This is a genomic window from Acinetobacter sp. ANC 5054, assembly GCF_002135295.1.
GTDB lineage: Bacteria > Pseudomonadota > Gammaproteobacteria > Pseudomonadales > Moraxellaceae > Acinetobacter.
Genome location: NZ_NEGG01000007.1, coordinates 1 through 57,671 on the forward strand (window position 1 = coordinate 1; position 57,671 = coordinate 57,671).

A 57,671-nucleotide genomic window follows, 5' to 3' on the forward strand; every position below is an offset into this window, starting at 1 on the left:
AACCGCCTCTGCCGTTAGAATAATTAGAAACATTAGTTAAGCTATTCAATTTTAAATAAAAAAACCGCTTTATGAAAAGCGGTTTTTTATGAAATGATCATTATTCTTATTGATTTAAATTTTATGCCGAGATCAAGCTATTCATTCTAATCTTTGATTGTCCAAATAGAGTGGATTGCATCATTACGTTTAATGTAGATATTTTTGTGCACCGATTCAAAACAAATGCCATGCTTTATTTCAAATATTGAGTACGGTTGTTGGCTGTTTTACTGTTTCAGTCTTATATTTTCTGAGATCTTATTGCCTATCAATTTATATTTTTTTAGCTGAAAACTTTAAATAAAACATCCGTACAATTTAGGCAGATATACTGAATTACGCTTTAATTGTACGGCATTGTTTAAGCAATTGATGACAAGCGGCACGAATCATTGAAGATGTAATTTGAACTTCATTACCACGTTCATCCACGATATAACCTGAATGAATTGCTTTTGCTTCAACAACTGATTTAAGACTATTCTTCATTACTGCTTTACTAATACCCATATGACACCTCTTTTTGCTAAACCATTTTCATGTCCCATGCAGGAAAATGGCTTTGGCTATTTGATGTGTCTAGTATTCAAAATTACAGTTCAAAAGTAAAATCCCAGTTGTAACAAGTGTTTAACGATATTCTGTTACAATTTCAGCTCAGAATGATATCGTATTGCTCTTGCGTATACAGATTTTCCACTTGGAACTTAATCACTCGGCTTATAAAGTGCTCTAAATCGGCTACAGCTGGTGCTTCTGCGGTTAATAATCGGTCAATCACAGACGGATGTGCCACAACAGTAAAGCCACTTTGTGACTCATAAGCACGCGCATATCTGAGAATTTCTCGAAATATTTCGTAGCAAACTGTCTCAGCCGTTTTCACATATCCACGGCCCTGACAGGTAGGACATGAATCACATAATAAGTGCTCTAATGATTCGCGTGTACGTTTACGGGTCATTTCAACCAAGCCTAATTCAGAGACTTGCGTGATTTTGGTTTTAGCGTGATCACGTTCGAGCATCTTTTCAAATTGGCTCATCACTTCTTCACGATGATGTGCTTCTTGCATATCAATGAAGTCGATGATGATAATACCCCCTAGATTACGTAAACGTAATTGGCGGGCGATGACTTGGGTCGCTTCCATGTTGGTTTTGAAGACTGTATCTTCAAGCGAACGCCCACCGACATAAGAGCCTGTATTGACATCAATCGTGGTCATCGCTTCGGTTTGATCGATCATCAAATAACCACCAGACTTTAATGCGACACGAGTCTGTAAGGCTTTTTGAATATCTTCTTCAACATTGTATAAATCGAAGATTGGACGCTCACCGGGATAATGCAATAAGCGACTTTGCATACTCGGCACAAATTCTTGCACGAATTCTTGTAATTTCGCATGCACTTCACGCGAATCGACCTGGATTTTAGAGGTGTCTTCATGTGCTAAATCTCGGATTACTCGTTGTGGCAACGGTAATTCTTCAAAAATAAGCGAAGGCACAACGATGCTACGTTGCTTACGCTGAATGTATTCCCACAGTTTGGCCAAATACGCCATATCCTGTGCAATTTCTTCTTCTGCAATCCCTTCAGCAGCAGTACGTACAATGACAGAACCCGGCAAGTTATGTTCTTTTTGTATGCGCTCAATCATGCTGCGTAAACGATCACGTTCTTCTTCAGATTCAATACGTTGTGATACGCCAGTATGACTACCATAAGGCATCAAAACTAAATAACGAGAAGGAATAGAAAGATCAGTAGAAAGACGCGCACCTTTGGTTCCAAGCATATCTTTCATCACTTGAACCGTCAGAATTTGCCCCGGTTGTAATAAGTCAAATACATTCGGAGTCGGCTGATTACGCTGCCAGACCATGTCATTTATATGTAAAAAAGCTGTTCTTGATAATCCAATATCAACAAAGGCCGCCTGCATACCGGGTAGTACGCGGACAACTTTCCCCTTATAAATATTTCCCACCAAACCACGCTTCACCGTACGCTCAACAAATAATTCATTGACCGTGCCGTTTTGAATCAACGCTACACGACATTCCATCGGTGTGACGTTAATCAACAACTCATCAGACATAACAAAGCTCAAAACATTATAAAAATTCTTGTGTTGCAGCAGTTAATTTAATGCCTTAACTGTCTGTAATAACTGTACTGTCTCATGTAAAGGTAGCCCAACAACATTGCTGTAGCTGCCTTCTATACAAGGTATATAGCGCGCAGCTATACCTTGGATGGCATAGGCTCCCGCCTTGCCGATTGGTTCACTTGTAGCCCAATAACTTTCCATATCATTTGAACTAAGCGTTTGAAATTCAACCTGAGTACGCACTACTATACTGCATATTTGGTTTTTTGTGCGTACGCAAACACCTGAAAAAACATCATGTTTGCGTCCAGAAATCATATTCCACATGGCAAATGCATGTTGTTTGGATTCTGGCTTTCCAAGAATATGATTGTCTACCCCCAAGCTCGTATCTGCGGCAATTACAATAGCATTGGGAAATTGTTGTTGTACAGCGGCAGCTTTTGCTTGTGCAAGACGCTCCACATATTCCGCAACTGACTCTCCTGATCGAACTGATTCATCAATATCTGGACTGAAAATATCAAATTCCAGCCCCAATTGCTGGAGCAGTTCACGTCGACGAGGAGAGCTAGAAGCGAGAATTAAATGCGCCATTTTCGAAGTATGTAATAAATAATGGGCCAAATGAGTAGGCTAGTCAGTAAGGGTTGCCAATGTCGTGCAAATGAGAATTGCACGCCACTCATGACTTGAGCGATCCAAACAAAGAATAAATGCGCTAATAATGCCATCGCAGCAATGATCCACAGATTTGCAAAGGTCAGGATACGCTTTTCACGAGTTAAGAATCGGGTGACAAATGCAATCACCACAAAACTCAGTGCATTCATGCCAAATGGCGCATCAAGCAATAAATCTGCAAACAGACCGGTGCCAAACGCAAACCAAATGCCACACCATGTCGGCTGACACAGTACCCAAAACAACATGATCATCATCATGAATAATGGACGCCAGCCAGAAATGTCGTAAGACAAAGGATAAACCATCAAAATTGAAGCAAAAATGATGGATAAAATAATCGGAAATAAAGGATCTCGCTGTGTATGACGACTAAGTTTAGCGAGTGACATGCGGTTGCTCCATCGCTAAAGAATCTGAAAATAATACAACCACGTGATGACCACCTGCCAATTGTGCAGCCGGAATTAAATCAATTTGGGCAAATTCACCCGAATTATGGCGACTCACTTTCGACACTGTACCCACCAAATAACCCGCTGGGAAATGTGCGCCTAGCCCTGAGCTATACACTTTTTCACCCACTTTAATATTGGCACTGGTCGGAACGTATTCCATTTTTAAGCGTCCAAGATCACCTGTACCCGTCACAATGGCACGCATGCCTGTATGCTCCATACGTACAGAAAGAGAGTGTTCCTTATCTGAAAGTAACATGACACGGCTACTATGCGGATAGACATTAATAATCTGTCCCATAATCCCCTTGTCATCAAGTACAGTCTGTCCAACTTTAAGCTGACTGCTGGCACCACGGTTAATCACAATGATATGTCGTAGTGGATCTGCATCAGTCCCAATCACTTCTGAAATTTCCATACGACCATCAATAATAAGTGGTGTATCGAGTAAACCGCGCAGACGGGTATTTTCAGCAGAAAGTTCAGAAAGTTTCTGTAAACGGACTTGAGCCTGTAATAACTCAGCTTGCATCGCGGTATTTTCACGACGTAATTGAGCTTCAGACTTGGTTTGTTGATTCAGCCATTCTCGCGATAACACTGGATAGCTTGCAGCAGCATAAATAGGATTATAGGCTGCATACAAGACGTCTCTGGCCGGTTGAATTACATGTGGCATGCGCCAATCAAAGAAAAGCACCACCAAACACGTAATAACCGCAATGATAAATGAGCGAAAAGATGGCGGTTGTCTGGAAAACAGTTGCGTTTGCACCCGCCGAGTCCTTTTCTTAGCCTACAAATAACATGTCATGATTTGGGTTGTCGAAGAATTCGAGAACCTTACCACCACCACGCGTTACGCAAGACAGTGGATCTTCTGCAACAACAACAGGAAGGCCTGTTTCTTTTGCAAGAAGCTTGTCTAAGTTACGTAGTAATGCACCACCACCAGTCAACACAATACCGCGCTCTGCAATGTCCGAAGACAATTCAGGTGGCGTTTGTTCTAGTGCTGATTTAACCGCAGCAACGATGTTTTGCAGTGGATCAGAAATTGCTTGGGTTACTTCATCAGAAGTCACAGTAATGGCACGTGGCACACCTTCTGCAAGGTTACGACCGCGAACTTCAATCTCAAGCGGTTTAGCACCCTCTTCAGGAAGCGCCATACCGACTTCTTTCTTGATATTTTCTGCTGTGGTTTCACCAATCACACAACCATGTGCTTTACGCACGTAGTTAATGATTTGTTCATCAAACACATCACCACCAATACGAAGTGAATCAGCATAAACACAACCTTGTAGCGAAATAATTGCGATTTCAGTTGTACCACCACCGACATCAACAACCATCGAACCGCAAGCTTGTTCTACTGGCATACCTGCGCCAATTGCAGCAGCCATTGGCTCTTCAATTAAGCGAACTTCACGTGCACCTGCGTTATACACAGCTTCACGAATTGCACGGCGTTCTACCAATGTAGATTTGCAAGGTACACAGACCACCACACGTGGCGCTGGTGGGAACAAACGTTTTTCGTGCACTTTGCCAATGAATTGATTCAACATCGTTTCAGTGACTTCAAAATCTGCAATCACACCATCTTTCATTGGGCGAATCGCAGAAATATTTGCAGGTGTACGACCCAGCATTTGTTTCGCGTCAAGACCTACTGCGGCAACGATTTTTTGTGAACCACTGTGGCGAATTGCCACCACCGTCGGTTCATTTAATATAATGCCTCGTCCTGGCGCATAAATAAGTGTATTTGCAGTGCCTAAATCAATGGCAAGATCCGGCGAAAACAAGCCAATTAGTCGTTTTAGAATCACGGGGACGTTCTCAGTTAAACTTTTATATGGACGCAAGGTGGCAACTTTAACTAAATGTGATGATTTGAACAAGTCAATCGCTTATTATAAGCCACGATATTTTGAATTTTTTTAATACTGATTAGGTAATGTTATGTCTACATCGGATGCACAGCATTCAGCAGATCTCAATGCAGAAACAGTTTCATCGATTGCTCACTTGGCAAGATTGTCGCTGAATGAGACGCAATCGGCTGAATATGCTCAGAGTTTAAATAAAATCTTAGGCATGATGGACACATTAAAAGGCATCAATACCGACGGTGTTGAACCGCTTAAAAGTCCATTTGACAATCCACAACCTTTACGTGAAGACGTTGTATCTGAAACGAATCATCGTGAAGAATATCAAGCAGTTGCTCCTGCTGTACAAGAAGGCTTGTACCTCGTTCCTCGTGTGATTGAATAATTTTTATTCAGATAGACTTTTTTTCAAATTAAACGTAAAGAAATATTTCTTATGACAGATTTACATCGCTTATCAATTCGTGAATTGTCTGAAGGTTTGGCGGGCGCTAAATTTTCTTCACGCGAATTGACTGAACACTATTTAAAACGCATTGAAAAAATCGATGCTCAAGTCAAATCTTATGTGACTGTGACTGCTGAACAGGCATTGGCTCAAGCAGATGCCGCAGATGCTGCGCTTAAAGCGGGTAATGCAACAGTATTAACAGGTGTTCCAATTGCACACAAAGATATTTTCTGTACCCAAGGCATCAAAACCACTGCTGGTTCTAAAATGCTGGACAATTTTATCTCTCCTTACGACGCGACCGTTGTAGCGAAAGGTAAAGCTGCGGGCCTTGTGACTTTAGGTAAAGTGAACATGGACGAATTCGCCATGGGTTCTACCTCTGAAAGTTCATACTTTGGCGCAACAGCTAACCCGTGGGCACTTGATCATGTTCCGGGTGGTTCATCTGGTGGTTCTGCTGCTGCGGTTGCTGCGGACTTAGCACCATTTGCAACAGGTACAGATACAGGTGGTTCAATTCGTCAGCCTGCATCTTTCTGTGGTTTAACGGGTCTTAAACCAACTTACGGACGTGTGTCACGTTTCGGTATGATTGCTTATGCATCATCTTTAGACCAAGGCGGCCCAATGGCGCGTTCGGCTGAAGACTGTGCTTACCTCATGAACGTGATGGCGGGTCACGATGCAAAAGATTCAACTTCGATTGAAAAAGATGCTGATGATTACGTTGCAAACTTAAGCGGCACATCAGTAAAAGGCTTACGCATTGGTATTCCTAAGCAGTATTTCAATGTTGCTGGTTTAGATGCTGACGTAAAAGCTCGTGTTGAAGAATCATTGAAAAAATTGGAAGAAATGGGCGCAATCCTTGTTGAGATTGACCTCACCATGACGGATGCTTATGTTCCAACGTATTACTTGATTGCCCCTGCTGAAGCATCTTCAAACTTACAGCGTTTTGACGGTGTGCGTTATGGCTACCGCTGTGAAAACCCTGTGGACTTAATGGACTTATACAAACGTTCACGTTCTGAAGGTTTTGGCCCAGAAGTTCAACGTCGTATCTTGATTGGTACGTATGCGCTTTCTGCGGGTTACTACGATGCTTACTATGTAAAAGCTCAAAAAGTACGTCGTTTAATTCAACAAGACTTCTTAAAAGCATTTGAATCTGTAGACGTGATTGCTGCCCCTGCTGCACCAACGACTGCTTACAAGATTGGTGCAAACCTAAGCCCAACAGAAATGTATTTGGGTGATATTTACACCTTAGCGGTGAACTTGGCAGGTCTGCCTGCAATTAACGCGCCTGTTGGTTTTGACAAAGAAAATTTACCTGTTGGCTTACAGTTGATTGGTAACTACTGGTCAGAATCTCAATTGTTGTCAGTGGTATACCAGTATCAACAAGCAACCGATTGGCATACAAAACGCGCTGCAATTGCTGAGGAGAACGCATAATGTCTAAAAACGCTACGAAACCAAAATCTAACCTGATTGATGGTTGGGAAGTGGTGATTGGTATCGAGATTCACACTCAGCTTGCCACTAACACAAAGATTTTCTCAGGTTCATCGACTGTATTTGGCCAAGACCCAAATACTCAAGCGAGCCTTGTAGATTTAGCAATGCCGGGCGTATTGCCAGTATTGAACAAAGAAGTGGTTGATCTTGCGATTCGCTTTGGTTTAGGTATTGATGCTTACATTGACCAAGCTTCTGTGTTTGCACGTAAAAACTATTTCTACCCTGACTCGCCAAAAGGTTATCAAATCAGCCAAATGGACAACCCAATTGTGGGCTTGGGTCATATCGACATCCAACTAGACGATGGCACTGTAAAACGCATTGGCGTAACACGTGCACACCTTGAGGAAGATGCGGGTAAATCAATCCATGACCAATTTGAAGGTCAGTCGGGTATCGATTTAAACCGTGCAGGTACACCGTTGCTTGAAATCGTGTCTGAACCAGATATGCGTTCGGTTGCAGAAGCGGTTGCTTATATTAAAGCGATTCACACCCTTGTACGTTGGTTAGGTATTTCTGACGGTAACATGGCAGAAGGTTCGTTCCGTGCCGACTGTAACGTGTCATTACGTCGTCCGGGTCAACCGTTTGGTACGCGTTGTGAATTGAAAAACTTGAACTCATTCCGTTTCATTGAGCAAGCGATCAATGTGGAAATTGAACGCCAAATGGAAATCTTGGATTGGGACGGCACCATCGACCAAGAAACACGTTTGTTTGATCCAGTGAAGATGGAAACGCGTTCTATGCGTTCTAAAGAAGAAGCGAACGATTACCGCTACTTCCCAGACCCTGACTTGTTGCCTGTGATTATTGCAGATGCACAAATTGAAGCGGCACGTGCTGCCCTTCCTGAGCTTCCTGCTGCACGTCGTGCTCGCTTTGTGGCTGACTTTGGTGTGACTGAGTACGACGCTCACGTGCTTACGCTTACTCGTGAAATGTCAGAGTTTTATGAAGACGTAGTGAAAGCTGCGGGTGGCGCTGCTCAAGGTAAAGTTGCTGCAAACTGGGTGATGGGTGAGTTCTCTGGTGCTTTAAACAAAGCAAGCCTAGAGCTTCAAGACTCTCCTGTAACAGCAGAAAAATTGGGTGGCATGATCGCGCGTATTGTGGACAACACAATTAACGGTAAGATTGCGAAGCAAGTATTTGGCTTTATGTGGGAAGAAGGCAAAACTGCGGACGAAATTATTGCTGAAAAAGGCTTGAAACAGGAAACTGATACAGGCGCAGTTGAAGCGATTATTAAAGACGTGCTTGCTGCCAACGAGAAGATGGTTGAAGAGTATAAATCTGGTAAAGAGAAAGCTTTCAACGGTCTTGTTGGTCAAGTGATGAAAGCTGCGAAAGGTAAAGCCAACCCTGCGCAAGTGAATGAATTGATGAAGAAATTGATTGGTTAAAGCTAGTTAATTTGTAATAAAGAAAACCCGCTTTAGAGCGGGTTTTCTTTTAAATAATATCAGATATTACAAGATTATCTTCTATCATTTTATTTTTTGCATTTTGAGCTACTCTTGACTCATTTAACAGTTTTCTAAAATAATTAATTGAAGAAATCATAGGTACACTTTTGGGGTGTATGTTGAAAAAATCCTCAGGCAAGATGGTATAACAATCTTGCTCGATAGAATTATCCTCTCTAATATGTAAATAGACAAACACATTTGGAAAAATACAGTGCGAATGAAAAAACTTACCTACGCTAATAGTATGAGAGGTTGATGCCATCATAAAATCATTCTGATTTGTATTTACATAAACAGTCATTTGTACATTTAGTGCTTTATTGCTGTTAAAATATTTCTCTATCTTTTTTTTGATATTTTTAGAAATATTTGGATTTTCTTGGTTATAAGCTTCTCTTAATATAATACCTAAACAATAAAATTTTAAATCGTTCAAGTTATCACGATTAAAAAAATCATAACCGCGTAAAGCATTACTATCTAAATTTCTACGTTCTGCAATTCTACGTAAAGCTAATTCTAAATTTGGTGGAAAAATATTTGCTAACCATTTACGTGCCTCCAAATTCATATTATTTATTTCATTAAATAATTTAGAGACTCTAGTTTCATTTTGACTAAATAATGTCTCACACCCCCTACATAGCATATAAGCTGTGTGTTGTAATCTGGTTAATTGCGTAAGGTTTTTAGTTCCATCAAATGCATAAAAGCCTTCATTATTTTTATTAATTTTACGGTAGACCATCTTTGATAAAATATGACTTCTTTGAAGTTCATTCTCTTCTTTGCATAACTTACACACCCCAACCAACATTGATTACTTCCTTATTCTTTATATAGATGTTAAAAATTTAAATCGACATTAATTATATTAAAGAATACTAGATAAACAGTCTATTCAACTTTTTAAGCACATTGTCCATCTTAGTGAGCAATGATCAGACTTGTGCAATAATTTTACTCATAAAATCACATTATGTGCATCACACCCAAAATATTATGACCATAAAAATGTATCCTCTACTACCAAACTAGAAGGCTTAGGACGTATCCAACTTTCAACGTTATTCTTTATGCGTGACTTCTGAATCCCTCTAAATCTCCCTTTAAAAAAGGGAGACTTTGTCATGTGATTAATTTGATACGCGTAGTTCCCTCTCCTCTTTGGAGAGGGTTAGGGAGAGGATTATTATTTAATTTTCAAAATTTTAAACATACAATCAACCCAAATATGTCACATCAAAAACAACATGACCATCAAAAAAGTCTCATCCATTGCCGAAGTCGAAGACTTAAGACGTATTCAACCTTTATACAACTAAAGAGCACTGAATGACTTAAAAATGACATCTGAACTGTGCTAATTTAAACCGAAATTGAATATAAATATGCGCAAACAATAAAAAGGGTTTAAAGATGTCAAAACAAATTTTAATGCTCGTGGGTGACTATGCCGAAGACTATGAAACCATGGTGCCTTTTCAGTTTCTAACAGGTCTCGGTTATACCGTACACGCGGTCTGCCCCGATAAAAATGAAGGTGAAAGCATTGCTACAGCTATTCATGACTTTGAAGGCGAGCAAACCTATAGTGAAAAACGCGGTCATAACTTTGCCATCAACTACAATTTTGAAGCGGTACACACTGCGGACTATGTCGGTTTAGTCATTCCCGGTGGCCGCGCACCCGAATATTTACGTATGAATGAACGTATCCTTGAAATCGTACGTGAGTTTGATACTGCGAAAAAACCAATTGCAGCGGTTTGTCATGGTGCACAAATTCTTGCGGCAGCCGATGTGCTCAAAGGTCGTACTTGTTCAGCTTACCCTGCGTGCGCAGCCGAGGTGAAACTAGCAGGTGGGACTTATGCGGACATTGAAGTGACTGAAGCTGTAACTGATGGGCACTTAATCACAGCCCCTGCTTGGCCAGCCCACCCTGCTTGGATGGCACAGTTTATTCAAGCTTTAGGGGCGACTGTGACGATTTAATTATGTTGTTCCTCAAATGAATCTTTTATGAGATGGCCTATCAGCCTTTAGATTCAAAAATAAAAAAAAGCTCCTTCGATTCAAGGAGCTTTTTAATCGCTGTTCTTTTTAAAGTACTACAAACCTTCGAGTTGGGCATCACATCCCGCCCATTCATTTACATAATTTAAAGATCTAAGTGGTTTTAGTTCAACCCTTTCACCAGTAGACATGATTTCATTGATTGCCAAAGAACATTGCATTCCGCTAGCATTATCCAATAACTCATAATTTTTATTTGTCGTAAACTTATAAACCGCATTCACGCTACAACCGCGCAACTCTACGCCATTGTGGTAACTCTTATATGCACTAATTGCTAAAAAATGTTCAGCAGGTACTCTAAACTCGGCAAAATTAATTTTAGCTGGAGGAAAAGGCATGTCTAATAATTTTTGTTTGTACTTAATCTGACTGCTTTGCATTTGTTCTTTAAATGATCCCATACTTTCTACTTCGGGTAACATTTGGAACTTTGGCTGCATTGATGTCATGCATCCATTTGGGTATAAACGTATGCCAAAGTTATTTTTATTTTCAATCCGAAGCTTTGCTGTGTGCTCAGCATTAGAGTCTTGATATAACTTGAGACCTAACATTTTTTTCGATTGATTCACCATTCCTGCGCTACAACCAACTAATCCCAAGGCTAAAAAGCCAATCAGTATTTTTTTCATCTATTGTAAAAATCAATTAAAAATTTGCATCAAATACTAGCAAATATAATAAGTTACACAACATATAATTCTATTTTATAAATGATATTTTGATATTCCAATTAAAAAAACCTCTCAAAGAGGCTTTTTTATTTAAATACAACTATCTCGTCACACCCAACTTATTCCAAATTTCTGGAGTTAAAAAAGTCATCACTAATTTATTTAAATCGATATAGCGCACTACGCCTTTCAATTGGTCTTTCACTTCAGGTGTTTTTAAAATTTCTTCACCTGTAATACTTCCAAGTTCCTGAAAACTATCCCCCACTGCTTGCATACCTTCTGCCTGAATCACCGCCTTCGTCTGTGCCGAGCATTGCTCAACCAATATGCGCTGTAACACCTGAGCTAGATTTTTATCGAGTTGTGTTTTTTGCGTCTCAGAGACATTACTAAATTGTTTTAAGTCTGGATGGGCTGCCAATGCAGTAAATGTCCATTGCAGCACGACTGTCTTATCCGCGGCAGTAGTAGACTTTACTAAGCAATTACTCAGTTGATCGACTGTAGGACTTGCTAAAGTAGCTTGAGTCGTTCCGAGCAACATTACAGTTAATAAAGCAAAACCTGTTGGTCGCGAAAAACGCAGATGAATTTTTTTAAATAAACCGTAAGACATAGACCAAACTCAAAAACCGTAGATCTCCTTTGTAACATGAAGTCCTATATTTGCTGTTTGGTCTATGTAACTCAACTATTCATTTTTGCTAGTAGCTGCATAGATAAGCGGATGAATCGTCGGTTTTCTATTCCAATACCAGTAAAAATGTCCATGGGTATCGAGCAAACTATGGGTGGTCAACGTCGATTTATTACTATCTCCTCGCCAACATGCAAGTGCAGCATTACGATTATTATGGAGGTCAATAAATTCAGGATTGGAATATTTTGGCTTTGCAGGAATGTATAGAACATCTCCCGGATTAACCCATAAATCTGCCAAATAAATCTTGCCTAGATTTGGAAAATAACGCCCAACGGAGATAACTAGCGGCAATTGATCCTGATCTGTAGAACTAAATATATGTGGAAAGTCATGGTGTTCTAAATCTGTAGCCACAAAAGGAAATAAGGTTTTTCCACTACAGTCAGGCTTCCCTCCATCCAAATAAGCAAAACAATGCCCTGCCATCATGCCGTATTCATAATGAATCTCTGACAGTACTTTTTGATTTGAATGAATCTGAATCGCTTCACCTGTTTGGACTAAGGTGATACCAAAAGCTGCCGCAGTTTCTTTGGTTGCAACCAATGGCATAAACTCGAAATATTGCCCCTCAAACTCAAGCTCCGTTTGTTCCCCCCACTTTGTATATTTAGTCGAAATTTCGGAAGGAACCTCGTAGGCATTTCCCATCATCACTTTCGCATTGGTGGCTGACTCTGTAATTAAATGAATACCAGCCCCAAGTGACGCTAAATATTTTGGATGCCCATGATCATTCAAAAAGAATGGTGTTTGCTCGATATCGACTGTAATTTCTGCCAATTCCCGATCAAATAATGGCGCATTAAAATAAGTTTCTTTCACTAAACTCATGGTTTTTCCTTATTATTTTTAAATATTTGTCTTAGAACATAGTTAGATCAGGATAAAAGCATATTTCCCCAAATTGCTTTTATCCTGTTGATGCTTATTTCATACGGTTCAACATATTTTTCGCTCCTGCATGGTTATAGTTGGTCGCCAAGTTTTGCAAAATGCTTTTTGCACGTGTATTGGCATTTGGATAACTTTTGCTATATGCAGGCACTGACGTTAAACACCGTGCAACCAAAACGCCTGATTCAGCATAAGCATTATTGGCATTTGCTCCATTCAATTTGCCATAGCTATACGCACGCTGTGCATTGTTACATGCAACTACCTGATTTTTCCCACTATTTAAGTCGCGACGTGCCGACACATATAAGCGCATTTGTAATTGTTGCGACGTTTCTGCTACTGGTTTTGCAACCGTTTTAACGTCTTGCTCAGGCATTTTGACTTCTTTCTTTGTATCTAGCTCTTTTTTATTTTCTGTTTCTTTTGTATTTGCTTTCGTGGCTTTAGCTTTTGGCTTGGTTTCTGTGGCTTTTTTATCAGTTGCTTCATTTTGCTTTGCATAAAGTTTTTTGCGTTCGTCAGGATTAATAATGATGGTCTGCAAACTTACATATCGGGTTTCAGATTTATCATTTGCTTTACGCTCAGAGACCGGTTCAATTGAAACCATCCAACGCTGACCATCCGCTTGAGTACATTGGTATGCACCAATTCCTTGTTTCACACTGCTATAAGTCGCCAATAATTTACGACTCCACGCATTTTTAACTTGGTTCATACTACTGGTATTAAGTTGACTAAACTTGCCATTTTTGGCTTGGCAATAACTGCTCATATATTGTTTTGGAATTAAAGATTCAGCTGCTACATCTTTTTTTTGTGGTCCCCAATCGTAGACATATTCGCGTGCTTGCCCATTTGCGCCATTTAAGTTTTTTTGGTCTATGACGTCTTGTGGCGCAGCATAATTTTTTAGTGAATTTGGATTTAATCCCTGCATGGTTGTACATCCATGCAATACCAATCCTAGACTCCCCACCCATAAAAGTGCCTTTAATTTCACAGCAAAAATCTCAAAAAATTTACTGTTAAAAAATAGCGTAAATTTGCGTTATTCACAAATTTATAACTTTGATTTAAATCATTATTTTTATTAATTTAATCACTTATTTTTCATAAACATGAGATGTAAATAAAGGTTATGTATTTTAATTTGATGGGTTTCACGCTTTATTTAGATGTAGTGGTATTTGTTAGGGCAAAAAAAGAGCCTCCGAGGAGGCTCTTTTTTATAAAAAATTAAGATTGATATTTAATTAAGTCTTGTAAAATTAAATCCTGTGCATTGGTATTACTCAGTATCAACAAATCTGCTCTAGCAAAGGTTTGATCCGCAGATGAACCATCACGATCGATGATGACAACTGTATCATCACCACGCTGTTCAAGTGATATATAGTTAGCTAGTGTAGAACTGTCAACGTTTTGATCACTAAGCAATGCACTGATGTCAATTTGATCACCTTGTGTCGAATCGAAATCATCCAACGTTTTAAGATCATTACCACCACGATCATCGGTATTATCCAATAGATCAAAGATCACTGTATCACTATCCGCAAGAGCCATACGTGCACTTAAAACAGTCATCGCTGCCGGATTATCACTAATCAATTCGATACTAATTGAAGCTGTATCTGTTTGACCTGCATCAGTTAGCGTATAAGTGAACTCTTCAGTATTACCCCACACATTTGTTACAGTTGATGCGGTATATGTGTAAGTACCATCTGCCTTCAATTTCAACGTACCATAATCACCAGCAATATCTACACTATTCGTATTTTGGAGGATTCCATTGACATAGATGTGTCCATGTTGAATAACGTAAGTACTTTCTCCTTGCACAATTTCAAGTTTCGCAAAGTCTGATGCAGCATCATTGCCTAGAATGTCACCCGTAACTGAGTATGCTCCTGGCACTGTTTCATATACAGTGAGTAAGGTTTCATCTACTGTGACTACAGCAGGATCTACCGTAAAGGCACCATTATTAGATGGTGTTGTGATAGCTGTTCCAGCTGCTGTGGTTACATTGGTCACGTTATAGCTAATTGTATATGTACCAGCAGGTAAGTTCGTAAAATCAGCTGTGGCAATATAGTCACCGCGTAAACCACCCTCACGCACCAACGAGCCAGAGCCATTCTCAATCACACCATTTGGCCCACTAATCGTGTAGGTCGCTGTCACGGTGCCCCATGAATTACTCAAGTCAACTATACTACTAGAAACTAGTCCAATATTAATGGATGCTGTACCCGTTACCGTTGTGTCAGGATTGACAGTAAATGACTGTGAACCAGTGAAGCTATTGGTATAGGTACGCGTATAGCTGCCCAAGATCCCTGATGGGGTTGTATCTGTATATGTCGTTCCTACTGTTCCAGTCGTCGTAACTGGCACAATGACGTCTTCATTTACTACATTAACTACAGCAATGGTGATATCTTTTTCATCATCTACTGCATCAAAGTTCACCGTACCATCAGCTGCATCATTTGCACCCCATGTTACATCTAAGCCATCTGCAGTTGTACGAATGTTCAATACTGCCATGTCAGTATGGATACCATCACTTAAAGTATAGGTGAATGAGTCCACTTTACCTAATGATGCTGGATCACCATTACCCACATACTTGAAGCTACCATCTTGACTGATGGTTAATGTACCATGTTGCCCTTGAATAGATTTGGCAACATTAAATACACCCTGTTCTGCTGTGGTTTCAGAAGCAATTGCTGTTACAAGCACTTCACCCACATGATCAAATGTTATGTCATCATTGTCGAATACATTACCCTCTACGTTACCGTAGACGTAAAGTTTAGAAGATGAAACTGTAACATCAACACCTTCTAATACACCTACATCAGCAATTGCATTAAGAAGTGTACCCAAAATACTATTAGCATCTGTAGAAGAGAAACCAATTGTATAGTTGCCTGGCGGGACATTATTAAATGCCACATTTTCTGCAGTTATCGTGGTAGTGAATAGTGCAGGTGTCAACTTCAATGCTCCAGTTGCTGTTTGTACAATATCACCTGTATTGAGATCAATTAGGTAAATATCTGCAAATGTCTCATATGTCTGACCTAAGATTAATGAACTCACAATACCAGCAAGTGTACTTCCAAGGCTAGCAAGATCAAGTCCTGTTGAACCACTCACATTAAATGTGAAATCTTGCGACGTATTTTCTTCAACATTAAGTACAAACTCATTTGTAGAAGACAGTAGAGAACCTCCAATTGTATTGAAAATAGCCTCAACATTTGCTAAGGCAAAAGTCGAGCCAGACAAGCTACCAAGATTATTATTAACAGTTGTCCAACTTGCCGTTGCTAAATCTTCAATAGCGTCAATATCATTTGGAATCACGCCATCAGCGGTTGGATTATCATCATCCCAAACAACCTCTAAACCATCTTGAGTAATACGGATGTTGAGGTTTGCCGTAGATTGGTGCTGACCATCATCAATGGTATAGGTGAAAGTATCAACTTTACCAAGAGATGAGATTAAGTTATTTGGCACATAGGTATATGAACCATCACTCTCTATAGTCAAGACACCATGTTGTCCTTGAATAACAGTTGGTTGAGAAGGATCCACCGCTTGCTCTGCAGATACAACTTCTGAAGCAACACCAACAACCGTTGCAGGTACAACAACCCCACCATGTTCACCTTCATCATCATCGTTAGTAAGCACATTACCTGTAATGCTTGCGCCATAGAACTGTTCAGAATCAGTAATCGTAACCCTTATACCTTCTAACAAGCCAACATCTGCAATTGCATTTAATAATGCACCTAAAATGCTATCTGGATCAGTAGAAGAGAATGCTACAGTATAGTTTCCTGGCGGAATGTTATCGAATTGAACATTACTTGCTGAAATTGTAGTTGTAAGAGCTAGCGGAGTTAAAGTTAACTTATCCGAAGCAACATCTACAATTTCTCCTGTCTCTGAATTTATTAAATATATATCTGCTTGAGTTGTATAGGATTTACCTAATAATAATGAGGCAGCTAAACCTGCTAGCACTCCTCCTAATGAACTAAGATCCAAACCTGTTGATCCTGACACTCCAATAGTCACACTTTGTGTAGTGTTCGGTTCAACCTCAAAATTAAAGTCCTCATTTGACGTTAATAAACTTAGATCAATCAAACCTGAAACTAAATCAGCATTCGCTATAGCAAATGTTTGACCAACTGTTCCATTTAAATTATCTGGTGTTGAAAGTGGGTTATCTGGAGATATTAACACTTCATCTAAATCATCTACGGCCTTAATATCAAGCTCGTTGACCGTCGGAATTTCGATATCTGTTAATGCATCCAAACGATCTTGGAAGCCTGCTGCTTGTACTGGATAATCCGCAGCAATGCCATCCACCGCTGCTTGTGCATCAGCTTTAGCTGTTTGTGCTGCATCACGTGCTGCTGTTAAGGCATTCACTTCGTCTTGTGTAATGGCTTCATCTGAAAGTGCATCGGCAAGCGCTTGCTCTGCCGCTGTATATGCTGCTTCCGCTGCTGCAACCAAATCGGCTACATCTTGAATATCATCTGGAATGCCATTGTCATCAGTATCGTTGACCGTAGGTATGCTGATATCTGTTAATGCATCCAAACGATCTTGGAAGCCTGCTGCTTGTACTGGATAATCCGCAGCAATGCCATCCACCGCTGCTTGTGCATCAGCTTTAGCTGTTTGTGCTGCATCACGTGCTGCTGTTAAGGCATTCACTTCGTCTTGTGTAATGGCTTCATCTGAAAGTGCATCTGCAAGCGCTTGCTCTGCCGCTGTATACGCTGCTTCCGCTGCTGCAACCAAATCGGCTACATCTTGAATATCATCTGGAATGCCATTGTCATCAGTATCGTTGACCGTAGGTATGCTGATATCTGTTAATGCATCCAAACGATCTTGGAAGCCTGCTGCTTGTACTGGATAATCCGCAGCAATGCCATCTACTGCTGCTTGTGCATCAGCTTTAGCTGTTTGTGCTGCATCACGAGCGTCAATTAACGCATTCACTTCGTCTTGTGTAATAGCTTCATCTGAAAGTGCATCTGCAAGCGCTTGCTCTGCCGCTGTATACGCTGCTTCTGCTGCTTCAACAAGATCTGTGGCTAAATCAACTGGATTTTCTGTGCTGTCATCAATACCATTTTCATTGGCATCGTTCACTGCTGGAATAGTAATGTCCGTCAAGGCATCAATTCGATCTTGGAAACCATCTTTAGCATCTTGAACTGCTGCAGGCGCTGATGGTAAGGCATCAACAGCATCTTGCGCTGCGTCTTTCGCATCTTGAGCCGCTTTGAGTGCATCTTCAAGTTCGGCTTTTTCGGTTGGGGTGATTAAGCCATTTGCATTGGCTTCTTCTAATGCATCTTCTGCCGCTTGATACGCTTCTTCCGCCGCTTTCACTGCTGCTTCTGCATCGGCAATTTGTGCATCAACAGTATCATCAATGCCATTACCATCTGCATCTGTGACCGCTGGAATGCTGATGTCCGTTAAGGCATCAATTCGGTCTTGTAGGCCGTCTTTGTCCGCGCTGTCTGGTAAGGCATCTACTGCATCCTGTGCTGCATCTTTGGCGTCTTGCGCATCTTTTAATGCATCTTCAAGTTCGGCTTTTTCTTCAGGCGTGATTAAGCCATCTGTATTGGCTTCGGTAAGCGCATCTGCTGCTGCTTGATAGGCATCTTCTGCTGCTTCAACAAGATCTGTGGCTAAATCAACTGGATTTTCTGTGCTGTCATCAATACCGTTTTCATTGGCATCGTTCACTGCTGGAATAGTAATGTCCGTCAAGGCATCAATTCGATCTTGGAAACCATCTTTAGCATCTTGAACTGCTGCAGGCGCTGTTGGTAAGGCATCAACAGCATCTTGCGCTGCGTCTTTCGCATCTTGGGCCGCTTTGAGTGCATCTTCAAGTTCGGCTTTTTCGGTTGGGGTGATTAAGCCATTTGCATTGGCTTCTTCTAATGCATCTTCTGCCGCTTGATACGCTTCTTCCGCCGCTTTCACTGCCGCTTCTGCATCGGCAATTTGTGCATCAACAGTATCATCAATGCCATTGCCATCTGCATCTGTGACCGCTGGAATGCTGATGTCCGTTAAGGCATCAATTCGGTCTTGTAGGCCGTCTTTGTCGATACTGTCTTTTAAAGAATCAACTAGCTTTTGAGCAGCATCTTCAGCTGCTTTGGCATCGGCAAGTGCTTGCTCAAGTTTTGCCTTTTCTTCAGGTGTAATTAATCCATCTACTTGTGCATTTTTCAATGCATCCTCAGCTGCTTTATTTGCCTCTTCTGCTGCTTTTACCGCTTTTTCAGCCGCTTGAATTGATTGATTTGAGTTAGCTGGGCTAGATGAACTATCTGAATCATTACTGGCCAACGCAAGAACACCACCTGCCGTTACCAAAGGAACTAACCAAGTCCATAAACCAACTGTTGAATCTGAATAGAGTAAAGGATTAATTTCATCGATCGGATTATAGTTAATTTCCAATAATCCAGCTTCATTTTGATTTGTTTCTAATAGGTAGAATTTATCATCTTCTTCTAGTACAACATTATTTTCATTCGTATTACCTGTAAAATAATTTTCAATTATCAGTTGCTGTCCATCTTTCATTTTTATAATTAGAGTATTTCCACTTCTTTCCATACTTAATACATTTTCTTTTGAAGTATGAATAACAACAACAGAAGCCTCCTTTAATGAAATATTACTCGTTTGTATGTTTTCTAAAACAGAATGATGTTCTTTTGATACAACTTGGACTTGTAACATGATAATTACCCTCTGGCTTATTTATAAATATATTTTTTAAATAGTTTTTAAGTCGTATGCTTTAGCTGGCTAATAAAAAAGCATGCAAATTGACATATATCAGTTCAACAAAGTTACAAAAAATATTAAAGTTTTTTTCTTTACCGCATTGTTAAGATGCTTCAGGCCAATCCAAAGGTATAAATTTGCATTTAAGTACGCATGTATATTTTTAAATGTGATTTTGTTTGCACATTCATTGTAAAAAAACGCTAATAAATTGTGATTAAATTCAACAAAACGTAATTTTTATTAATTATTCATCGCAAAAGATACAATAAATACACTTAGAATTACCCTAGTTACATAAATATTGTTTTTATTTACACAAATTTCCTAAAACTCTGAATTTAAAATTAAATAATTTTAATTGATTGATTTTATTTAAATATAAAATCAATCAATTAAAACCATAAAAAAAACCTGCTTTTATTGCAGGCTTTATTTTAAATTCAAATTTTCAATTATTAATTTTAGCTTCAAATGCTTTTAAGCGCTTATAAATTGACAGTAATTCAATAATCGTCGGCCATGATGCAATCAAATATTGAAATGATTCTCGTACCTTGCCAAATACATTCATAATTTGCATCAATAAACCTAAAGTCAGCACGCCTGCGGCAATACTTGGAAATAAAATAAAATAGCCATATAAGTTATCGAGCTGTATGTACCAAATTCGAACTAAATTAAAATAGGCATAATGGAAATAAAGTCGGAAGTAATTCACGCGAACCTTACTAAACAACTCTTTTAACGTGAGTGGATCAGCACGGTCTTGATAATCTTCCCCATACACCAGTTCTTTACGATATGCAGCTTCAACTTTTTGATTATTAAATTCCAGACCAGGGAGTTTATAACCCACAAGCATTAGTATAATGGTGCCCAATATTGACCAAGTGACTGCTGCCCAAACCAAGGCATGTGGAATTTCACCTACGATTGGTATTGCTTTGACATGAATGGACAACGTAAAAAGTACAGGTAAAAAAGCAATCAATTTCATGACGGCTTCAACCAAACTCACACCTAAATTTTCAGTGGTTTTGGCAAAGCGCATCGTGTCTTCTTGAATACGCTGTGAAGCACCTTCTATATGACGCAGCTGATCCCAATGCTGAATATAGAACTCATTCATGGCAGTACGCCAACGAAATACATAGTGACTGACAAAGAATAAGTTAAATACTGCAATCGTGACATAAACCATAGCGACATAAATAAAAGTCAGTGTGCCCAAATAGAGATCTTTTACATCACCCCCACCAGAACTCAACATTCTCTGAATCATGTCGTAAAATGGGTTATACCAAGCATTAATCACCACATCGACTTCAACGCTAAACCAGATGTTAAATAAAATGAAAGCCGTGCCCCATACCGACCAAGCTTGCCAAGGATTGTTTGATTTCCATTTCCAAAATAAAGCAAAAAGTGTCGTTGCTGCTAAAAACCAAAGATAAAACCAAAGAAATGCAGGTGCCCAAAAGCGGCTTACCCCAATAGCTAATTCGGCTTTATGGTAATTTTCAGGAAGGCCAATGATTGTGCCCCATTCACTACCACCACTGTACCAAAGCACAACATTAATAAAGAACCAGAGAATAAATGACCCAAAAAACCATTTTGGATTTGGGAAAAAAGACTTAAACATGGGTGCAAATGAATCCTTACTTTTTTGATTTTAGGACATAGGCCTGTGAATCAATCACTGTGGCATATTTTTTTAGCTTCTTTAAACTTTTATATCAGCAATCACTAATCATATCGGATGCAAAGCAAACTTTCAGCATCACTGCCAACTGAGGTCTTCAACATATGAAACCTAGATTTCTCAATCTAATGTGAACAGCTGAAATGAATCTTAATCCAATACAGCTGAAGATTCACTTCTCTAAAATTTAAAATTATTTCGATTTACCCGTGCTGATGCATCATTTTGCTCGCTTGTGCCTTGAGCCAAAGAAGTTGATTTACTATGGGTTTTCACCCCCAATAATTTAATTTAAAATTTGTTACAATATGTATTTTTTATTATTGTAATCAATGTTTAATTTTTATCAAAACTGGTTTTCCACCATTTTTTAAACTTAAGTTATGGAATTACATAAAAATATATTGTTTGAGAATCTTCTCATTATTTACAAAAATAGTTAATTCACCAATAATATGCTAATCTCGAATAACAAACATACTTGGGGAAGTAAAATGGAAAATGCTATCGTTGAACTCTTAAAACCAGTGACATTAAACAAAGAAAATTGCAGTCCTTTAGTTTTTGAATCAGGTACTGTGCTTAAAGTTGTAATGCAAACACCTGAAGGTTTATTGGTCAGCAATGATAACAATTTTAATTTTATGATTTCACTAAAAGACAAAAATGATATTTGGCGCGAAATTTAAATTTGCGGTAAATGTTCCGGTTATAACCCTTTTGGATTTATACTTCCTTACATTGAGTTGGTTACAACCGGAAAGTTTCAAACCTAATAAAAAATAGATAAACATTTGATTCTATAATTAAAAATTATAAGTATTTTGAATTTTAATCCTATTCACTCTATTTTCTAAATAGCATTGGTATTGAGACGTGTGCCGAATAAGCTTTGTGACATCATTTCAATGCAAATTAGGTTTGAAGCCAACAAAATGAAACTTGTTGAACGTCTTAAAGATCTCCATGAATATCTGTTGATCTGCCTCAGTCTGAAAGCTGCCTGCAAAATATTCAGCATCGGTTGCTAGAACACTTTTCAAAAAGACCTGTCCGCTCGGTATGAATCCTCTACGCTGACAATAGGCAAAATAAGCACTCACATCTTCAAATAAAATCCACCATTCCTGAGCACTTGATATATGGATACCACCCAATGGGTGTTGTTGATCAAACATAGCATTCAGTAGGTACTGGTAATTTGTTCGTAAATCTTGATATTCAAACTCTGGATAATCCGTACCTAAAGCAAGGGCTGCGATATGTTGATGAATCATTTGCGCATTGAATAATATTGTTTCGACTTTCTGATATTGTTTAAACCGCTCTAAATCTTTAGCACGGATAGTCGACAATCTGGATAAATCCATGTTGTCGTGTAAATCTGCCAATTTTACGGTACAAGCCATATGATTTTTTGCAGTACGCTGCGCAGCTTGAAATCGATTTTCACAATCTTGTTTCGTCACAGCAACAATGGCATTGATGATGTTGTGATTGAAGCCCATTTCTATTAGTTCGCTGATAGAGGTTGGCGTATCTTCCAAGATATCATGGAGTACAGCCACAATTTTTTCATCGTTCGTCTGTACATTTTGCATGACACGTAAAGGATGCCCGATATACGGTTTTCCCGCTTTATCGTATTGTTGTTGATGACGAGTCTTCGCCAATAAAATTGCGTGTTCTAAAGTTGAAATATGCTTTTCCCTACTTTATTCAATTCGTTTATTTTTAATAATATAAGACCCATCATTTTTAACAGCAAACTATGTCCTGCGAGCAAGTATTTATTGGGACTTAAAAACAAATGTGCTATTGATGAGCCTGACAAGATGATGATCAGGAATTAGGACTTATTATAGGTGGTTTTTATAAAAATGTATGGATAAATAAAGACTTATTCGTGACGTTCATTGCTTCGTTGATCATTATTTTTTTAATTTTAGATTTTTGCACAATGAAAAAGTAAAGGGGTTTCCCCCTTTATTTCAATCGCTATTTGCTTTGCTCTTAGAAAGTAAAACCAAGGTTTAAATTGACACGGTACATCCATTTATCACTGTTGACAGATGTCGCTGAAGTAAAGCCTGTACCATTAGTTGCACCACCAATAATATTGGCGTTTTTACCCCAAGTGTAGTCTGCCCATACCATAAACGGTGATGCGATAAACACTGCACCCGTAGTATTCATTTGCGAAGCTGACCAGTCACTGCGTTCTTTGTCTAAATAACTGTAGTCATTGTAGAAACGAATGGTTTTGAGTTTACCCATATTTTGTACAGGTAACGTATAGGCCAAATTGACACTTGAAACTGTGCCTTCAGAGGCAATGAAATAGACAGGTGTTAAACCATTTGCGCCCATCAAGGTCATGTCATTACTTACACCTTCAGGGTTTTCAGCATCATATTGATAATGAATCACCGAAGACTGTAAATTCCAACGTTGGTAGTTGCTGTTGGTATTAATTCCAGCGGCATAATAACTACCGTCATCACGGGTCGTTTTGTTATGCAATTGTGCAGCAGATCCGGATATACCGACCTCGTGTTTCCCGATTTGATCATTACCGAATTTACGTACAATACGGGTATTCAGCTGATTGTGCTTTTCGTTTTGATAAGCGGCTTGAAATGGTAAATGATTCTCTGAAAGATCATCGTAAGTAGCTGACCCAGGCGAATAACGCAAGTTGGTTTCTAGCATACGAGGGTAATAACCGACTTTCACATCCCATTCAGGATTGTTGTAGTTCCAGTTAATCCCCGGCGCGATGTTGTTGCCATAGCCTTTACGTAATTTGACGCTCATTCCTCACATAGTGACGAATTTTTTTCGCTGTTTCATTTTCCATTACACCCCAAACTACATCAAAATGAGTATCTGCATTTAAGTAATTGCTTGCTCATTTATCTAATTCATTGAGAAAGTTACTCTCCACAATATCAATAATTAAGCCGACTGCAAGATCGTAAATACTAGCTAACCTTACTTGATCATCTAAAACTGGTTGATATTAGCCGGCTTAAATTTAAGATTTGATATCTAATATGTCACCCAAACCTTAAAGTTCGAGTTCAAGCTGTAAATTGCTTTTACATTTTTCAATTCGAATAGCATTTATGTGCTTTTCTTGCTTACGGCGGTGCATACCCATGCTGTGAAATGTGCCTTTTTCTTTTGATATTTTCTCTTGCATACAAAGGTATTTTAATTCTTCGTAGGCTGTTTGACGTGCCAAATAGCTGTCTGTCTTTCGAATAGTCGGAAGTAACTCAGCAAATACCCACTTTTGAAATTTCAAAGCTTCTGGTTTGGTTAATCCTAAAATTATACGGTATAGATTTTTTTCACTGATAAATATCATGCTTTGATAACAGCTTATAGTGAGGATATACAAACTATGTGTACCCTTTGGATTTAAATTAAATCTGCTTGGGTTGGCTCTTTTCATATCCAAAGCCTTACAAACATCAGCAAGACAAAATAGTGGTTCTCCATTTGCATCAAAAGCAACACGAACATTGTATTGATTAAAATTAGAAATAGATGGGTTCATGATTAAGCCTCCAACACTGCAAGGCTTTGCTTTTGACCGTTATGCCACGCTACAAGCTCAGCATAGTCGAAATAGACTGAGGCCTGTTTGCTCTCCCCTGTCTTAATTGGTCGGGGAAATGAGGCATCAGTGCGCACGATATGACGTAATGATTCACGACTTACGTCTAATAACTCGCAAGCTGTTTTAAATTGAACACGAATTGGTTTGATAGTCATAATTAAACCCACATATACAAAAATATAGTGGGCTTAGTATGTTTTTGATTTTAATTACTTTGTTCTAGTTAGAATCATTCCAATTCTAGTTAGAATGACTTTCGTTCTAGTTAGAATCTCTAGCCTTTTTTAGCCAGTCTGCGACCGTGTGCTTACTTGGAATCTCTTTATTATTTTGATCTGCATATGCTTCCAATACATTGAATGCTGAGAATGGCTCAGGGGGCAAGTCAGCCATTTGGGATAAGATCGAAATAATTCTTAGAATATTATTTCTTTGTCTTGAATTAGGGATTTCCTGTTCTGGACTTAATTGAACATCAGAATCTATTGGCTTGGGTTGAGCAGCTTCAAGTTCTGTAATTCTAGCTTTTAGCTGGTTGGTTTCAGATAGCGAGGATTGATTATCTAAAATGAGTAATGATGACTGAAGTTTCTCTTGCTTTAACTCACTTTCGAGCTGCTTGAGTTCTTTTAACAGTTGAGCGCGTTCTTTTTGATAACTTTCTGGTGAGGCATATCCAATTAATGGGTCTCCATATCTTGGCAGAATTAATAATGATTGATTGTCGTTAAAACCACTAATTACATGATTACGCTCATATAGAAATCGCTGCAATGATACTCTTGGTATCATGCCATCATCTTCAATATCTAGATTATTTGCTCTGATACCATTTTCGATAACCTTTACAGCTTGAATATGCTCACCATATCTCCATGCATCATAAGTGAAATCACCGCTATCTACATAAGCCTGTATTTTCTCGGGCTCATCAAAAGAAATAAAACAAGCTGACTCGATAACTGTAAAATAATCATTCATAGCCAAAATTTTGATATGAAGTGGTATCTGATTTTCTATTTGCTTTGAAGTATTTTCTTTTGGATCTTTGATTAGCTCAGATTCATTTAAGTAGTTCGTAATGCTATCTTCAAATAGTTCATAATCATCTATCTTTAAATCAGGCACATCATCTTTCAATATATTTAAATATTGAGCATCCCAAATATTGCTGTTTTCTGATGGATTGCTCTTAGATAAATCATCATTAAAGCCTTTTATTATAATTTGTTGGTTAAAAAATAATTGTTTTAACTCATCTTTTTGTATCGAGAATCTGTTATCAAAGTCACGGTCAAAAAAAACAAGAATTGATGTGACATAGTCATCAATTAGAGCTAATTTTTCCATATTATGTGGGAGATACGAAGGTATACCATTCTTTAATATCTGTTTTACATCATTATCAGAAAAATAATCATTGGACTCAAAATTTCCTAAGTTCAAAGAGCGATTTCCAATAATATTTTTTATATCTTCAGCACGAAAGTAAGAATCTATTGATAGGTCTTTTATCAAATCTAAGCTGTATAGTTCACTTCTTTTCCAATAAGTATTTGTAAAGTCTTCTGGGATATCATTTTCATCAAAAATTAAAGCGTGCTTATATTTTTCATCATCCGCTAGTTTGGAAAGTATAGAATATGTGTATTCAAACTTCCCCCAATTCCAATCATCATTAGAATGAATAACATGATATTTATCAGCATTATATGTTGGAATATTTGTTTCAAAACTTTGACTGATTAGAAAAGCTGCCACATAACTTAGGGGTGTTTGTTGTGTGGTGGCAAGCACCTCTAAAGCTTCTCTAGTTGAGGTAAATTCTCTTAAATTTTTTTTTGCTAAATCTAATAATTTCAAATCTAATGCCTCCCACAGCATCCCCAAATAAATAGCTAAGCCAATCGAATTGGGTATCCGACTTTCGGGAGCAAACCTAGACTTAGCAAACTGAATATAAACGATATTTAATTATAATTGTGTATATTTTGGCATGTAATACGACATAAGTTGTCACTTAGCCTTTTCAAATTAAAGAATACTCTGAACTGCTATTTCCTCTAAATAGTGAGCGAACCATTGCATCATATTAGCTCTGCCCTCTAAATATTGAGCCAATAAAAAAGCCCTTAAATATTGAATTTAAGGGCTTTTTCAGGAATTTGGTGGGATGGCGTCAATTGAACTAAGAAAATAAGTAATTGATATTTATTTAATTTGTTAAATTTAAAAACAAAGGGATACACGTAGGGATACAAAATATCTTTTCTTAGATATCAATACGCCAATGAATTGAGGTGATTAAATGCCCCTAATAAGCTACATTTCCTTAATAGTATTCAAGTTTTATCAGGTTTAAATTTTTTCATTCAAACTCTACGACAATTGTAGAAAGTAAATCTCTACAAAATCTCTAACCGAAATGTAATCAGAATCCTTTAACAAATTTAAAAGTGATTTAAACTTTTCAAATTGATCTTTTTCATAAACTCTCGAAAAATACGCTTGTAATTTTTTTTCTAAAGTAACTATCGGTCTATTCGCCATAAATTGAGCTTTATATGTATAAGATAAATTACTTAGTGCTTGTTTATGCTTTGACTCCAACCGCAAAATATTGGCTAAATCTTCATGCATTGAAGCATCAATTACTCTAGTCGAAACTAGATCAAAGCCTGAACTTGATGCATGTCGTAAATATAATTCCTTTTGTTCATGTAAAAATTTCCACGCATCATCATATTTTTTTTCTTTTATTGACAATTTTGCTAACTTTTTCTTGTACGCAGCCTGACCTAACAAATCCTGCATCCCTCCCCCCCCTATTTATCTAATTATCGATTTATAAATTTTTGTAATCAGTTTTCATTTTTTCTATAGCTTCACTAAAACCATCCAATTTTACTTCGTTATCCTTGTTATATTCATAAGGCCACTCTTTGTATCTCGTATAGGCTATCTTCCCATTCATCATCTGTTTAAGAACTTTTAAAGGTGTTTCAGATATACCCTCATACCCATAAATCGCTGCATTATCATCTATTTTTATAGCACTAGATGTTCTGGGATAATGATTTCTTCCAATCAAAATTGAATATTCACCTTTTGAAAAATAGACAAATATGTCAGATGCATAAGTGCTGATCGAACAACTTTTTAAACCATTAAAGCGATCTTTGGAACAATGAACATTCCACTTTGTCTCGAAACCATCTTCAGGATAATAAGTTTTCTTCTCAACTTTTAGATTCGAATATTTTTTATCCTTGTTAGTAAGTAAGGTCTCACCATTACTTTCCCTAAGTTCATATATAGTTTGGGCAAATAAAAGCGGACTAGCCATCCCACACAATAATATTAATAATTTAAGCAAAATATCCCCCCTAAAAAATACTAGTTCAATTTTTTGTAGAAAGTTTCTTAATTTTAGAATGTTAAAAATCATAACCTACTGGCTCATGGTTTTCACATGCATTTTTGATATTAACTAAAAATGTTAGGTTTTGTCAGGTTCTTTAGGGCATTCGGAAATTCAAAATAATTGAAAAGTGTTATTTAAGCCAAGCTTTTACGTAACGCTCCGAAAACTCTTTTTATGGACTATAAAAATTAGTAATAATTAAGATTTTTCTGACATCTAACGTGTCGGAAAACTCCCTTTCCAACGTGTGCATAAACTCCCTTTTTTAAGGACTCCGAAAATCTAATGAAACAATAAGATTAGAGTAAGGTTTTATCAGTATCTAGAGATAGCCGAAAAATCTTAAAGGGCAAGGTTAGGGTAAGATTTTATTGGAATCTAACGTGTCCAAAAATTATATTATTTTGCTTATCTAAGATTTTTCGGACATCAATGACCACAAGATTACAACAAGGTTTATAAAATACCTTTAGGGACTGAAAAAACTCTTTTTTATGGACTCTAAAAATTATTATTTTCATAGAATCACAAATGACAAAACCGACAAAACTATTGAAGTAATGTCAGTTTTGGCAGTGCTACTTTTGCGAAAAGTAGATTTTAGGGTTTATCAAATAGCGTTTACTTGGTCGCCCACCTCTTACCGATGATTCAATTTCTTGCTCATTCAGCCATTCATAATCCACAAGTAGCTCAAGGGCTTCATTTACAGCATTCAAGTCTGTTAAACCTTTCCAATTTTTACGATGCACTTCTCTTGAACTAAAGCCATCACTTCGCCATGAATCATTTATATTGAGCTTTTTTAGCTTCATTGCTAAAGCATTAGCTTTAAACGTAGCAGAATGTAAAACCATGCCATAAATGCGCCGTGCATGGCTTTCTAAGTATTCACACCATTTAATTGCCATTTCTACGCATGAAAGGCTTATACCCCCTATACGCTCACCTAATTGCACTGAATCAATAAGATGAAATATTAAAGCCAAAGATGGCATTAACTTTCCAAACTTCGATAAATGCTCTTGAATAATTGCATGCTCTTCATTGGGGATAGTGATGCCATTTAATTGAGTTGACCATGTTTTATAGGCTTCTTGAGCCTCTTGTGTAAATCGAAAATAAGGTCGAATATTAAATTCATCACTTGGTTTTGCCCCCAATAGAACTAACTCATGTTCATTGAGTTCATCAAGCTGTTTAAACAAACTAAATACAGCCTCTTTAGCATCTTTATTGCTCTTGCTATCTGCATATTGCCATTGGGCTAAATCAGGATAAATGAGCAATTGAAAACGCTGTAATAAGCCGTCATTCCCCATCCCTCTAATTGTCTTTTCTAAATAGCTCATTAATTTATCAGGCTGAATACCACCCAATACTGATAAACAGTGATTTTGAATATATCCTGAACCTCTTGTAATACGATCAAATTGATATGAACCTGTGCCGTTCCATCCCTCTAGATAAAATGCTCGTCCTGTATCAGTATCATTTTGATCTAATGAACTGAGTAAGCCTATAAGTTCATCTCGAATGACTAAAATGCCGTTTGGATTACTTCTTTCTAAATCCGCCAATGCTTCGGGTGAGCTGTCATTGGTGAAGTAACGTTTTAATACAGGTCTGTGATTCACTTCGGTTTGCATTTCTGCAATATCTTGAGCGAGTTTTAATTTTTCACTTTCCTCTTTTGCTTTATCTAATTTTTTAACCAGCTCTTTTTCAGTAGATTTAAAAACGATACCTTTGGCAATATTTTCCTTTTGCTCGAGTTCATATTGTTCTTTAGCCTGCAATACAAGTCGATCTAAATGCCGTGTTCCTGCACTTATTGCGGGCGACTTCTTGCTACTCGGTGGCGCAATAATTCCGCCCCATAAGTTAGGTACAATCGAATAATCATCTAATTGTTTAGGCTTGATAGCGACTCTCGCACCAATCAATGCACCCAATGAAGTTAATAAACACACGGCGACTAAATCAAAAGTCATGTTATCCGCTCGTTTGGCTTCATCCGCACAATAGGTATATACATCGGTCGGAAGCATATCTTTTGTAATTTTCTTCACTGGTAATAATTCAGATTTTATTTGTTTGGGTTCTTTCCAAACTTCCTGAAATATTGGTAACACTTGAATTGCCTCACCTATAAACGCTTGTACCTCTTGTGCTGTTTCATATTGTGTAATTTCTATAAAAGTTCCATCACTTCGATACTGGTCTATAAGCTGTACTTTTTGGCTTTGTGCTATTTCGAGTAATATTTCTTTATTTTGTGGTCGTGTCGGGATATATAGCTGTTTATAACCTGCACCCCATAACTGATTTATAACTGCTTCAATTATGTTTAAATCAGCTTGTTTTAATGCAGTATTTGTTGTTTTACACATATCAGGCAATATTGCTAAAACAACAGCATAATCAGTTCTTGCCACGCTAAAAAATTCTTCTAATTCGCGCGCGATTATAACAGGTCTGTCTTTATGCAATTGCCCATAATATGCAAATCCTTTAGCTAAACCTCCATCAGGGAATATTTGAACAGTCTTTTTATCCTGAAGTACCGCACACTGAATCAGTTTTAATTGCCCGTTATAGATTGGCAATATCATTGGGCTTTCATATTTCACGCCATCTATATCAACGACTGTATTATCAATATAGATGGGTTGTTTAGGGCTACCATTTGATTCAATGATAGGGTGACGCATAAATGCGCCGTCCTGTGGATTAAGTCTTATACAATTTGCTAATATATCTTTAGGCTGTTCTAAGCTCGGGCTTTCAAGAGTATCAGTCATGTTAGCCCCCTATAAGCTCATATCGAGCATGAATGCCTTTTCCTGAATCATTATCCTCGTCATGGGTTTTAATATCGTAACCCGCACAACGTAATTCAAAAATCACTGCACTGAGTCGATAGCAATTACATAAGGCAATTGCTTCTCGTTGAGTAATACTTTTACCTTGTTGCAGATGTCGAAGAATATTCGCTTTATGAGTGATACGCATAAATTAAACCTCCTCAGTTGTAAGGCTTAACTTTTGCTTTTCGTGCCATGCCATAAGCTCGGCATAATCGAAGAAAACTGCACTTTGCTTACTTGTTCCCGCCTTAATCGCTTTCGGAAAAGATTCATCTGTACGCTGTAAATGTCGGAGCTTTTCACGGCTGATATCTAAAAGTTCACAAGTTTTTTTGAACTGAAGGCGCAAAGGTGTAATAGTCATAAACATACCTGTATTTGAAAAAGTAAAGGTATTATTTAATTTAATTACAATGATTTAAATGCTTGAGCTAGCTCAATGCACACTTATGTTGCACGAAGTACAGTTTGCTTGATAACAGTATTATTTCTTCTTTTTACTGTATTTTTCACTCAACCAATTACTAACAGTTCTTGGGTCATTAACCCCTATTTCTAGGTAAATCTCCCGAGCACATTGTGCATATGAATGGTATTTCCCCTTTTCATATAGTTCATATGCTTTTGCTTTTTTTAATTCAAAAACCATTTTTCTGGCTTGAGCGCCTTTTTTATGAATATCTACTACATGTTTAGGCTGTTTTTTTAATTTTTGACCTATATTAATTGAGTTTTTTATCCTCTCATTGAGAATATTAATTGCTTGAGCCCAAACAAAAAATCTATCAAATGCTATGAAAAATGTTGAGATTATTTGTTTTGAATCCCTACAAAATTGTAAATTCTCTAAATCGTTTAACAAGCTTTTTTTTTCAAAACAAATATCACTTAAGAGAACTACATCATTAAAATGAATAAAGTATCGCATTGAATTATAAATATTATTTATGTCAACTTTGAGTACTTCTGATAATCCTGTATTTTCTAAGTCTTCATATAAATTATTCCTGAAACCCAGTAATAATTTTGAAAAATCATCCTTTTCAATTTTCATTATTTGGCAAAAAAAATCGTAACTATAATTAAATTGATTTAACGACATTAAGACCATGCTAAAAGATGGTTTATTTTCGTCTAAGCGTAATTCTTCATTAAACTTTTTTAGACTTTTTAGTATTTTTATATCTTCAGTTGTAAGTGAAATTTCAGCCATATTTCTGTCCTATAATTAATTAAACATTTCTTTTAAATTGAATTATTGATTGATCTGCTATTTCTTCTAAATGATTCGCATACCATTGCATCATATTGGCTCTGTCTTGTAAGTACTGAGCCTTGTTATACACGCCTGCTACACCATCTTTTACATGCGCTAAAGCCGATTCAATATGACGCTCATCAAAGCCACGATTATTTAAAAGCGTACTGGCTATATGCCTAAAACCGTGTGGCGTTTGTCGCCCCTCATACCCCATACGGCGCAAAGCCATAATAAAAACCGTATCCGACTTTGGCTTACTCTTATCTGAACGACTTGGAAATAAAAAATCAGAATTAGTATCGTAGCTTTTAAGTTCATTCAGAATTGCTATGGCTTGAGTCGGTAAAGGCACAACATGCTCACGGCGTTTCTTCATCCGTTCTTCGGGTATATTCCATACAGCATTTTTAAAATCAAACTCATCCCATTTTGCGCCGCGCAATTCACTAGGACGACAAAACAGCATAGCAAGCAACTGCAACCCCATACGAACATCCATCGTAGGATAATTATTGATAGCTCTCAGCAATGCAGGTAGTTCTTTTTCGTCTACATGTGCCATATTTGTTTTTTTGCCCTGCTCTAAATATTTCTGAATACCCTCCAAAGGATTGTAATCAATACGACCTGTGACCTTTGCATAATCGTATATATCCCGACACATTGCCCGCATACGATTTACTTGTTCAAAAATGCCTTTCTCTTGTTGTATCCCTTTTAACAAGTTCATCCATTCAATTGGTTTAATCGTTGTATATAGGCGCTTACCAAAAACAGGAAATATGTGCTTTTCCAATGCACCTTTATTGCGTGTCATGGTATCAGCTACCCATGAGTTTAGTTTTGTATCTAACCACTCACGAGCCAGTAATTCAAAAGTCGCATTATTTTGTTCTAGCTCTTGTCTTTTCCGCTCTTGTTTAGAAATGATTGGGTTTTCACCTTTAGATACATCATCTAAAAGCTCTTTGGCTTTTTTACGTGCTAATTGCCCTGCAACTTCGGGATAGCCACCAAGTCCAAGCCACGACCACTTACCATCAGGCTTTTTATATCTCAATTGCCATGACTTGTTACCATCAGGTTTTACTCGAATATATAAACCATTGCCATCAAGCTCTCTATATTCTTTTGATTCAGCTTCAAGATTAGCCAGAACGGTGTCAGATAAAGGACGGCGTTTTATTTCAGTTCTTTTCATTAGCCTTGTATCCCTTGTGTTCAATTTTTTCTCAAGGATACACGTAGGGATACACGAAGCGCAATACTATATGCTTTTATGTTTGGTTATGTTTAGGCAAGAAAAAAGGCCTAAACCCTTAAGATTTAAGCCTTTCCGTTTTATATTCAGTTATATTTCGTCATATAAAACTAGGTATTTGGTGGAGATGGCGGGAGTTGAACCCGCGTCCGCCAGCACTACGCTCGAGAATACTACATGCTTAGATATCGTCTATTGTTTTAACTCTTTGTGACCCGACGAACAGGGTACAAATCGCGATCCTCTAAGTTTAGTACAAAGCCCCGAGGCTTGGCTTTATACGGACTTGTGTGCGTGCGCTTCAGTCGGACTCTCTAACCACAAGTATTCGGAGAGGCGGACAAGCTGCCCTTAGGCAGCTAGAGCGTATGATTCGTCGTTTGCGACTAAAAAATGCAAATTTGATTTACGAGAGAAAATGCGCTCTCGACATGCATCTATGAGTTTCATCACCAGCGTCGAAGCCAGAAACATCCCCAAAGTGAGAGCAATCATAGCATAACTGAATATAAATACGATGTATTTTCTACACATTTACACTTTTGAATGCGCTTAATTACATAATTGCGCTAATATTTTATATTTCAAGACCTCAAAAGAAAAATATATGAGCTATTTACTTGCACTCGATCAAGGGACTACGTCTAGTCGTGCGATTATTTTTAATGAACATGGACAAGTTCAGGCAACAGCTCAACGCGAAACCCATATTCAAACCCCGCATTCAGGTTGGGTCGAGCAAGATGCCCAAGAAATTTGGAGTACCCAAATTGCCGTCGTTCAGCAAGCCCTCGCCTCTGCTCGCATCCTCGCCAAAGACATTAAGGCTATTGGTCTAACCAACCAACGTGAAACCACTGTAGTGTGGGACAAGCGTAATGGTCAACCACTTGCACCAGCCATTGTTTGGCAAGACCGTCGTGCTACAGAATGGTGTGGACAACTCACTCAGCAAAACCTCAATGATCTGATTCATAAAAAAACAGGGCTACGTATCGACCCCTATTTCAGTGCAGGCAAATTAGTTTGGTTACTGGAGCATGTGCAAGGCTTACGTGAGCTTGCAGAACAAGGTTATGTCGCTTTTGGTACGATTGACAGTTGGTTGGTGTGGAATCTAACCCAAGGTGCAGAGCATGTGATTGAAGCCAGTAATGCATCTCGTACTATGCTGATGAACCTGCAAAAACAAGCTTGGGATGAAGAATTACTTGAGCTGTTTAATATCCCACATTCTGTTCTACCTAAAATCATTTCTTCAGATCAATACGTTGCCGATACCGCCACAGGTTTACTCGGCGCAAATATCCCGATTACAGGTATTTTAGGTGATCAACAATCTGCGCTGTTTGGTCAATCTTGCTTTGAAGCAGGCACGGCAAAAAACACTTATGGCACAGGTTGCTTCATGCTGTTCAATACAGGGAATGAAGTTCAATATAGTCAAAATAAATTACTTTCTACACTGGCTTGGCAGGCTCAAGACAAAACTACCTATGCTTTAGAGGGCAGCGTGTTTATGGCAGGTGCCATCGTGCAATGGTTACGAGATGGTTTAGGGATTATTCAAAAAAGTAGTGATGTAGAACGACTGGCATGTCAGGTTGAACATACCGATGGCGTGGTTTTGGTCCCTGCCTTTACAGGACTCGGTGCACCGCATTGGGACAGCGATGCGCGTGCCCTACTCTGTGGCATGTCACGCGGAACCAATAAAGCTCACATTGCCCGCGCTGCTTTGGAGTCCATCGCCTTTCAAGTTTCAGATGTCTTAACAGCCATGCAATCTGACTTAACCAATCCACTCAAAGAGCTTCGTGTCGATGGCGGTGCCAGTAGCAATGATATGCTCATGCAATTCCAGGCCGATATTTTAAACGTGCCTGTATTACGTCCGAAACTATTAGAGTCGACTGCATGGGGCGCAGCCGCTATGGCTGGGTTAAAATCGGGCGTATTTTCAAATCTCGATGAAATTTCAGCATCTTGGAAACTTGAACGGGCGTTTGAACCGAAAATGAATGCCGATCAACGTGAATATCATTTAGCTCAATGGCAATCCGCTTTGAAGCGCGCAAAATCCGACCTTTAATTCTTTAGCTCCTTTTACATCTTTCAATAAAAAACCGCTGCTTAGAGCGGTTTTTTTATGCTTCAGTGCTATTTAACTGATGTTACTTCGTTACATCAGAAGCACAATTTGATTCAACAAAAAGAACGATACGCGCTAAGGTCATCCGCAAGTGTTTGAGGCAGGGCTACTTCTAATCCAAAATGTTTTTGCGATACTTTGAATAATTTGACTTTAGTGAACGAGTTTTGCGGATGGCAATGGTTTTCTTGCGGAGCATTGCTCCTCATTTTGCCTAATGAGAAGCGTGGCTTCGTAAGAGTACCTCCAGCCGAAGGCTAATCCCTTTATTCAAACCCTAGATGTAAGACTCCGTCGAATAGAATTAAAAATCATTTTTAAAATACGAAATTTCTTTTACTGGCCTAAGCTCAATTATTTAATGCGCATGTCCACCACCTACACCCGCTTTTGGACGTGGGCATAGCCAAATGATCAGTGCAGCAAATATAAACACTCCTGCCAAAACTAAAAATACATGATTGGCGGAAAGGGTTAGAGCTTCTTTATCGACCAGACTTGAAATATAACCCAAGGCTGCATCGGAACTCATCCCCGTATTCACCAAGGTATTTTGTACTTCTGTCACATGTAAATTACCGACCATTTCACTGCGTGCCACTTTGGTGTGATCATCCCAAATCGTCACTGCGATAGACGCACCAATTGCCCCTGCCATAGTTCTTAAGAAGTTCATCAGACCTGCGGCAGACGCCATGTCTTGTGGTAGAACAGATGCTAATGCCATATTAGACAAGGGAATAAAGAAAAATGGCACAGCGAAGCCTTGCAGTATCTGCGGCAGTGCCAATGCCATAAAGTCTGCATCCGTGGTCCAGAAGGCACGCATCAGCGTTACTCCGCCCAATATACTTAAACCAAAACTGGCCAAAGCACGTTGGTCGTATTTGGTCGCTAGCTTGGCTACAATTGGCGACATGGTCAAACTGCCCAAGCCCATCGTTGCGGTTAAATAGCCTGCCCACGTTGCCGTATAACCTAAGTTGATCTGTAGCCACTGCGGAATCAATACAATACTGCCGAAGAATGCTCCAAAACCAAAGGCCAATGCCAATACCGAAATGGTAAAACTTCGGTACTTAAATAGCAGTATATTCACTACAGGATACCGTTCGGTCAGCTCCCAAATAGTAAATACAATCAGCCCGACAAAGGCTGTAAGTGCCAAGACCATAATGAATGGATTATTAAACCAATCGCGTTCATGACCGAGGTCTAACATCAACTGTAATGCACCAATCCACAGTACTAATAGCAGCAAACCACCACGGTCAATTTTCAATTTTTCAGTTGGAGTTTCAGCTGTTTTTAATAAGCGCATAGCTGCAATCGCACAACCAATCCCGACTGGAATATTAATAAAGAAGATCCAGTGCCAAGAGAGGTTATCACTAATTGCACCACCCAAGATCGGTCCAAGAATTGGCCCTACAACGGTCGTCATGGCCCACATGCCCATGGCTTGTGATTGCTTTTCAGGTGGGAAAATGCGCATGAGCAAAGTTTGGCTGAGTGGCATAATTGGACCACCAAACAGACCTTGCCCAATTCGGCAAAATACCAACATTTCCAAACTGGTCGATAGACCACAGAGTACAGAAAATAAGGTAAAACCAAATAAACTGACCACAAAGACTCGTACAGAACCAAAGCGTCCCGCCAACCAACCCGTTAAAGGCACACAAATCGCTTCAGCGACCGCATACGAGGTAATGACCCATGTCCCTTGCGACGCAGATACTGCAAGACTACCTGTAATATGGGGCACAGAGACATTGGCAATGGTCATATCCAAAACGACCATAAAGTTCGCCAATGCCAGTACTAAGGCAGCGAGAATCAGACGACCACCTTTAAGGTCTGTCATTTGCATATGCTGATTCATAGGCAATTACTTCGATTTCAAATCAATCGTCGCTTCCATCGACAGTCCCACGCGTAGTGGATGTTCTGCCAATTCTTTCGGATCAAGTTGAATTCGTACAGGTAAACGTTGTACGACTTTAATCCAGTTTCCTGTCGCATTTTGTGCGGGAATCAAAGCAAAGGCAGAACCTGTTCCACCTGAAAAACCTTGTACTGTGCCTTTATATTTGACTTTGTCACCATACAAATCCGAAGTCAGCTCAACTTTTTGACCGGGTTTTACTCCTGCCAATTGGCTTTCTTTAAAGTTAGCATCGACATAAAGCTTTGCAACAGGAACCACCATCATCAGGCTTGTGCCCGGAGCAATACGTTGACCAACTTGTACATTTCGACGCGTCACCACACCATCAAAAGGTGCTTTAATTTGTGTACGTTCTAAATCCAGCTCGGCTTGGACCAAACGGGCTTGAGCCACCAAAACATCTGGGGTTGAGTTTTCATTACTATTTTGAATTAAGGCATCATTGGCTGCTTTATTACTTTGCGCAGCTTTTTGACTGGATTTGGCTTGTGCCACGCCTGCTTGTGCAACTTCAAGACTGGCTTTTGCCGTATTGACTGCACTTTGCGCTGTACTCAATTCTTCTTTTGAAATTGCACCTGAAGCTGCCAATTGTTGACGACGGTATAATTCTTCCTGTGCTTTATTTACATCCGCTTGTGCCTTGTTCGCCTGTGCTTCGGCACTATGAATCGCATCATCACTCACATAAATTTGAGAGTTTAAAGAGCTACTATTTGCCGCAGTTTGCTTATATTGGCGCTTAGCCTTCAGCAATTCTGCTTTGGCCTGTGCTAAGGCAATGTCTGCATCACGTGCATCAATGCTTACCAACACATCGCCTTTTTTCACTTGCTGGGTGTCACTGACCAAAACATCAGACACTTGACCTGTGACCATGGAGGTAATTGAAGCTGTTTCTGCGCCAACATAAGCATTGTCTGTACTGACTGAATTATTTAGAAATATTGACCAAATAAAATAAATCACCAGACCAATAACAACGAGGATTGCCACAATGCCCAAGGCTTTTTTGCGGCGACCTTTTAATTCTTGATCGGTAGGTTGTTCTGACTGCAGTGTTTCTGGCAGCGTACTTGGGGTATCTGTCATAGATTTATCCTAAATCCAGCGGACTTGGTCATGGCATCACGGGCTGATTACAGCCTTTACGACATTGCTGTCAGAATATGGTGTCGATGAGAAAGTCTATCTACTTTATATTTTCGGCATTTTAAAGCTAAAAAATCATATTCTGAGAATAGAAAATGTAACTCTTCAGTCTTTTTTCTCGAACAGCAGGGAAATTACTTCCCATACTGTTGATCAATCAGTCTATTTTATCGCTAATCATAAAGAGTAAAACTGAAACGATACTTAAGTTTAATAGGCATAAGATGCAATAGCCGTCGCGATAGCTTTGCCTTCGTCATTCACCATGGTCATACGCATAGTGCAACCCTTACGTCCTAAGCGTAGCGTTTCTGCTCGAGCAACAAAACGTTGACCACGACCTGGTGCCAAATAATCGACACGCATATCGACTGTTGCAAGACGGGAAACCTTTTTACTGGTTTCAGCCATATCTTCAGGTGTTGCTCGTTTATACAATTCACCCATGGCAGATATACCACCAATACTATCGAGCAGTGTTGCTGCAACACCCCCATGTAAAATCTGAAATGCGACATTACCAATGAGGTTACTGGTCATATCCACCTGTGCTTCAATTTGGTCACCGACCACCACCATACGCATGCCATTGTATTGATAAAAAGGAGATTCGTTAAAAGCCTGTGCAATATTGTCTAATAAGGTGCCAATTTGAATATTCGAGTTTAAATCAACATTTCCTGTCCAACTCTTTGTTACATCTGTCATAGCCTACTCGAATTACGGTCATTAAATAAAAAAATGAATCTGGGTGCGCCAAACTTCAATTATGCGTCTACAATAGTTTAAGTTTAATACTGATCAATGAGATTGTTATGACCTATACGTTCAATCGTCCTGCTTTTCCTGCCACTCGCATGCGTCGCATCCGTAAAAATGACCAACTTCGTGCAATGGTACGTGAAACTCAACTGACGACTGATCACCTCATTTATCCAGTATTTGTTTTGCCCGGTCAGAACCAAACTCAAGACATTCCAAGTATGCCCAATGTGCAACGTTTGTCTGCTGACCTCTTGCTCAAAAAAGCTGAACGCTTACTTGAGTTGGGTGTCTCAAAACTGGCGCTATTTCCAGTCACACCACAAGAAGACAAAAGCTTAACTGCTGAAGCTGCTTGGGATGAAAATGGTTTAGTGCAAAATACCGTGCGCTTACTCAAAAAAGAATTGCCTGAAATGGTACTGATCACTGATGGTGCCCTCGACCCATACACCACACATGGTCAAGACGGCATTATTGATGATACTGGCTATGTCCTCAATGACGAAACCGTTGAATGCTTAATTAAACAAGCACTCAGCCACGCAGAAGCGGGTGCAGATGTAGTTGCGCCAAGCGACATGATGGATGGTCGAATTGGTGCGATTCGCCAAGCACTTGAAGCCAATGGTTATATCTATACCAATATCATGGCGTATTCAGCAAAATATGCCTCAAGCTTCTACGGCCCGTTCCGTGATGCTGTTGGTTCATCATCAAACTTAAAAGGCGGCAATAAATACAATTACCAAATGGATATCGGCAACCGTGCTGAAGCCCTGCATGAAATTGCACTCGATATTCAAGAAGGTGCAGATATGGTGATCGTAAAACCGGGTATGCCGTATTTAGATATCGTACGTGAAGTCAAAGACAACTTTGGTGTGCCAACCTTTGTTTATCAAGTGAGTGGTGAATACGCGATGTTGGCAGGTGCCATTCAAAATGGTTGGCTGTCTGATAGCGTGATTATCGAATCACTGATGAGTTTCCGCCGTGCAGGTGCAGATGGTATTTGGACATACTTCGCAGAAGAAGCCGCACTTAAACTGAAAGACATGAAATAAAGCCATTCCTGAGCCTTCCTATTTTAAAATAGGGAGGCTTTTTTCTAACCGAATGGTTCATCTCGGTTTGTATTTATAAACTTCAAGGACGAAGGTTAAATAAAAAAATTTAACCTCTGATCAATCTCTCAGAAAAAAATCGGTATATCAGAAATGCATATTGCCATCATTGGCGCAGGTGTCAGCGGTTTACTTTCAGCTTTGGAATTGCTTGAACGTGGCTGTTCGGTATCTATTTTCGACCAACAACAAACGGGCTCTGCCGCCTCATGGGCGGGTGGTGGCATATTATCCCCGATGTATCCTTGGCGCTATGCCAAAGCGGTCAATGCCCTTGCCCGTTATGGCAAGCAAGGCTATCTCAAATGGAATGCACTTTTAAAACCTGTAACAGGTATTGATTTTGAAATTCATGAAACGGGCATGCTGATTTTCGATGAAGATGATTCCGACATTGGGCTCAATTATGCAAGCGTTCACCAAGACCCTATGCAGCAAGCCCTGTATTTACAGCATGCACAAATCGAACAGGTCAATTCCCACATTTCGCCTAAGTTTCAACAGGCGATTTATTTTCCACAGCTCGCAAATGTGCGTAACCCGCGCTTATTACAATCGCTGAACGCTTATTTACAGCAACATCCACGCGTAACTATTTTTGAGCACAGCCCTATAACCAAGCTCAATATTGAGCAGCAGCGTATTCACGCGATCTCGACTAAAGATGGGCAACAACATCATGCTGATCATGTTGTTTTGGCAACAGGTGCTTGGTCTGCGCAGTGGAGTAAACAACTGGAAATTGAGATTCCTGTAACACCTGTACAAGGGCAAATGTTGCTCTTTAAAACGCCAAAAGACTGGTTACCCACGATGTGCATGAATAAAGTCATGTATCTGATTCCACGCCAGGATGGTCATATTGTTTGTGGTTCAAGCATGCGCCAATGTGGTTTTGACACTCAAACGAACGCTGAAACGCTGGCACACATCAAAGCATCCTGTTTGGACATGGTGCCCGAACTTGCTGAATTTCCGATTATTCAATCTTGGGCGGGTTTACGTCCCTCTTCACCGCATGGCGTACCGTATATTGGGAAAATGCCGAATATTGATAATCTATGGGCAAATTTCGGGCATTTCAGAAATGGGCTCTGTATGGGACCTGCATCCGCTCAACTTCTGGCAGAGTTAATGATGGGTGAAACAACATCCTATAATGCTGCTGACTATACGCCAGAGCGCTTATATCAGGACGCATTTTCAGGATCAGACCAATACACAGCGATTCTCTGAAAAATTATTGCAGCAAATGTTTCAAAGCTTCGGCGAGTGTTGGATATTTAAACTCAAAACCTTCTGAGGATAAGGCAGCCGGTTTGACAAATTGACCATTTAAAATCAATTGCGACTGCTCCCCTAACATCAGCTTAAAGACGATGCCGGGTACATTAAATAAAGGTTTTTTCTGTAACTGACGTGATGCAGTTAAGGCAAATTGTGCTTGCGTGGTGCGCTCTGGAGCAACCACATTATAAATTTTACTGCGTGCAGATGGTACGCCCTCAAGCTGCCGCTGTTTATTGGCCTCTTTCATCAAATACAAGATCACTCGAATCACATCCTGCACATGCACCCAAACAAAAGGCTGGCGACCATGACCAATTTTATTGACTAGATTGAGTCGAATAGGCTTTAACATTTGCGGCAAAATGCCACCACCTGCCGCCAATACCACCCCCAATCGAATAATGTGCGTATTTTGCTCAGGATATAACTGTATTGTTTGCTCCCAGCGTTGACACAATTCAGACATAAAAATTGCTTGAGATTGGGCTTGCTCATCACAAACTTGCTGCCATTGCTCATTCACATCAATGCCGTAATAGCCCACAGCAGAGCCAGAAATAATGCGTTTCGGAAAAATTTTACGCTTACGCAAATATTGATACAATGCTAGGGTCGTGTTGACCCGACTATCAATGAGTTGCTGTTTACGTGCCTCAGTCCATCTGCCCTGACCGATACTTTCGCCCGCCAAGTTAATCACATAATCAATCCGATCATGCGGAATTTGATCAAGCTCCTGCACCCAGGTCACATTTGGTGATTTTGAAATTCGTCCCGCCTTACGGGTCAGTCCAATAATTTTATAATCCTGCGCCAAAAGTGCGGGAATCAAATGCGAACCAATAAAACCGCTACCACCGGTCAGTAGCACAGTAGGCTGATGCATAGTCTGTTCTTTTCGTAAAGTCTAGGCCTTATCTATAGAACATGTTCCTGCATCGTTCAAGCTTTAAGCACTAAACTTTTTAATTGCCATGCGCTTGGCCAGTGGCCCATAAAACCAGTAAGTTAATAAATACAACGGAATAGCCATAAGCAGGAGCATAATAAGCATGATGCTCATAAACTGAGGATTTTGGACATACAGTAATAAATTTTGCCAAATTTCAGGATCATTGCGTGAAAAAATGGCAATACCCATCAGCAAAAAGGCCAAATTGTAGAGCCAAAAAATCAGACTAAATCCTAACGTTATTTTTTTGCGTTCAGATTGAGTTGGTGCACGTTGAGTTTTCTTCAAAAAGCGAAACAGCACAAAAATCATAGCTACAAGATAAGGTACAATCGTTAAAATACCACCAACACCTTGTGGTAGTAACGCTGCGACCACACCACAAATGCAGGTCATCGCAAAGCACATAATGAAAAACATTAAAAAATAACGTGTTAGAGACACCATTTCGATGACCAATATATAAATTTGAATTTATTATAAAAAAAAATGAACTTTTTTTCATTTTCTTGTCAACCGATCTGTAAACGGCTGCGTTATATAGGGTACAAGGTCTGTAGCAACCGATGATTTGGACGGCATCCACAATGTTTCGGTGACCTTTTACTTAAAAGCAATAAGCTTCATTTTGAACTCGAGTCATGTACAGCAGCCATCACTTCAGTTCAAAATAGATTTTTTGACCGACGATTTCATCATCACTCGAATCGTCGGTCTTTTATTTTGTGGCTACCTTTATTTTAACCCTTTTCATACACATAAAAAAATAGTCGATGAATACACCGACTAAATTTCATTGTTGTAAAACCACCATTTTGTCATTCAGTATCTAGGCTTTAAGCCGCATAATAACGATTTCGTCCCTGATGCTTCGCCACATACAAGTTCTTATCTACTTGATCTAGAAATTGCATTCGATTATCTAATTCAGTTGGTGTGATGGTTTTAATCCCCATACTGAGCGTGACTAAATCCGATACTGCTGAAGCTTTATGTGGCAAACGAGCCGCTTTTACCGCATCCATGATTCTATCCGCCATGAGTCGGGCCGCCGCTTCATTGGTTTCGGGTAAAATCCATGCAAACTCTTCGCCGCCATAGCGCGCAACTAAATCACGTGGACGTGAGCAACAAGATTCTAAACTTTTGGCAATTTGTCTTAAGCACGTATCACCAATCACATGACCATTCAAATCGTTATATTGTTTAAAATAATCCAGATCGAGCAGGATTAAACTTAAGGGCTTTTGCATGCGAATGGCATTTAACCATTCCCGTTGATAAAACTCATCAAACAAACGACGGTTCGCAATTCCTGTTAAACCATCTTTATAAGAATACTCTTCAAGCTGACGTTGCAGCTTTTGCAGTTGTTCTTCCTGTTTTTTTCGTTCCGAAATATCAAACATAAAGCCAACTAAAGAATCAACCTCTCCATTTTCATTTCGCACCACGTGTACAACATCTCGTACCCATAAATAAGTTCCATCAGCTTTTAAAGCACGATAGTCCGCCTCATGGTCAATACCTGCAATTGATTGTGCAACACAGGTATTTACAACACGATCTCGGTCATCATCGTGCATACGATCAGCCCAGTCTTGCACGGTACGCCAAGTATTTTGTTTCCAACCCAACAACTTTTCAATTTGTGGTCCAACATAGGTATACGCTTTGCTTTCCCAGTCAATCGACCAGGGAATGGCTAAAGTAGACTCGAGCAGGGTTTTGTACACCATACTGCTTGCGAGTTTTTCTTCATCAAACGGATTATTTGGCATGAAAGTTCTCCATTTTCCCCAAAAGGTGGTCAAATCGACCTAAATAACATTAATGACTGATTTACAGGATTCCAACAAAAAATAATATCCCCTGTTCTTGGTATTTCTTAAGCTATTAGATTAATACTGAGTATTAAATATCGAATAAATCACTTATTTATATAAAAATATAGGATAGTTCTCATGAATCAACTCAGTTACTTTGAAATTCAATCTTCCAATCCTGCACGTGAAGTTACATTTTACCAAGCAGTTTTCGGTTGGACCTTTACCGAAATTAAGGGGCTCCCGATTGAATATTATCAAATTGAAACCCCTAGTGTGCATGGCGGTTTATTAGCACGTCCTGCATCTACACCACCAACTCACTGTGGTACCAATGCGTTTACCTGTAGTTTTGAAGTCGAAAATTTTGACCAAACGGCTGCCATAATTTTAGCCAATGGTGGTCAAGTCGCCATGGAAAAATTCGCGATTCCTGGTCGTTGTTGGCAAGGCTATTTTTTAGATGCTGACCACAATACCTTTGGATTAGTACAAGTAGATGAAAATGCCCAATAAATATAGTTAATGAAGTCAAATAGCCCGAGTATCTTGCGCTAACAAAGCCACAGCTACTTGCTCAGTCATGTCTAAACGATACAAAGCAGACAAGATAACCAGAACCGATCAAAATCCAATTTGCTGAGACTAAATAGAAATGAAACTGGCTTAGCAGTTGCAGTTCGTACATAAGCCATTGAGATAAATATTCTTTTTACGACATCTGTTGTCGCATAGATCAGTTGTCACAAGTTTCAAGCATGAAATTATGCTAAGTTATGACAGGCATATTATTGTTTTGAGTTCACATGACTGTACGCTTTTTTCATACTTCGGATTGGCATTTGGGGCAATTTTTTTACAATCACGCACGGGACTATGAACACGAGCAGTTTTTAACATGGCTATTAGAACAAATTCAGCTTGAACAGCCGCATGCCCTGCTCATTGCGGGGGATATTTTTGATGTCATTAATCCTGCATCAAAAGCCCAAAAACAACTCTATCAATTTTTAGCCGATGCACATGAACGTGCACCACACATGCAAACCCTGATGATTGCGGGCAACCATGACTCAGGTTACCGTGTCGAACAAGTTCAACCCCTACTTGATAAATATCATGCGAAAGCCGTTGGGGTCATTAAATGGACAGAAAATCATTGCCTAGATTTAGACACCTTATTACTTCCAATTTATGATGCAGAGCAAAATATTGTTGCATGGTGTTTGAGCCTGCCCTTTTTACGAAGTTCTGAAATTACAGGCACCTACAATGAACATACGCAAAACAGTCAAAGTGCAATCGCCTATTTACATCAACAACTGATTGCCGAAGCTAAAGCACGAAAAACACCTGAACAAGCATTAATTCTGATGTCACATGCACATATGCAAGGTGGAGAAGTTTCAGATTCTGAGCGTTCCATTATCATTGGCAATGAAGAAGCGCTTTCAACGGCCTTATTTGACGACATCATTGATTATGTAGCATTGGGTCATTTACATAAACCGCAAAAGGTTGGTTCAGAACACATCCGCTATAGCGGCTCGCCCATTCCATTATCCTTTAGTGAAATTAATTATCCACATCAAGTTCTTAAAGTTTCGATTGATCCGTCAAAACAGGAAAACCGTCTCCAATATGAAGCTTTAAAAATTCCACGCGCAGTTCATTTACACCGTATTAAAGGTGATATTGATGAGGTCATTGGCAAACTTAAAGCCTTAGCTGCGGGTGAAATTGCAGACATTAACCAACGTGAATATATTGAAGTGGAATATCACACTGATGCTCCGCCACCCCCCAATTTACGCCAACAATTTGAAGACGCTTTAGCACCCAATCGCTATCGATTAGTGCGGATTCAACGCAAATATTTAGCATCTGATGCTGAGCAGTGCCAAGAATCTCAAATTAGCCTTGAACCGCCAACTCCTGAAAAATTATTCCAACAAATTTGGGCGAAACAAGGTTTTAGTGCCGACGAGGAAGTGTTGCGGGACTTCATGAGTTTGGTACATGAAGCAGAACAACAATCGAATGAAGATAGCCACTAAGCGAATTTAGAGAAAAAAATGAAAATCTTATCTATTCGAATTAAAAATTTAGCATCTTTGGGTGGCGAGCACTTTATTGATTTTGAAGCACAGCCTTTGCTAAACGCTGGACTTATTGCCATTACAGGTAAAACTGGTGCAGGGAAATCAACTATTTTAGATGCCATGTGTCTGGCACTGTTCAACCAAATTCCACGCTTTAAACATAGCGATGCCAAGCTCTTAGACAATGACGGCACGACCAGTATTTCCACTAATTTCACCAGTAATATTTTACGTCGTGGCACAACCCAAGGCTTTGCTGAATTGAATTTTATGGCACAGGATCAGAAAATATATTCTGCGCGTTGGGAGGTCAAACGCTCACACAATAAAGTGAATGGCAAACTGCAAAAAGCTACGCGTACTTTGCGTTGCTTAAGTGATGGTAATATTGTTGCAGACCGAGCGACCACATTTGATGAGTCCATCAAGCGGATTACCCAGCTGAGTTTTGCCCAATTTACCCGTGCTGTTTTACTGGCTCAATCTGAAGTGACAGCATTTTTACAAGCACGTGATGATGACCGTGCTGAGTTACTTGAATATCTCACCAATTCGAGTATTTTCGCCAAAATTGGAGCACTCGCCTTCCGTAAAAAAGAAGACATTAGTCAGCAACGCCGTAAACTTGAAGATGTTGTTGGTCATTTAGAGCTACTGTCCGAAGAGCAAATTACACAACTGCACACTGATTTCAGCCAAGCACAGTATCGCTTCAAACAAACTGAACTACAGTTACAACAGCATCAGCAAGAGCAAAAATGGTTTGAACAACAAACTAAGCTCAATGTCGATATTCAGCAACGTCAACAACTGCTCGAACAATGTAAGCAACAGTTATTAAATTTAGCGCCTGAGCACGCACAGCTACAGCAACTTGACCGGTTTGCGACGATTCGTTCATCCGTTGCTGCTCAGCAAAAACTTCAACTTGAACAGAGTCAATACAGCCAAAAAGTTCAGGTGATGCAGCAGCAATTTGCAATCGTTGAACAAAACCACCTCATTGAATCGCAGCGTTTTCAGCAAGTCGATGAGCAATTTAGTTCACAACAACATTTTGAACAACAACATTACCAAGCTTTAAACCAAGTCCGCCAATCTGTAGAACAGCGGAAATTTATTAAAACTGCATTTGAGCAAGGTTTGGATGTTTTAGAACGTCAACAAAATGCACTCATACCACTTAATCAACAACATGCTCAATTCTTACAAACGATTCAGCAACAAGATGTAGAGATTCAGCAGATCCAACAGCAGTTGAACACTAGTCAGCCATTTTCGGTACTTGATGATGGTTTAAATGCACATATCCAGCAATTAAATCAATTTAATCAGCAATATTCACTGCTTAGCCAACGCATCGGGCACATGGAAACAGCTCAGCAAAATCTTATTGAATTGAATAATCAACACACTGAATTATTTAAACAATTTGGCTCGGTTGAGAACATTGAAGCGAAACTCACTGAATCAAATCAATTACTCGCAAATAATCAGCAGAAACAAAAACAATCTGCACTGATTCAGCAAAAACTTGAGTCATGGCTAGAACTCAAACAGAGTACAGCGCAAATTCAGCATAAGCAGCATGAAGCCGAAACCATTCTGCAAACAACTCAGCAGCAAACTGAGCTGAGTGAAATCCAATTTAAGCAGGCACAATCTGAACGTGAGCAGTTGCAGCATTTATTGCAACAGCAACGGCTTTTACATGCAGAAAATATTGAACAACTACGTGAAACACTGGTTGATCAGCAACCCTGTAGCGTCTGTGGTAGTACAGAACACCCCTATGCGCTAGAGCATCCAGATTTATCTAAAGCTTTGTTTCAGTTACAAGAACAACAAGAGCAACAGGCTCTTCTGTCTGAGAAGCAGTATTTTGAACAATGGCAACAACATCTTAAGCAGTTCAACCAACAACTTGCCGCACAGCAACAGCTCAAGCATCAATTGGAACAGGCTCAGCAACAGATCCAACGATTGCAAACCGAAGTTAATTCGGCAATGTCTCATGCAGAATTGGTCCTAAATTTAGAACAGACCGATGCACAGCTTCGTGCAGTAGTCGATTCATTCATCAGCAATTTATTAAAACAACAACAGGCTTTTATTGAGCAAAATTCTACGTATGCGCAGGCTTTGAAACAACTGAATCAGCTCAACCTCGATATTCAAAACCTTGAGCATGTCTTGAACCAGCTACAGCAATTGCATCATCAAGTTGAACATCTTTTCAATATTGAATCGCGGATAAAAGCGCTTAGTGAACAACAACCCGAAGTGGCTGCACAGCAGCTGATCCAGCAACTAACCACACGGTCAGATCAGTTACAGCAGTTACAGCACATCCAGAACCAGCAACAACAACTGACACAGCAAAGTGCCTTGCTTGATGAAAAAATTAGCCAACTCAAAGTCAAGATTGAAGAAAGCACACGACATAATCAGCATCTTCGTCAGCAAGGCATTGAAAACAATGATCAAGCTGCAGAAGCGATCTTTGCTATGTGCCAAACACAGATCAGCAAACCGCATGAATGGCTAGCGCAATTTGATCAATCACGTTTAGCATTGCAAAATCAACATCAGCAAGCCAAAGTTCATTTTTCATCAATACATCAGCACTTTGAACAGCAGCGCCAGCAACTCGATCAATTAAAAACCCAGACTCAACAAGTCGAGCAACAACACATTCAAGTTCAACAAGATATTCAGCATTGGCTGAATGCACATGCAGACTTTAACCATGATTTGCTCATTGAGCTAAATCAAATACCGATTCAACACGTTCAAGCATTGCGGGTAAAATTACAGCAGGCAGAACAGGCGCAGTACGAAGCACAATCCAGTCTCAAGGTCTTACAAGATCAATTTGAACAACATCAGACACAGCAACCTAAACTGAGTCTCACAGAATTACACACGCAGCTAGAAGTATTACAAGCGCAATTTGAACAACAGCAAAATGAGCGTGATGCATTAAAAGTTAAAATTGAAATGCATCAACAAACTTTGATTAAGCAGCAGCAATTTGCGAATGAAATTGCCAAAATTCAAATTGAGGAAACGCGTTGGAATAAAATTTCCAGTTTGATTGGCGATGCCAAAGGCAAGGATTTCCGTGAGTTCGCACAACAATATAATTTAGATATTTTAGTGGAGTATGCTAATCAACAGTTGGCATTGCTGTCACAGCGTTATACTTTAAAACGTCTTGAGAACTCACTTAGTTTGGGCATTATCGACCACGACATGGATGGTGAATTACGTTCGGTCTCTTCGCTGTCTGGCGGTGAATCATTCCTAACTGCCCTTGCACTTTCATTGGCAATTGCCAATATGGCTTCAGGCTCAATGAAAATTGAATCTCTATTCATTGATGAAGGCTTTGGTACGCTAGATGCATCATCCCTACACATGGTGATGAATGCGCTCGATCAGTTGCAAAACCAAGGACGTAAAGTCGTGCTCATTTCGCATATTCAAGAAATGCACGAACGCATTCCAGTGCAAATTCAGGTGAATCCAGTCGGTGCAGGTGCCAGTACCATTGAAATTGTATGTTGAGTTTCTGAGTAAGTGGTTAATGAATTTAACTACGCGTGATATTGACGATATTCAGAATACGAAAGCTGATTAGAAAGCAAAGGCTGAATGGATTTTTCCACTCAGCCCTGATTTTCTTGACTTAGGAATGGCAAAGAAGTGTATGGTCCTACATCCACCTTAATCCGCAGGAAAAGCATTTGGTGGTGGGGCATATTGGCTTGTAGGTTTAACTTTATCTCGTGGTGCATTTAGCTCATAAATGACTGTACCAATGACACCTGTATTGTTAATCGAGCCACTGGCAGAGTGCGCTGCATATGAATCTTTAGGTTTACTGAAGGTAAATGAAGCCACTGCACTATTGCTTTTACGGAACCCTTCAATATCCAAATGACTATAAGGCCACAGTACATAACCACTGTTGTAACGTGATGCACGCTGTCCATTCAATACATCTAAACCATCTACACTTGCTACAACTTCAAAGGTTTGTGCACTGTTATTGGTATAATGCAAAACATAGCTTTGGCCTTCATTAGCAGATAGAAAGTATTGCTGCCCATCTCGATATAACACTAAATTACGTCCACGCTCGTCTTGCACTGAAAAGCTAACTTTGCCCGCCGCCAAGGAAATGCTGTTAATACTACGCCCTGAAAAGTCTTTTTCTGCATAACGGATTTGCGACTCAGCGATAGGCGTTGAACTTAAGCGTTTTAAATTGACGGGTTTAACCGATGAACTAATTTCATCCCCCCATTTCGTTCCAAGACGCTGCTCATCCTTAACTTTACTGTTGCCCAAAGAAGCTGAAGTTTGACTGGCAGTCATGCTCGGTGTAGGTACTTGAGCCATTTCACTTTCAACTTGAACATTCGAACTCATGTCATCTGCTGATTGCTGAACTGGTGCCGAACTACAGGCCGATAAAATTAAACTAAAAAAACCGCCCAACAAACTCCAAATCACGATCCATCTATTTTTCATTGCTCTACCCTTTATTAGAATACTTATCCTGCCAGTATAAAAAACGAGGCTGAACAATAGTGCTGCAAATTGTTGACTTATGCTAAGCACTGTAACCAACAGCAGGATCAGATTCATCCGAATAACACGCAGCTTAAATTCAACTAACCCAGAATTTGATTGCATTCATGATTGGAATAATTAGGCCCTAAAAATATTCCCCAATACGTTCAAATTAAGGTAGTAATGAACACAATCAAATTTGCATTGTGTCATCTGCTATTCTGAAATTTTACGCAGCGTTAGGATTTGTTCGCTACGTCCAAATGGGCCTTTAACATCATGTAGGACTGAGCTGGTTAATCCGATTCCGTCATCACCATATTGCTGCACAGTTTCTAAACCTAGCCACTGCCCCTGCGGCATTCGATGTAAATGAATCTGAAGGTCTAAATTTGGAAAACCCCATTTAAACGGCCTATCTTGACGTAGCACAATGCCATTTGCTGTATCAACCAACCCCATTAAACGTACGAAGTCACTACTCGTTTCACCCTCAATCATTTCATAAGGTGTGTTTAACCAAACAATACCCCGACCTGCTCGTCGTTCATGGCTTCGTGCCTCAATAGAGTGAATAAAACCACCGGGCCATTGACGGATCCCCTCCCAGAGAGGCGCTAGTTCAGGTCCATTGACCGACTGATCTTCAAGTCCATGAGCGATTTGACTGTTTTGCGTCATCATGCGCCACGTTCGCGCCACAATACAAATTTTGCCGTGGGCACGCATTTCAGACTCAATCAACTCAATGGTTTTACCCGGGCGTATCACCCTACTGACTATTTCAAACTCTCCCGCAGGAATTAAGCCTAAAATATCCAAACTAATTCGCCCTATGCGCACATCTTCACGGGGTAAAAATCGATCTAATTCCGCGCAGATAATGCCTGTTGCAGGTGCCATATGCTGCTCATGTTCATTCCATGCGCCCTGTGCTAAAACTGTTGAACGATAATGTGCTGTGACAATGCCTTGCGCATCCGTTTTGCGCTGAATCAGTTGATAATATGCCGTCATGAACTTTCCTGTTTGTCCAAAAATCAAATCACTTTCATCTCAAAATGTGCGTGACATCCTGCTTGTTTTGTACGCAACTTTGCTGGAAAGTTCAATTTTAAAGCCCAAATTTGAACCCGAGGGTTCCAAAATTTGAGAAAGAGGAAATGATGTGCTTATTTAAATTATTTTGATTGAAATACTTTTTTAGCTTTGCGTTTTGAAATAATTTCGAATTTAGCAAGCGCATAAGGCACCTTGTTCTCAGCACCTTGGCACTTGCATAGTCATTATTTAGAATAATCGCGTGCACCAAATAAGGCTGTGCCTACACGCACCATCGTTGAGCCTGCGGCAATGGCATCAACCATATCGCCCGACATTCCCATACTTAAAGTATCCCAATCTTCAGGGTGAGCATGCCCTGCTTTGACTTGCTCAAAGAGTTGCCGAGCATCAAAGAAAGCCTGAGTATTGTTAGGCGCAGGAATCACCATGAGCCCGCGCAATTTTAAATTTGGTAATCGACTCATTTGACGAACCAACTCTGCTACTTCAGCAGGTGCACAACCATCTTTTGAATCTTGATCATCAATATTCACTTGTAGACAAATATTTAATGGCTGTTGTGACGCGTCACGTTGAGCTGATAAACGCTCTGCGATAATCAAACGATCGACGCCATGTACCCATGCAAAGCTTGAAGCCAAATGTTTGGTTTTATTGCGCTGAACATGTCCAATAAAATGCCATTCGATGTCTAAATCCGACAAGATAGCGATTTTATCTAAGGCTTCTTGCAGATAATTTTCCCCAAATGCCCGTTGTCCTGTTGCATACATTTCTTTTAATATTTCAGCAGGATGGGTCTTAGAAACCGCCAATAAGCTCACGGCATCTACATCTCGCTTAGCCTGTAAACTCGCCGTGGCAATTTGCTCTAAAACTTGATTTCGTGCTTCTTGAAGTGTATTCATTGACGGGGTTCTCATTTCATTCATCTTTTTTTGCATTGCCCTGCAACTAAGTGTTGGTTAAGCTGTGGGAAAGCCTTATTATTCTATCAAAATAATTAAGATTTAATTTTAACTTTATCTCGGGGATCTTATGGACATTACAGAACTGTTGGCCTTTGCTGCCAAAAATAACGCTTCCGATTTGCATTTATCTTCTGGTATGCCACCAATGATTCGTGTGGACGGTGAAGTACGTCGTATTAACTTACCGGCACTTGAGCATAAAGAAGTTCATAAACTTGTTTATGACATCATGAACGATAAACAACGTCGTGATTACGAAGAAAAATTAGAAACTGACTTTTCATTTGAAGTACCGGGCGTAGCGCGTTTCCGTGTGAACGCATTTAACCAAAACCGTGGTGCTGGTGCTGTATTCCGTACCATTCCATCAAAAGTACTCACCATTGAAGACCTTGGCATGGGCCAAATCTTTAAAGATATTTGTGAATATCCACGTGGTATTGTTTTGGTGACAGGTCCAACAGGCTCAGGTAAATCAACAACACTTGCAGCGATGGTCGACTACATTAATGACAATCGCTATGACCATATTTTAACGGTTGAAGACCCAATCGAATTTGTGCACGAATCTAAAAAATGCTTGGTCAACCAACGTGAAGTCCACCGTGACACCCACGGCTTTAACGAAGCACTTCGTTCTGCACTGCGTGAAGACCCGGATATTATCCTTGTCGGCGAGATGCGTGACCTTGAAACCATTCGCTTGGCACTTACTGCTGCGGAAACAGGTCACTTGGTTTTCGGTACACTACATACCACCTCTGCGGCAAAAACCATTGACCGTGTGATCGACGTATTCCCAGCGGAAGAAAAAGACATGGTCCGTGCCATGTTGTCAGAATCACTACAAGCGGTAATCTCGCAAACCCTATTAAAGAAAAATGGTGGTGGACGAGTTGCAGCACATGAAATCATGATTGGTATTCCCGCAATTCGTAACTTGATTCGTGAAAACAAAGTGGCACAAATGTATTCTGCGATTCAAACGGGTGCCAACTATGGTATGACTACGCTAGATCAAAGCCTTAAAACTTTAGTATCGAAAGGGATTATCAGCACACAGACTGCACGTACTGCGTCTAAGCAACCAGAATCTTTCCTATAAAAAAAATGTAGCTGTATTTGGGGATTTTTTATGGACTTTAATGGCTTACTCAATTACATGATTGAGAAAAAAGCATCTGACTTATTTATTACGGCAGATGTTGAACCATCAATTAAAATTAACGGCACCATCATGCCGATTGGTTCAACAAAACTTCCGGGGCCTACGGTGGGTCAAATTTTAAATTCCATTATGTCTGAAAAACAGCGTAAGGAATTTGCAGATACCCGCGAATGTAACTTTGCTATCAGTAATACAGATAAAACCGCTCGTTTCCGTGTCAGTGCATTTCAGCAACGCGACCAACCGGGCATGGTGCTCCGTCGTATTGAAACCATCATCCCAACCATGGATGAGTTGAAGTTACCACCGATTCTCAAAGAATTGGCAATGACCAAACGTGGCATCATCATTTTTGTTGGTGCAACAGGTACAGGTAAATCGACTTCACTTGCATCGATTATTGGCTATCGTAATCAAAATTCACACGGTCATATCATTACTATTGAAGACCCAATCGAATTTATTCACGAGCATCGTGGTTGCATTATTACCCAACGTGAAGTGGGTATCGATACTGACTCATTTGAAATTGCCTTAAAGAACACACTGCGTCAGGCACCAGATGTCATCTTGATCGGTGAGATCCGTTCTCGTGAGACTATGGATTATGCCATTGCCTTTGCAGAAACGGGTCACTTGGTATTTGCGACGCTGCATGCCAACAATGCCAACCAGGCCATTGACCGTATTATTCACTTCTTTGAAGCAGATCGTCATGGTCAATTGTTTATGGATTTATCCTTGAACTTAAAAGCCATGGTTGCACAGCAGTTGATTCCAACCATTGACGGTAATTCACGTCGTGCTGCGATTGAAATCCTCATCAATTCACCGTTAATTTCAGATTTAATCCGTAAAGGTGAAGTCCATGAAATTAAGGACTTGATGAAACGTTCTCGCGAGCTCGGTATGCAGACTTTCGACCAAGCCTTATATGATTTATATCGCGCGAAGCAAATCAGTTATAAAGATGCGTTAAAGCATGCCGATTCTCCAAACGACTTGCGTTTACAAATCAAGTTGGCAGAAGAAGGTGGTGAGCATTTACTGCGTGCCAATTCAAATATTACCTTTGATGGCCAGCACTAAAATAGATCATGCTTCAGACATAAAAAAACAGACTTCAAATGAAGTCTGTTTTTTTATCCATTTTCAGGATTATTTTTTGCGGTAAGCATCCTGACATTCAGGCGCATCACAGTAGCCGTATAAGTTAAGTGAGTGACCCGTTAACTCAAAACCGAACTTTTTAGCAACTTCATGCTGCTCATGTTCAATTACGTCATTTGTGAACTCAACCACTTTATTGCAGTTTTGGCACACAATATGGTCATGGTGGTCTTCTTGCATAATTTCAAAAACAGAATGATTGTTCTCAAAATGATGACGTTGAATAATACCTGCAGCTTCAAACTGTGTTAACACGCGATACACAGTTGCTAAACCCACATCTTCACCCTGTTCGAGTAAAGTCTTATAAATATCTTCCGCACTTAAGTGATGTTGTCTTGAATTTTCAAGTAATTCCAATATTTTAATTCGTGGAAGTGTAACTTTAAGTCCAGCTTTGCGTAAATCTTGGTTTGAAATAGGCATGAAAAAAGGTCTCTCAACAAAATTAAAGTTGGAATATGCAACAAAGTTTAGATGCAGTATGATCTATCCTTGGATCAAATGCATCATAATTAATTTGGGATAGTTTAGCAAAATGCAAAAAATCATGCTGACGTTATTCGTCACTTCATTGCTCGTAGGCTGTTCGACCTTGGGCGTTTATAAAGTTGATATTCCTCAAGGTACACCGTTAACTCAAGCACAAGCGTCTAAAATTCAAGTGGGAATGAGCCACCAGCAAGTTCGCTTTTTGCTAGGTAGTCCAACTGTTGCAGATCCGATGAATCCGTTACGTTGGGACTACATTTATAAGTATACCCCAGGAACATATGCTAAAAAAGCCAAGATTCCTGCAGCGCATGGTCAACACTTAAAAATCTTCTTTGACCAAAATGGTATTGTGCAAAAAGTTGAAGGTCTAGAAACAATTCCAGAATCTCAACCCGGTCTACCAGGTTCTAAAGAAGCGATTTTAACTGCGCCACCACTATAGTCTGTTTCAAATAAAAAGAAACCCCTAACGAAAGGGGTTTTTTTTATGAGTACAATTGCTTAAAGCGATTGCCTCGACAATAACGTCCTACTGGATTTTTCTTAGCACGATTACGCCGAATATCCTTAGGATTAATGGTTAAAGCCCGATAAATTTCAACCCGATCCCCCACCTCAAGCACCTGAGCAGAATCTTTAATGCGAACACCAAAAATACCTAAATTTAATTGTTCAGGTAATTCGACTTGCTCACGGATACCACTTTGCTCAATCGCATCATGTGCGGTCATGCCTTGAGTGTATGCCAGCGGAATCAGAATTTGTTGGGTGGTACCTGCATAGGCAACCCAGACTTGCAACTGCTCAGACATTAGAATAACTGTCCAATCACAGCAACCAATGCCAAGATA

Annotated in this window: 49 protein-coding genes, 1 other RNA gene and 2 pseudogenes (1 of these 52 running past the window's edge); 14 read left to right on the forward strand and 38 right to left on the reverse strand. The window is 39.5% G+C overall.

Features of this window, described 5'->3' with window-relative positions:
* Positions 1–378: 378 nt before the first annotated feature.
* The 6 genes from B9T33_RS16465 to B9T33_RS08450 form a co-directional block, all read right to left on the reverse strand.
* Positions 379–552, reverse strand: a complete 174-nt coding sequence (locus B9T33_RS16465; RefSeq protein WP_086178486.1) for a PA1571 family protein — start codon at positions 550–552, stop codon at positions 379–381.
* A 142-nt stretch (positions 553–694) separates the two neighbouring features.
* Positions 695–2,149, reverse strand: a complete 1,455-nt coding sequence (rng, locus tag B9T33_RS08430; protein ID WP_086178487.1) for a ribonuclease G — start codon at positions 2,147–2,149, stop codon at positions 695–697.
* Between the two features lie 42 nt (positions 2,150–2,191).
* Positions 2,192–2,758, reverse strand: coding sequence for a Maf family nucleotide pyrophosphatase (locus tag B9T33_RS08435; protein WP_086178488.1), 567 nt, complete (start codon positions 2,756–2,758; stop codon positions 2,192–2,194).
* Entirely contained in the window at positions 2,746–3,237 is a 492-nt protein-coding gene (gene mreD, locus B9T33_RS08440) for a rod shape-determining protein MreD (RefSeq protein ID WP_086178489.1), read from the reverse strand. Before mreD ends, B9T33_RS08435 begins: the two co-directional genes overlap by 13 nt.
* Positions 3,224–4,081, reverse strand: a complete 858-nt coding sequence (gene mreC / locus B9T33_RS08445; RefSeq protein WP_086178490.1) for a rod shape-determining protein MreC — start codon at positions 4,079–4,081, stop codon at positions 3,224–3,226. Before mreC ends, mreD begins: the two co-directional genes overlap by 14 nt.
* 16 nt (positions 4,082–4,097) lie before the next feature.
* Positions 4,098–5,144 (reverse strand): rod shape-determining protein, encoded by a 1,047-nt coding sequence (locus B9T33_RS08450; protein ID WP_086178633.1) that lies wholly within the window; start codon positions 5,142–5,144, stop codon positions 4,098–4,100.
* 133 nt (positions 5,145–5,277) lie between these two features.
* On the opposite strand from B9T33_RS08450, the gene gatC reads away from it, so the two are divergent.
* Genes gatC through gatB form a run of 3 tightly spaced genes read left to right on the forward strand, consistent with a single transcriptional unit; the run spans position 5,278 to position 8,597 of the window.
* Positions 5,278–5,592 (forward strand): Asp-tRNA(Asn)/Glu-tRNA(Gln) amidotransferase subunit GatC, encoded by a 315-nt coding sequence (gatC, locus tag B9T33_RS08455; RefSeq protein WP_086178491.1) that lies wholly within the window; start codon positions 5,278–5,280, stop codon positions 5,590–5,592.
* Positions 5,593–5,643: 51 nt separating this feature from the next.
* Complete coding sequence (gene gatA, locus B9T33_RS08460; RefSeq protein WP_086178492.1) at positions 5,644–7,122, forward strand: Asp-tRNA(Asn)/Glu-tRNA(Gln) amidotransferase subunit GatA; 1,479 nt, start codon at positions 5,644–5,646, stop codon at positions 7,120–7,122.
* Positions 7,122–8,597, forward strand: coding sequence for an Asp-tRNA(Asn)/Glu-tRNA(Gln) amidotransferase subunit GatB (gene gatB / locus B9T33_RS08465; RefSeq protein WP_086178493.1), 1,476 nt, complete (start codon positions 7,122–7,124; stop codon positions 8,595–8,597). Before gatA ends, gatB begins: the two co-directional genes overlap by 1 nt.
* A 49-nt stretch (positions 8,598–8,646) precedes the next feature.
* Here gatB and B9T33_RS08470 read toward each other — a convergent pair whose 3' ends face one another.
* Positions 8,647–9,480 carry a hypothetical protein gene (locus B9T33_RS08470; RefSeq protein ID WP_086178494.1) on the reverse strand — a complete coding sequence of 278 codons (834 nt, stop codon included), beginning with the start codon at positions 9,478–9,480 and terminating at the stop codon, positions 8,647–8,649.
* A gap of 602 nt (positions 9,481–10,082) precedes the next feature.
* On the opposite strand from B9T33_RS08470, the gene B9T33_RS08475 reads away from it, so the two are divergent.
* Positions 10,083–10,661 (forward strand): DJ-1/PfpI family protein, encoded by a 579-nt coding sequence (locus B9T33_RS08475; protein WP_086178495.1) that lies wholly within the window; start codon positions 10,083–10,085, stop codon positions 10,659–10,661.
* A gap of 116 nt (positions 10,662–10,777) precedes the next feature.
* Here B9T33_RS08475 and B9T33_RS08480 read toward each other — a convergent pair whose 3' ends face one another.
* The 6 genes from B9T33_RS08480 to sbmA form a co-directional block, all read right to left on the reverse strand.
* Positions 10,778–11,377 carry a hypothetical protein gene (locus B9T33_RS08480; protein WP_086178496.1) on the reverse strand — a complete coding sequence of 200 codons (600 nt, stop codon included), beginning with the start codon at positions 11,375–11,377 and terminating at the stop codon, positions 10,778–10,780.
* Positions 11,378–11,519: 142 nt separating this feature from the next.
* The gene (locus B9T33_RS08485; RefSeq protein ID WP_228145807.1) at positions 11,520–11,966 is read right to left on the reverse strand and encodes a hypothetical protein; all 447 of its coding nucleotides are present in this window, start codon (positions 11,964–11,966) and stop codon (positions 11,520–11,522) included.
* 147 nt (positions 11,967–12,113) lie between these two features.
* A complete protein-coding gene (locus B9T33_RS08490) occupies positions 12,114–12,959 on the reverse strand; it encodes a hypothetical protein (RefSeq protein ID WP_086178498.1) in 846 nt (281 codons plus the stop codon).
* A 94-nt stretch (positions 12,960–13,053) separates the two neighbouring features.
* Complete coding sequence (locus tag B9T33_RS08495) at positions 13,054–14,028, reverse strand: hypothetical protein (protein ID WP_086178499.1); 975 nt, start codon at positions 14,026–14,028, stop codon at positions 13,054–13,056.
* 236 nt (positions 14,029–14,264) lie between these two features.
* A complete protein-coding gene (locus B9T33_RS08500; RefSeq protein ID WP_086178500.1) occupies positions 14,265–19,856 on the reverse strand; it encodes a GA-like domain-containing protein in 5,592 nt (1,863 codons plus the stop codon).
* A gap of 499 nt (positions 19,857–20,355) precedes the next feature.
* Positions 20,356–21,552, reverse strand: coding sequence for a peptide antibiotic transporter SbmA (sbmA, locus tag B9T33_RS08505; protein ID WP_086178501.1), 1,197 nt, complete (start codon positions 21,550–21,552; stop codon positions 20,356–20,358).
* A gap of 554 nt (positions 21,553–22,106) precedes the next feature.
* Here sbmA and B9T33_RS08510 point away from each other — a divergent pair.
* Entirely contained in the window at positions 22,107–22,301 is a 195-nt protein-coding gene (locus B9T33_RS08510) for a hypothetical protein (protein WP_086178502.1), read from the forward strand.
* Positions 22,302–22,901: 600 nt separating this feature from the next.
* Here the strand turns inward: B9T33_RS08510 and B9T33_RS16585 are convergent.
* The 13 genes and pseudogenes from B9T33_RS16585 to ssrA all read right to left on the reverse strand — a co-directional run.
* Positions 22,902–23,312, reverse strand: a pseudogene (locus B9T33_RS16585) (HD domain-containing protein); the annotation flags it as partial.
* 313 nt (positions 23,313–23,625) lie between these two features.
* A pseudogene (locus tag B9T33_RS08520) lies at positions 23,626–24,408 on the reverse strand (hypothetical protein); the annotation flags it as partial.
* A 274-nt stretch (positions 24,409–24,682) separates the two neighbouring features.
* Positions 24,683–25,177, reverse strand: coding sequence for a Bro-N domain-containing protein (locus B9T33_RS08525; RefSeq protein ID WP_086178504.1), 495 nt, complete (start codon positions 25,175–25,177; stop codon positions 24,683–24,685).
* Between the two features lie 2 nt (positions 25,178–25,179).
* Positions 25,180–25,395: a transcriptional regulator gene (locus B9T33_RS08530; protein WP_086178505.1), complete on the reverse strand. Its 216-nt coding sequence runs from the start codon at positions 25,393–25,395 to the stop codon at positions 25,180–25,182.
* Positions 25,396–25,501: 106 nt separating this feature from the next.
* Positions 25,502–27,103 carry a hypothetical protein gene (locus B9T33_RS08535; RefSeq protein ID WP_143224005.1) on the reverse strand — a complete coding sequence of 534 codons (1,602 nt, stop codon included), beginning with the start codon at positions 27,101–27,103 and terminating at the stop codon, positions 25,502–25,504.
* 516 nt (positions 27,104–27,619) lie between these two features.
* Positions 27,620–28,054, reverse strand: a complete 435-nt coding sequence (locus tag B9T33_RS08540; RefSeq protein ID WP_086178507.1) for a hypothetical protein — start codon at positions 28,052–28,054, stop codon at positions 27,620–27,622.
* Positions 28,055–28,085: 31 nt separating this feature from the next.
* The gene (locus B9T33_RS08545; RefSeq protein ID WP_228145804.1) at positions 28,086–28,688 is read right to left on the reverse strand and encodes a hypothetical protein; all 603 of its coding nucleotides are present in this window, start codon (positions 28,686–28,688) and stop codon (positions 28,086–28,088) included.
* A 554-nt stretch (positions 28,689–29,242) separates the two neighbouring features.
* Positions 29,243–31,468: a YfjI family protein gene (locus B9T33_RS08550; RefSeq protein ID WP_228145805.1), complete on the reverse strand. Its 2,226-nt coding sequence runs from the start codon at positions 31,466–31,468 to the stop codon at positions 29,243–29,245.
* A gap of 1 nt (position 31,469) precedes the next feature.
* Positions 31,470–31,679, reverse strand: a complete 210-nt coding sequence (locus tag B9T33_RS08555) for a helix-turn-helix domain-containing protein (protein ID WP_086178508.1) — start codon at positions 31,677–31,679, stop codon at positions 31,470–31,472.
* 3 nt (positions 31,680–31,682) lie between these two features.
* Positions 31,683–31,898 (reverse strand): transcriptional regulator, encoded by a 216-nt coding sequence (locus B9T33_RS08560; protein ID WP_086178636.1) that lies wholly within the window; start codon positions 31,896–31,898, stop codon positions 31,683–31,685.
* Positions 31,899–32,018: 120 nt separating this feature from the next.
* Positions 32,019–32,747: a hypothetical protein gene (locus B9T33_RS08565; RefSeq protein WP_086178509.1), complete on the reverse strand. Its 729-nt coding sequence runs from the start codon at positions 32,745–32,747 to the stop codon at positions 32,019–32,021.
* 19 nt (positions 32,748–32,766) lie between these two features.
* Complete coding sequence (locus B9T33_RS08570; RefSeq protein ID WP_086178510.1) at positions 32,767–33,996, reverse strand: tyrosine-type recombinase/integrase; 1,230 nt, start codon at positions 33,994–33,996, stop codon at positions 32,767–32,769.
* A 179-nt stretch (positions 33,997–34,175) separates the two neighbouring features.
* Positions 34,176–34,534: a transfer-messenger RNA gene (gene ssrA, locus B9T33_RS08575) on the reverse strand.
* Between the two features lie 129 nt (positions 34,535–34,663).
* Between ssrA and glpK the strand changes: the two genes are divergently transcribed.
* Positions 34,664–36,148 carry a glycerol kinase GlpK gene (gene glpK, locus B9T33_RS08580; protein ID WP_086178511.1) on the forward strand — a complete coding sequence of 495 codons (1,485 nt, stop codon included), beginning with the start codon at positions 34,664–34,666 and terminating at the stop codon, positions 36,146–36,148.
* Positions 36,149–36,566: 418 nt separating this feature from the next.
* Here the strand turns inward: glpK and B9T33_RS08585 are convergent, their stop codons facing one another.
* From B9T33_RS08585 to B9T33_RS08595, 3 genes are all read right to left on the reverse strand, one after another.
* On the reverse strand, positions 36,567–38,075 hold the full coding sequence (locus B9T33_RS08585) for a DHA2 family efflux MFS transporter permease subunit (RefSeq protein ID WP_416202591.1): 1,509 nt from the start codon (positions 38,073–38,075) through the stop codon (positions 36,567–36,569).
* Between the two features lie 24 nt (positions 38,076–38,099).
* Positions 38,100–39,251 carry an HlyD family efflux transporter periplasmic adaptor subunit gene (locus B9T33_RS08590; RefSeq protein ID WP_086178513.1) on the reverse strand — a complete coding sequence of 384 codons (1,152 nt, stop codon included), beginning with the start codon at positions 39,249–39,251 and terminating at the stop codon, positions 38,100–38,102.
* Between the two features lie 270 nt (positions 39,252–39,521).
* The gene (locus tag B9T33_RS08595) at positions 39,522–40,019 is read right to left on the reverse strand and encodes a thioesterase family protein (RefSeq protein WP_086178514.1); all 498 of its coding nucleotides are present in this window, start codon (positions 40,017–40,019) and stop codon (positions 39,522–39,524) included.
* 107 nt (positions 40,020–40,126) lie between these two features.
* Here B9T33_RS08595 and hemB point away from each other — a divergent pair, with 107 nt between their 5' ends.
* Both hemB and thiO read left to right on the forward strand, forming a co-directional pair.
* Complete coding sequence (gene hemB, locus B9T33_RS08600; protein ID WP_086178515.1) at positions 40,127–41,140, forward strand: porphobilinogen synthase; 1,014 nt, start codon at positions 40,127–40,129, stop codon at positions 41,138–41,140.
* A 153-nt stretch (positions 41,141–41,293) separates the two neighbouring features.
* Positions 41,294–42,436: a glycine oxidase ThiO gene (gene thiO, locus B9T33_RS08605; RefSeq protein WP_086178516.1), complete on the forward strand. Its 1,143-nt coding sequence runs from the start codon at positions 41,294–41,296 to the stop codon at positions 42,434–42,436.
* Positions 42,437–42,440: 4 nt separating this feature from the next.
* Here thiO and B9T33_RS08610 read toward each other — a convergent pair whose 3' ends face one another.
* The 3 genes from B9T33_RS08610 to B9T33_RS08620 all read right to left on the reverse strand — a co-directional run bounded on the left by B9T33_RS08610 (position 42,441) and on the right by B9T33_RS08620 (position 45,223).
* Complete coding sequence (locus tag B9T33_RS08610) at positions 42,441–43,376, reverse strand: TIGR01777 family oxidoreductase (RefSeq protein WP_086178517.1); 936 nt, start codon at positions 43,374–43,376, stop codon at positions 42,441–42,443.
* A gap of 63 nt (positions 43,377–43,439) precedes the next feature.
* Entirely contained in the window at positions 43,440–43,889 is a 450-nt protein-coding gene (locus B9T33_RS08615; RefSeq protein WP_086178518.1) for an ABZJ_00895 family protein, read from the reverse strand.
* 389 nt (positions 43,890–44,278) lie between these two features.
* A complete protein-coding gene (locus tag B9T33_RS08620) occupies positions 44,279–45,223 on the reverse strand; it encodes a diguanylate cyclase domain-containing protein (RefSeq protein WP_086178519.1) in 945 nt (314 codons plus the stop codon).
* 183 nt (positions 45,224–45,406) lie between these two features.
* Between B9T33_RS08620 and B9T33_RS08625 the strand changes: the two genes are divergently transcribed.
* The 3 genes from B9T33_RS08625 (at position 45,407) to B9T33_RS08635 (ending at position 50,940) form a co-directional block, all read left to right on the forward strand.
* Positions 45,407–45,784: a VOC family protein gene (locus B9T33_RS08625; protein WP_086178520.1), complete on the forward strand. Its 378-nt coding sequence runs from the start codon at positions 45,407–45,409 to the stop codon at positions 45,782–45,784.
* 290 nt (positions 45,785–46,074) lie between these two features.
* Positions 46,075–47,325: an exonuclease SbcCD subunit D gene (locus B9T33_RS08630; protein WP_086178521.1), complete on the forward strand. Its 1,251-nt coding sequence runs from the start codon at positions 46,075–46,077 to the stop codon at positions 47,323–47,325.
* A gap of 18 nt (positions 47,326–47,343) precedes the next feature.
* A complete protein-coding gene (locus B9T33_RS08635) occupies positions 47,344–50,940 on the forward strand; it encodes an AAA family ATPase (RefSeq protein ID WP_086178522.1) in 3,597 nt (1,198 codons plus the stop codon).
* A gap of 159 nt (positions 50,941–51,099) precedes the next feature.
* On the opposite strand, the gene B9T33_RS08640 is transcribed toward B9T33_RS08635, so the two are convergent.
* From B9T33_RS08640 to B9T33_RS08650, 3 genes are all read right to left on the reverse strand, one after another.
* Positions 51,100–51,909, reverse strand: a complete 810-nt coding sequence (locus B9T33_RS08640) for a hypothetical protein (protein WP_086178523.1) — start codon at positions 51,907–51,909, stop codon at positions 51,100–51,102.
* Positions 51,910–52,167: 258 nt separating this feature from the next.
* Complete coding sequence (locus B9T33_RS08645) at positions 52,168–52,968, reverse strand: thioesterase family protein (protein WP_086178524.1); 801 nt, start codon at positions 52,966–52,968, stop codon at positions 52,168–52,170.
* Positions 52,969–53,237: 269 nt separating this feature from the next.
* A complete protein-coding gene (locus B9T33_RS08650; RefSeq protein WP_086178525.1) occupies positions 53,238–53,924 on the reverse strand; it encodes a YggS family pyridoxal phosphate-dependent enzyme in 687 nt (228 codons plus the stop codon).
* Positions 53,925–54,054: 130 nt separating this feature from the next.
* Here B9T33_RS08650 and B9T33_RS08655 point away from each other — a divergent pair, with 130 nt between their 5' ends.
* Entirely contained in the window at positions 54,055–55,092 is a 1,038-nt protein-coding gene (locus B9T33_RS08655; RefSeq protein ID WP_086178526.1) for a type IV pilus twitching motility protein PilT, read from the forward strand.
* Positions 55,093–55,122: 30 nt separating this feature from the next.
* Complete coding sequence (locus B9T33_RS08660; RefSeq protein WP_086178527.1) at positions 55,123–56,244, forward strand: PilT/PilU family type 4a pilus ATPase; 1,122 nt, start codon at positions 55,123–55,125, stop codon at positions 56,242–56,244.
* Positions 56,245–56,313: 69 nt separating this feature from the next.
* On the opposite strand, the gene fur is transcribed toward B9T33_RS08660, so the two are convergent.
* A complete protein-coding gene (gene fur, locus B9T33_RS08665) occupies positions 56,314–56,751 on the reverse strand; it encodes a ferric iron uptake transcriptional regulator (protein ID WP_086178528.1) in 438 nt (145 codons plus the stop codon).
* Between the two features lie 112 nt (positions 56,752–56,863).
* Between fur and B9T33_RS08670 the strand changes: the two genes are divergently transcribed.
* A complete protein-coding gene (locus B9T33_RS08670; RefSeq protein WP_086178529.1) occupies positions 56,864–57,262 on the forward strand; it encodes an outer membrane protein assembly factor BamE in 399 nt (132 codons plus the stop codon).
* Between the two features lie 43 nt (positions 57,263–57,305).
* Here the strand turns inward: B9T33_RS08670 and B9T33_RS08675 are convergent, their stop codons facing one another.
* Positions 57,306–57,632, reverse strand: a complete 327-nt coding sequence (locus B9T33_RS08675; RefSeq protein WP_086178530.1) for an RnfH family protein — start codon at positions 57,630–57,632, stop codon at positions 57,306–57,308.
* A protein-coding gene (locus tag B9T33_RS08680; RefSeq protein ID WP_086178637.1) for a hypothetical protein crosses the window boundary here: on the reverse strand, positions 57,632–57,671 show its end. It continues 1,046 nt past the right edge of the window; only the last 40 of its 1,086 coding nucleotides appear in the window; its start codon lies beyond the right edge, outside the window; it ends in the stop codon at positions 57,632–57,634. The genes B9T33_RS08675 and B9T33_RS08680 overlap by 1 nt, the downstream gene beginning before the upstream one ends.

What these genes read in the sequence shown, in the direction of transcription:
- B9T33_RS08585 (WP_416202591.1), bottom strand. Translation starts at nt 38,075, where the DNA reads ATGACAGACCTTAAAGGTGGTCGTCTGATTCTCGCTGCCTTAGTACTG.
- glpK (WP_086178511.1), top strand. Translation starts at nt 34,664, where the DNA reads ATGAGCTATTTACTTGCACTCGATCAAGGGACTACGTCTAGTCGTGCG.
- B9T33_RS08550 (WP_228145805.1), bottom strand. Translation starts at nt 31,468, where the DNA reads ATGACTGATACTCTTGAAAGCCCGAGCTTAGAACAGCCTAAAGATATA.
- B9T33_RS08545 (WP_228145804.1), bottom strand. Translation starts at nt 28,688, where the DNA reads ATGATTTTTAACATTCTAAAATTAAGAAACTTTCTACAAAAAATTGAA.
- B9T33_RS08485 (WP_228145807.1), bottom strand. Translation starts at nt 11,966, where the DNA reads ATGTTGCTCGGAACGACTCAAGCTACTTTAGCAAGTCCTACAGTCGAT.
- B9T33_RS08630 (WP_086178521.1), top strand. Translation starts at nt 46,075, where the DNA reads ATGACTGTACGCTTTTTTCATACTTCGGATTGGCATTTGGGGCAATTT.
- fur (WP_086178528.1), bottom strand. Translation starts at nt 56,751, where the DNA reads ATGCCTATTTCAAACCAAGATTTACGCAAAGCTGGACTTAAAGTTACA.
- B9T33_RS08650 (WP_086178525.1), bottom strand. Translation starts at nt 53,924, where the DNA reads ATGAATACACTTCAAGAAGCACGAAATCAAGTTTTAGAGCAAATTGCC.
- B9T33_RS08610 (WP_086178517.1), bottom strand. Translation starts at nt 43,376, where the DNA reads ATGCATCAGCCTACTGTGCTACTGACCGGTGGTAGCGGTTTTATTGGT.
- B9T33_RS08675 (WP_086178530.1), bottom strand. Translation starts at nt 57,632, where the DNA reads ATGTCTGAGCAGTTGCAAGTCTGGGTTGCCTATGCAGGTACCACCCAA.
- gatA (WP_086178492.1), top strand. Translation starts at nt 5,644, where the DNA reads ATGACAGATTTACATCGCTTATCAATTCGTGAATTGTCTGAAGGTTTG.
- B9T33_RS08590 (WP_086178513.1), bottom strand. Translation starts at nt 39,251, where the DNA reads ATGACAGATACCCCAAGTACGCTGCCAGAAACACTGCAGTCAGAACAA.
- B9T33_RS08480 (WP_086178496.1), bottom strand. Translation starts at nt 11,377, where the DNA reads ATGAAAAAAATACTGATTGGCTTTTTAGCCTTGGGATTAGTTGGTTGT.
- B9T33_RS08645 (WP_086178524.1), bottom strand. Translation starts at nt 52,968, where the DNA reads ATGACGGCATATTATCAACTGATTCAGCGCAAAACGGATGCGCAAGGC.
- rng (WP_086178487.1), bottom strand. Translation starts at nt 2,149, where the DNA reads ATGTCTGATGAGTTGTTGATTAACGTCACACCGATGGAATGTCGTGTA.
- gatC (WP_086178491.1), top strand. Translation starts at nt 5,278, where the DNA reads ATGTCTACATCGGATGCACAGCATTCAGCAGATCTCAATGCAGAAACA.
- gatB (WP_086178493.1), top strand. Translation starts at nt 7,122, where the DNA reads ATGTCTAAAAACGCTACGAAACCAAAATCTAACCTGATTGATGGTTGG.
- B9T33_RS08655 (WP_086178526.1), top strand. Translation starts at nt 54,055, where the DNA reads ATGGACATTACAGAACTGTTGGCCTTTGCTGCCAAAAATAACGCTTCC.
- B9T33_RS08530 (WP_086178505.1), bottom strand. Translation starts at nt 25,395, where the DNA reads ATGACTATCAAACCAATTCGTGTTCAATTTAAAACAGCTTGCGAGTTA.
- B9T33_RS08640 (WP_086178523.1), bottom strand. Translation starts at nt 51,909, where the DNA reads ATGAAAAATAGATGGATCGTGATTTGGAGTTTGTTGGGCGGTTTTTTT.
- B9T33_RS08475 (WP_086178495.1), top strand. Translation starts at nt 10,083, where the DNA reads ATGTCAAAACAAATTTTAATGCTCGTGGGTGACTATGCCGAAGACTAT.
- B9T33_RS08510 (WP_086178502.1), top strand. Translation starts at nt 22,107, where the DNA reads ATGGAAAATGCTATCGTTGAACTCTTAAAACCAGTGACATTAAACAAA.
- B9T33_RS08570 (WP_086178510.1), bottom strand. Translation starts at nt 33,996, where the DNA reads ATGAAAAGAACTGAAATAAAACGCCGTCCTTTATCTGACACCGTTCTG.
- B9T33_RS08660 (WP_086178527.1), top strand. Translation starts at nt 55,123, where the DNA reads ATGGACTTTAATGGCTTACTCAATTACATGATTGAGAAAAAAGCATCT.
- B9T33_RS08435 (WP_086178488.1), bottom strand. Translation starts at nt 2,758, where the DNA reads ATGGCGCATTTAATTCTCGCTTCTAGCTCTCCTCGTCGACGTGAACTG.
- hemB (WP_086178515.1), top strand. Translation starts at nt 40,127, where the DNA reads ATGACCTATACGTTCAATCGTCCTGCTTTTCCTGCCACTCGCATGCGT.
- B9T33_RS08555 (WP_086178508.1), bottom strand. Translation starts at nt 31,679, where the DNA reads ATGCGTATCACTCATAAAGCGAATATTCTTCGACATCTGCAACAAGGT.
- sbmA (WP_086178501.1), bottom strand. Translation starts at nt 21,552, where the DNA reads ATGTTTAAGTCTTTTTTCCCAAATCCAAAATGGTTTTTTGGGTCATTT.
- thiO (WP_086178516.1), top strand. Translation starts at nt 41,294, where the DNA reads ATGCATATTGCCATCATTGGCGCAGGTGTCAGCGGTTTACTTTCAGCT.
- mreD (WP_086178489.1), bottom strand. Translation starts at nt 3,237, where the DNA reads ATGTCACTCGCTAAACTTAGTCGTCATACACAGCGAGATCCTTTATTT.
- B9T33_RS08635 (WP_086178522.1), top strand. Translation starts at nt 47,344, where the DNA reads ATGAAAATCTTATCTATTCGAATTAAAAATTTAGCATCTTTGGGTGGC.
- B9T33_RS08565 (WP_086178509.1), bottom strand. Translation starts at nt 32,747, where the DNA reads ATGGCTGAAATTTCACTTACAACTGAAGATATAAAAATACTAAAAAGT.
- B9T33_RS08490 (WP_086178498.1), bottom strand. Translation starts at nt 12,959, where the DNA reads ATGAGTTTAGTGAAAGAAACTTATTTTAATGCGCCATTATTTGATCGG.
- B9T33_RS08620 (WP_086178519.1), bottom strand. Translation starts at nt 45,223, where the DNA reads ATGCCAAATAATCCGTTTGATGAAGAAAAACTCGCAAGCAGTATGGTG.
- B9T33_RS08470 (WP_086178494.1), bottom strand. Translation starts at nt 9,480, where the DNA reads ATGTTGGTTGGGGTGTGTAAGTTATGCAAAGAAGAGAATGAACTTCAA.
- B9T33_RS08500 (WP_086178500.1), bottom strand. Translation starts at nt 19,856, where the DNA reads ATGTTACAAGTCCAAGTTGTATCAAAAGAACATCATTCTGTTTTAGAA.
- B9T33_RS08670 (WP_086178529.1), top strand. Translation starts at nt 56,864, where the DNA reads ATGCAAAAAATCATGCTGACGTTATTCGTCACTTCATTGCTCGTAGGC.
- B9T33_RS08625 (WP_086178520.1), top strand. Translation starts at nt 45,407, where the DNA reads ATGAATCAACTCAGTTACTTTGAAATTCAATCTTCCAATCCTGCACGT.
- B9T33_RS08615 (WP_086178518.1), bottom strand. Translation starts at nt 43,889, where the DNA reads ATGGTGTCTCTAACACGTTATTTTTTAATGTTTTTCATTATGTGCTTT.
- B9T33_RS08560 (WP_086178636.1), bottom strand. Translation starts at nt 31,898, where the DNA reads ATGACTATTACACCTTTGCGCCTTCAGTTCAAAAAAACTTGTGAACTT.
- B9T33_RS08525 (WP_086178504.1), bottom strand. Translation starts at nt 25,177, where the DNA reads ATGAACCCATCTATTTCTAATTTTAATCAATACAATGTTCGTGTTGCT.
- B9T33_RS08540 (WP_086178507.1), bottom strand. Translation starts at nt 28,054, where the DNA reads ATGCAGGATTTGTTAGGTCAGGCTGCGTACAAGAAAAAGTTAGCAAAA.
- B9T33_RS08595 (WP_086178514.1), bottom strand. Translation starts at nt 40,019, where the DNA reads ATGACAGATGTAACAAAGAGTTGGACAGGAAATGTTGATTTAAACTCG.
- B9T33_RS16465 (WP_086178486.1), bottom strand. Translation starts at nt 552, where the DNA reads ATGGGTATTAGTAAAGCAGTAATGAAGAATAGTCTTAAATCAGTTGTT.